General features: G+C 70.5%; 66 protein-coding genes and 1 pseudogene (1 of these 67 running past the window's edge). 45 read left to right on the top strand and 22 right to left on the bottom strand.

Annotated features, from left to right (window positions below):
• The first annotated feature begins 1091 nt into the window (after positions 1-1091).
• The 7 genes from ACWEKM_RS24535 (at position 1092) to ACWEKM_RS24565 (ending at position 4598) form a co-directional block, all read left to right on the top strand.
• Complete coding sequence (locus tag ACWEKM_RS24535) at positions 1092-1796, top strand: hypothetical protein (protein WP_451623353.1); 705 nt, start codon at positions 1092-1094, stop codon at positions 1794-1796.
• A complete protein-coding gene (locus tag ACWEKM_RS24540; protein WP_451623354.1) occupies positions 1793-2239 on the top strand; it encodes a helix-turn-helix domain-containing protein in 447 nt (148 codons plus the stop codon). The genes ACWEKM_RS24535 and ACWEKM_RS24540 overlap by 4 nt, the downstream gene beginning before the upstream one ends.
• A gap of 300 nt (positions 2240-2539) precedes the next feature.
• A complete protein-coding gene (locus ACWEKM_RS24545) occupies positions 2540-3022 on the top strand; it encodes a hypothetical protein (RefSeq protein WP_451623355.1) in 483 nt (160 codons plus the stop codon).
• Positions 3023-3056: 34 nt separating this feature from the next.
• Positions 3057-3476, top strand: coding sequence for a hypothetical protein (locus ACWEKM_RS24550; protein WP_451623356.1), 420 nt, complete (start codon positions 3057-3059; stop codon positions 3474-3476).
• A gap of 52 nt (positions 3477-3528) precedes the next feature.
• Complete coding sequence (locus ACWEKM_RS24555; protein ID WP_451623357.1) at positions 3529-3960, top strand: RapZ C-terminal domain-containing protein; 432 nt, start codon at positions 3529-3531, stop codon at positions 3958-3960.
• A gap of 45 nt (positions 3961-4005) precedes the next feature.
• Positions 4006-4404, top strand: coding sequence for a hypothetical protein (locus ACWEKM_RS24560; RefSeq protein WP_451623358.1), 399 nt, complete (start codon positions 4006-4008; stop codon positions 4402-4404).
• Positions 4401-4598, top strand: coding sequence for a hypothetical protein (locus ACWEKM_RS24565; RefSeq protein ID WP_451623359.1), 198 nt, complete (start codon positions 4401-4403; stop codon positions 4596-4598). Before ACWEKM_RS24560 ends, ACWEKM_RS24565 begins: the two co-directional genes overlap by 4 nt.
• Positions 4599-4675: 77 nt before the next feature.
• Here the strand turns inward: ACWEKM_RS24565 and ACWEKM_RS24570 are convergent, their stop codons facing one another.
• Positions 4676-4933 carry a hypothetical protein gene (locus ACWEKM_RS24570; protein ID WP_451623360.1) on the bottom strand — a complete coding sequence of 86 codons (258 nt, stop codon included), beginning with the start codon at positions 4931-4933 and terminating at the stop codon, positions 4676-4678.
• Positions 4923-5159, bottom strand: a complete 237-nt coding sequence (locus ACWEKM_RS24575; RefSeq protein ID WP_451623361.1) for a hypothetical protein — start codon at positions 5157-5159, stop codon at positions 4923-4925. Before ACWEKM_RS24575 ends, ACWEKM_RS24570 begins: the two co-directional genes overlap by 11 nt.
• 211 nt (positions 5160-5370) lie before the next feature.
• Here ACWEKM_RS24575 and ACWEKM_RS24580 point away from each other — a divergent pair, with 211 nt between their 5' ends.
• Positions 5371-5793, top strand: coding sequence for a hypothetical protein (locus ACWEKM_RS24580; protein WP_451623362.1), 423 nt, complete (start codon positions 5371-5373; stop codon positions 5791-5793).
• A 357-nt stretch (positions 5794-6150) separates the two neighbouring features.
• Here the strand turns inward: ACWEKM_RS24580 and ACWEKM_RS24585 are convergent, their stop codons facing one another.
• Entirely contained in the window at positions 6151-6762 is a 612-nt protein-coding gene (locus ACWEKM_RS24585; protein ID WP_451623363.1) for a hypothetical protein, read from the bottom strand.
• Between the two features lie 104 nt (positions 6763-6866).
• Complete coding sequence (tpg, locus tag ACWEKM_RS24590) at positions 6867-7490, bottom strand: telomere-protecting terminal protein Tpg (RefSeq protein ID WP_451623364.1); 624 nt, start codon at positions 7488-7490, stop codon at positions 6867-6869.
• A 64-nt stretch (positions 7491-7554) separates the two neighbouring features.
• Here tpg (ACWEKM_RS24590) and ACWEKM_RS24595 point away from each other — a divergent pair, with 64 nt between their 5' ends.
• The 3 genes from ACWEKM_RS24595 to ku are packed head-to-tail and all read left to right on the top strand — an operon-like array spanning position 7555 to position 9249.
• Positions 7555-7917 (top strand): nucleic acid-binding protein, encoded by a 363-nt coding sequence (locus tag ACWEKM_RS24595; protein ID WP_451623365.1) that lies wholly within the window; start codon positions 7555-7557, stop codon positions 7915-7917.
• Positions 7918-7919: 2 nt separating this feature from the next.
• On the top strand, positions 7920-8441 hold the full coding sequence (locus ACWEKM_RS24600; protein ID WP_451623366.1) for a DUF6233 domain-containing protein: 522 nt from the start codon (positions 7920-7922) through the stop codon (positions 8439-8441).
• A gap of 46 nt (positions 8442-8487) precedes the next feature.
• The gene (gene ku / locus ACWEKM_RS24605; RefSeq protein ID WP_451623367.1) at positions 8488-9249 is read left to right on the top strand and encodes a non-homologous end joining protein Ku; all 762 of its coding nucleotides are present in this window, start codon (positions 8488-8490) and stop codon (positions 9247-9249) included.
• Between the two features lie 58 nt (positions 9250-9307).
• Here the strand turns inward: ku and ACWEKM_RS24610 are convergent, their stop codons facing one another.
• From ACWEKM_RS24610 to ACWEKM_RS24620, 3 genes are read right to left on the bottom strand one after another with little or no spacing between them, the layout of a single operon-like run.
• Complete coding sequence (locus tag ACWEKM_RS24610) at positions 9308-9724, bottom strand: hypothetical protein (RefSeq protein WP_451623368.1); 417 nt, start codon at positions 9722-9724, stop codon at positions 9308-9310.
• Positions 9725-9735: 11 nt separating this feature from the next.
• A complete protein-coding gene (locus tag ACWEKM_RS24615) occupies positions 9736-10167 on the bottom strand; it encodes a hypothetical protein (RefSeq protein ID WP_451623369.1) in 432 nt (143 codons plus the stop codon).
• A 9-nt stretch (positions 10168-10176) separates the two neighbouring features.
• On the bottom strand, positions 10177-10371 hold the full coding sequence (locus ACWEKM_RS24620) for a hypothetical protein (protein WP_451623370.1): 195 nt from the start codon (positions 10369-10371) through the stop codon (positions 10177-10179).
• 144 nt (positions 10372-10515) lie between these two features.
• On the opposite strand from ACWEKM_RS24620, the gene ACWEKM_RS24625 reads away from it, so the two are divergent.
• Positions 10516-11355 carry a hypothetical protein gene (locus tag ACWEKM_RS24625; RefSeq protein ID WP_451623371.1) on the top strand — a complete coding sequence of 280 codons (840 nt, stop codon included), beginning with the start codon at positions 10516-10518 and terminating at the stop codon, positions 11353-11355.
• A gap of 90 nt (positions 11356-11445) precedes the next feature.
• Positions 11446-11811, top strand: coding sequence for a hypothetical protein (locus ACWEKM_RS24630; RefSeq protein WP_451623372.1), 366 nt, complete (start codon positions 11446-11448; stop codon positions 11809-11811).
• Between the two features lie 85 nt (positions 11812-11896).
• On the opposite strand, the gene tpg (ACWEKM_RS24635) is transcribed toward ACWEKM_RS24630, so the two are convergent.
• Together tpg (ACWEKM_RS24635) and tap are read right to left on the bottom strand one after the other, a co-directional pair.
• Positions 11897-12454 carry a telomere-protecting terminal protein Tpg gene (gene tpg, locus ACWEKM_RS24635; RefSeq protein WP_451623373.1) on the bottom strand — a complete coding sequence of 186 codons (558 nt, stop codon included), beginning with the start codon at positions 12452-12454 and terminating at the stop codon, positions 11897-11899.
• A gap of 6 nt (positions 12455-12460) precedes the next feature.
• Positions 12461-14626 carry a telomere-associated protein Tap gene (tap, locus tag ACWEKM_RS24640; RefSeq protein ID WP_451623374.1) on the bottom strand — a complete coding sequence of 722 codons (2166 nt, stop codon included), beginning with the start codon at positions 14624-14626 and terminating at the stop codon, positions 12461-12463.
• A 135-nt stretch (positions 14627-14761) separates the two neighbouring features.
• On the opposite strand from tap, the gene ACWEKM_RS24645 reads away from it, so the two are divergent.
• Entirely contained in the window at positions 14762-15247 is a 486-nt protein-coding gene (locus tag ACWEKM_RS24645) for a hypothetical protein (protein WP_451623375.1), read from the top strand.
• Between the two features lie 571 nt (positions 15248-15818).
• Entirely contained in the window at positions 15819-16619 is an 801-nt protein-coding gene (locus tag ACWEKM_RS24650; protein ID WP_451623376.1) for an alpha/beta fold hydrolase, read from the top strand.
• 47 nt (positions 16620-16666) lie between these two features.
• On the opposite strand, the gene ACWEKM_RS24655 is transcribed toward ACWEKM_RS24650, so the two are convergent.
• Entirely contained in the window at positions 16667-16915 is a 249-nt protein-coding gene (locus ACWEKM_RS24655; RefSeq protein ID WP_451623377.1) for a transposase, read from the bottom strand.
• A gap of 327 nt (positions 16916-17242) precedes the next feature.
• On the opposite strand from ACWEKM_RS24655, the gene ACWEKM_RS24660 reads away from it, so the two are divergent.
• Positions 17243-17557 (top strand): hypothetical protein, encoded by a 315-nt coding sequence (locus tag ACWEKM_RS24660; RefSeq protein ID WP_451623378.1) that lies wholly within the window; start codon positions 17243-17245, stop codon positions 17555-17557.
• Positions 17558-17591: 34 nt separating this feature from the next.
• On the opposite strand, the gene ACWEKM_RS24665 is transcribed toward ACWEKM_RS24660, so the two are convergent.
• A complete protein-coding gene (locus tag ACWEKM_RS24665) occupies positions 17592-18188 on the bottom strand; it encodes a hypothetical protein (RefSeq protein WP_451623379.1) in 597 nt (198 codons plus the stop codon).
• A 308-nt stretch (positions 18189-18496) separates the two neighbouring features.
• Between ACWEKM_RS24665 and ACWEKM_RS24670 the strand changes: the two genes are divergently transcribed.
• From ACWEKM_RS24670 to ACWEKM_RS24685, 4 genes are all read left to right on the top strand, one after another.
• The gene (locus tag ACWEKM_RS24670) at positions 18497-19462 is read left to right on the top strand and encodes a hypothetical protein (RefSeq protein WP_451623380.1); all 966 of its coding nucleotides are present in this window, start codon (positions 18497-18499) and stop codon (positions 19460-19462) included.
• Positions 19455-20069 carry a 2'-5' RNA ligase family protein gene (locus ACWEKM_RS24675; protein ID WP_451623381.1) on the top strand — a complete coding sequence of 205 codons (615 nt, stop codon included), beginning with the start codon at positions 19455-19457 and terminating at the stop codon, positions 20067-20069. The genes ACWEKM_RS24670 and ACWEKM_RS24675 overlap by 8 nt, the downstream gene beginning before the upstream one ends.
• A gap of 539 nt (positions 20070-20608) precedes the next feature.
• The gene (locus ACWEKM_RS24680) at positions 20609-20890 is read left to right on the top strand and encodes a hypothetical protein (protein ID WP_451623382.1); all 282 of its coding nucleotides are present in this window, start codon (positions 20609-20611) and stop codon (positions 20888-20890) included.
• A 155-nt stretch (positions 20891-21045) separates the two neighbouring features.
• Positions 21046-22284: a helix-turn-helix domain-containing protein gene (locus ACWEKM_RS24685; RefSeq protein ID WP_451623383.1), complete on the top strand. Its 1239-nt coding sequence runs from the start codon at positions 21046-21048 to the stop codon at positions 22282-22284.
• Positions 22285-22456: 172 nt separating this feature from the next.
• Here the strand turns inward: ACWEKM_RS24685 and ACWEKM_RS24690 are convergent, their stop codons facing one another.
• The 5 genes and pseudogenes from ACWEKM_RS24690 to ACWEKM_RS24710 form a co-directional block, all read right to left on the bottom strand.
• The gene (locus tag ACWEKM_RS24690) at positions 22457-23017 is read right to left on the bottom strand and encodes a hypothetical protein (RefSeq protein WP_451623384.1); all 561 of its coding nucleotides are present in this window, start codon (positions 23015-23017) and stop codon (positions 22457-22459) included.
• 510 nt (positions 23018-23527) lie between these two features.
• Positions 23528-23902, bottom strand: coding sequence for a hypothetical protein (locus ACWEKM_RS24695; protein WP_451623385.1), 375 nt, complete (start codon positions 23900-23902; stop codon positions 23528-23530).
• Positions 23903-23983: 81 nt separating this feature from the next.
• Positions 23984-24202 carry a hypothetical protein gene (locus ACWEKM_RS24700; RefSeq protein WP_451623386.1) on the bottom strand — a complete coding sequence of 73 codons (219 nt, stop codon included), beginning with the start codon at positions 24200-24202 and terminating at the stop codon, positions 23984-23986.
• A 540-nt stretch (positions 24203-24742) separates the two neighbouring features.
• Positions 24743-25903 carry a protein kinase domain-containing protein gene (locus ACWEKM_RS24705; protein WP_451623387.1) on the bottom strand — a complete coding sequence of 387 codons (1161 nt, stop codon included), beginning with the start codon at positions 25901-25903 and terminating at the stop codon, positions 24743-24745.
• A gap of 148 nt (positions 25904-26051) precedes the next feature.
• Positions 26052-26150: pseudogene (locus ACWEKM_RS24710) on the bottom strand (IS982 family transposase); the annotation flags it as partial.
• Positions 26151-26174: 24 nt separating this feature from the next.
• Between ACWEKM_RS24710 and ACWEKM_RS24715 the strand changes: the two are divergent.
• Both ACWEKM_RS24715 and tcmP read left to right on the top strand, forming a co-directional pair.
• A complete protein-coding gene (locus ACWEKM_RS24715; RefSeq protein ID WP_451623388.1) occupies positions 26175-26486 on the top strand; it encodes a hypothetical protein in 312 nt (103 codons plus the stop codon).
• A 347-nt stretch (positions 26487-26833) separates the two neighbouring features.
• The gene (gene tcmP / locus ACWEKM_RS24720) at positions 26834-28015 is read left to right on the top strand and encodes a three-Cys-motif partner protein TcmP (protein ID WP_451623389.1); all 1182 of its coding nucleotides are present in this window, start codon (positions 26834-26836) and stop codon (positions 28013-28015) included.
• A gap of 45 nt (positions 28016-28060) precedes the next feature.
• Here the strand turns inward: tcmP and ACWEKM_RS24725 are convergent, their stop codons facing one another.
• Positions 28061-28807 (bottom strand): DUF5131 family protein, encoded by a 747-nt coding sequence (locus ACWEKM_RS24725; RefSeq protein WP_451623390.1) that lies wholly within the window; start codon positions 28805-28807, stop codon positions 28061-28063.
• Positions 28808-28969: 162 nt separating this feature from the next.
• A complete protein-coding gene (locus ACWEKM_RS24730; RefSeq protein WP_451623391.1) occupies positions 28970-31609 on the bottom strand; it encodes a hypothetical protein in 2640 nt (879 codons plus the stop codon).
• 101 nt (positions 31610-31710) lie between these two features.
• Here ACWEKM_RS24730 and ACWEKM_RS24735 point away from each other — a divergent pair, with 101 nt between their 5' ends.
• A complete protein-coding gene (locus ACWEKM_RS24735) occupies positions 31711-32241 on the top strand; it encodes a hypothetical protein (protein WP_451623392.1) in 531 nt (176 codons plus the stop codon).
• 902 nt (positions 32242-33143) lie between these two features.
• Here ACWEKM_RS24735 and ACWEKM_RS24740 read toward each other — a convergent pair.
• Complete coding sequence (locus tag ACWEKM_RS24740) at positions 33144-33440, bottom strand: helix-turn-helix transcriptional regulator (RefSeq protein WP_451623393.1); 297 nt, start codon at positions 33438-33440, stop codon at positions 33144-33146.
• 114 nt (positions 33441-33554) lie between these two features.
• On the opposite strand from ACWEKM_RS24740, the gene ACWEKM_RS24745 reads away from it, so the two are divergent.
• Positions 33555-34196, top strand: coding sequence for an HAD family hydrolase (locus tag ACWEKM_RS24745; RefSeq protein ID WP_451623394.1), 642 nt, complete (start codon positions 33555-33557; stop codon positions 34194-34196).
• Between the two features lie 4 nt (positions 34197-34200).
• Entirely contained in the window at positions 34201-35043 is an 843-nt protein-coding gene (locus ACWEKM_RS24750) for a DUF1932 domain-containing protein (RefSeq protein ID WP_451623395.1), read from the top strand.
• A gap of 7 nt (positions 35044-35050) precedes the next feature.
• Here the strand turns inward: ACWEKM_RS24750 and ACWEKM_RS24755 are convergent, their stop codons facing one another.
• The 3 genes from ACWEKM_RS24755 to ACWEKM_RS24765 all read right to left on the bottom strand — a co-directional run bounded on the left by ACWEKM_RS24755 (position 35051) and on the right by ACWEKM_RS24765 (position 37589).
• Positions 35051-35620, bottom strand: a complete 570-nt coding sequence (locus ACWEKM_RS24755) for a phosphotransferase-like protein (protein WP_451623396.1) — start codon at positions 35618-35620, stop codon at positions 35051-35053.
• Positions 35617-36654: an AAA family ATPase gene (locus ACWEKM_RS24760; RefSeq protein ID WP_451623397.1), complete on the bottom strand. Its 1038-nt coding sequence runs from the start codon at positions 36652-36654 to the stop codon at positions 35617-35619. Before ACWEKM_RS24760 ends, ACWEKM_RS24755 begins: the two co-directional genes overlap by 4 nt.
• Positions 36655-36836: 182 nt before the next feature.
• Complete coding sequence (locus ACWEKM_RS24765; RefSeq protein ID WP_451623398.1) at positions 36837-37589, bottom strand: GntR family transcriptional regulator; 753 nt, start codon at positions 37587-37589, stop codon at positions 36837-36839.
• Positions 37590-37856: 267 nt separating this feature from the next.
• On the opposite strand from ACWEKM_RS24765, the gene ACWEKM_RS24770 reads away from it, so the two are divergent.
• The 20 genes from ACWEKM_RS24770 to ACWEKM_RS24865 all read left to right on the top strand — a co-directional run.
• Positions 37857-38318, top strand: coding sequence for a hypothetical protein (locus ACWEKM_RS24770; protein ID WP_451623399.1), 462 nt, complete (start codon positions 37857-37859; stop codon positions 38316-38318).
• A 282-nt stretch (positions 38319-38600) separates the two neighbouring features.
• A complete protein-coding gene (locus tag ACWEKM_RS24775; protein ID WP_451623400.1) occupies positions 38601-39362 on the top strand; it encodes a hypothetical protein in 762 nt (253 codons plus the stop codon).
• Positions 39363-39487: 125 nt separating this feature from the next.
• Positions 39488-39703, top strand: coding sequence for a DUF5999 family protein (locus ACWEKM_RS24780; RefSeq protein WP_451623401.1), 216 nt, complete (start codon positions 39488-39490; stop codon positions 39701-39703).
• Positions 39704-39845: 142 nt separating this feature from the next.
• Positions 39846-40346: a hypothetical protein gene (locus ACWEKM_RS24785; RefSeq protein ID WP_451623402.1), complete on the top strand. Its 501-nt coding sequence runs from the start codon at positions 39846-39848 to the stop codon at positions 40344-40346.
• A gap of 126 nt (positions 40347-40472) precedes the next feature.
• Positions 40473-40679, top strand: a complete 207-nt coding sequence (locus ACWEKM_RS24790; protein WP_451623403.1) for a hypothetical protein — start codon at positions 40473-40475, stop codon at positions 40677-40679.
• 378 nt (positions 40680-41057) lie between these two features.
• Positions 41058-41249 (top strand): DUF5999 family protein, encoded by a 192-nt coding sequence (locus ACWEKM_RS24795; RefSeq protein ID WP_451623422.1) that lies wholly within the window; start codon positions 41058-41060, stop codon positions 41247-41249.
• Positions 41250-41376: 127 nt separating this feature from the next.
• Positions 41377-41904 (top strand): DUF6197 family protein, encoded by a 528-nt coding sequence (locus tag ACWEKM_RS24800; protein WP_451623404.1) that lies wholly within the window; start codon positions 41377-41379, stop codon positions 41902-41904.
• A gap of 132 nt (positions 41905-42036) precedes the next feature.
• Entirely contained in the window at positions 42037-42600 is a 564-nt protein-coding gene (locus ACWEKM_RS24805; RefSeq protein ID WP_451623405.1) for a DUF6197 family protein, read from the top strand.
• A gap of 150 nt (positions 42601-42750) precedes the next feature.
• Positions 42751-44928: a hypothetical protein gene (locus ACWEKM_RS24810; RefSeq protein WP_451623406.1), complete on the top strand. Its 2178-nt coding sequence runs from the start codon at positions 42751-42753 to the stop codon at positions 44926-44928.
• Between the two features lie 122 nt (positions 44929-45050).
• On the top strand, positions 45051-45545 hold the full coding sequence (locus ACWEKM_RS24815; protein WP_451623407.1) for a hypothetical protein: 495 nt from the start codon (positions 45051-45053) through the stop codon (positions 45543-45545).
• Entirely contained in the window at positions 45542-45778 is a 237-nt protein-coding gene (locus ACWEKM_RS24820; protein ID WP_451623408.1) for a hypothetical protein, read from the top strand. Before ACWEKM_RS24815 ends, ACWEKM_RS24820 begins: the two co-directional genes overlap by 4 nt.
• A gap of 583 nt (positions 45779-46361) precedes the next feature.
• Positions 46362-48173, top strand: a complete 1812-nt coding sequence (locus ACWEKM_RS24825; RefSeq protein WP_451623409.1) for an ATP/GTP-binding protein — start codon at positions 46362-46364, stop codon at positions 48171-48173.
• A gap of 15 nt (positions 48174-48188) precedes the next feature.
• Positions 48189-48605, top strand: coding sequence for a conjugal transfer protein TraB (locus tag ACWEKM_RS24830; RefSeq protein ID WP_451623410.1), 417 nt, complete (start codon positions 48189-48191; stop codon positions 48603-48605).
• 80 nt (positions 48606-48685) lie between these two features.
• Positions 48686-50806, top strand: a complete 2121-nt coding sequence (locus tag ACWEKM_RS24835) for a chromosome segregation protein ParM (RefSeq protein ID WP_451623411.1) — start codon at positions 48686-48688, stop codon at positions 50804-50806.
• A gap of 78 nt (positions 50807-50884) precedes the next feature.
• Positions 50885-51073, top strand: coding sequence for a hypothetical protein (locus ACWEKM_RS24840; RefSeq protein WP_451623412.1), 189 nt, complete (start codon positions 50885-50887; stop codon positions 51071-51073).
• A 68-nt stretch (positions 51074-51141) separates the two neighbouring features.
• On the top strand, positions 51142-51702 hold the full coding sequence (locus tag ACWEKM_RS24845; RefSeq protein ID WP_451623413.1) for a DUF6197 family protein: 561 nt from the start codon (positions 51142-51144) through the stop codon (positions 51700-51702).
• Between the two features lie 344 nt (positions 51703-52046).
• Positions 52047-52514 (top strand): RRQRL motif-containing zinc-binding protein, encoded by a 468-nt coding sequence (locus tag ACWEKM_RS24850; RefSeq protein ID WP_451623414.1) that lies wholly within the window; start codon positions 52047-52049, stop codon positions 52512-52514.
• Between the two features lie 121 nt (positions 52515-52635).
• Entirely contained in the window at positions 52636-53145 is a 510-nt protein-coding gene (locus ACWEKM_RS24855) for a hypothetical protein (RefSeq protein ID WP_451623415.1), read from the top strand.
• Complete coding sequence (locus ACWEKM_RS24860; protein ID WP_451623416.1) at positions 53142-53492, top strand: hypothetical protein; 351 nt, start codon at positions 53142-53144, stop codon at positions 53490-53492. Before ACWEKM_RS24855 ends, ACWEKM_RS24860 begins: the two co-directional genes overlap by 4 nt.
• Positions 53489-54356, top strand: the 5' portion of a protein-coding gene (locus ACWEKM_RS24865) for an AAA family ATPase (protein WP_451623417.1). 119 nt of this gene lie beyond the right edge of the window; 868 of the gene's 987 nt are visible here — the first part of the coding sequence; it begins with the start codon at positions 53489-53491; its stop codon lies beyond the right edge, outside the window. Before ACWEKM_RS24860 ends, ACWEKM_RS24865 begins: the two co-directional genes overlap by 4 nt.

Consider the following 54356-nt stretch of genomic DNA (forward strand, 5'->3'; position numbering starts at 1 on the left):
GTGCCCTCCGGGGGGGGGGGCGGGCGGGGGTTCGGCCCGGCCCCCCGGGGGCGCCGGGCCCCGCCGGGCAACACCCCCCGGGCCCGGCGCCTCGCGTTGCGAGGCGCGGCCGACCTCCCGCCGGCTCGTGGCCTCCGCTGCGCTCCAGCCACCAACTGACCCGCCGTCAACAACCCGCACAACACGGGCAGGCGTGCCACGCTCCGCGCAGCCCGCCCACGGGCCTGCGGCCCGAGCAGCAGCAAGAGCAGGGAGGGGGAGGGGTGACGGGTAGTCGGGACTGCGCGAGCTCGGGAGGATGGGGAGCAACCCCTTCGGGTGAGCTGCGGCGATTCACGTTGCTTCACTTTGAAGCACTAGCCAGACTCTGGAACGAGCAGGGCGCACCATTGCACCGGACAAGGGCGCGGAGATTTCCTTTTGAGCATTTTACCGAAAGCCAGTGTAGATAGGGGTCGATGAGTTCAGGTTCGCTGCACCGACTTTAGCCATAGAACGGAACCTCAGAAATGGGAAACTCGAAATTCGGCGTGCGGAGGTACCGGAGCCGAACGGCCCCCCGGGCCGGGCGGCGGAACCCATCGGCGACACCGGCCACGCCTTGCTGCTGCTTGTCTTCGTCACGGCCGGTACCACCCGAGACTCAGAGCCGCTGGTGCCGCCTACGGTCCGCAGCTGGTCGACGGTGCCGCACGCGAAGCAGCCTCAGCCACGACGGGTCCGGCCGACGCCTGCGGGAAGACCTCAGCCACTTGATATTTACGGAGATCAAGGACCCGCAGGTCAGCGCGGTGCGGATCGCGAGATGTGCACCGGCTGGAGTGACATATCGGGGTCGATCTGTCCCGACTGAGGGGGCGCATCGCCCGTTCAATGTCAACTAGAGGCGATACGTTCCGAGCGTCCCGTGTCAAGCGCAGGCGACATCTGGGACGGATGTGTCTGGGGTCGACCGCCAGGCGGGCAGGGGGAGATCTGTCCCCCCTGGGGGGACACAACTTGCGCGGCATGTCGTGTCGAAGCGACATCGGTTTCAAGCAGAGCTGACATACTGCTGCGCGTCCGGAGATCAACAACGTGGGAGCAGCCTCGTGCCGACAGAGCCGCAGCGCCGCCGTCCGAGCGCCAAGGGGGCGCCGCAGCCGAAGCTGCCGCTGGACGATCCCGCCGACGCCTGGGACCGGCCCCTACGGCCCGTCAAGGACCTGGACGACGTCGCACGCCAGTACCCGAACCGAAAGCTCTCGCTGGGCGAGCAGCGCAAGCCGATGGAGTTCTACGGGACGCCGGAGCAGCCGAACGCATTCTCCATGGACAGCCTGGAGTTCTTCCTGGTCATCGCGCAGTTCTTCCGCGAGGCACTGCCACTGCGGCTCATCCTGCTGATGATCGCCTGCCAGAAGGCCGGCGGACGGATCCCCCTGACCCAGGACGAGATGGCGACCGTCCTGGACGTGGCACGCACGAAGGTGAACGAGGCCCTGGGCGAGATCATGTCGCACGGCATCGTCTTCCGGGTGAAGCGCGGGGTCTACCAGTTCAACCCGCCCTACAGCTACCGCGTAGCGGAGTTCATTCCGGGCACCGAGACCACGGAGCCCGAGTACATCAAGGTCGACCAGCACGTCACCCTCAAGGAGATCCGCGCGGACCAGAGGCTGCCCGAGTTGGTGCGCTTCCCATCACTGGAGAAGATGAGGCAGGAGATCGAGCGGCTGCGTAAGGAACGCGCAGACGAGCGAGCCCGCCGGCGCCGGGAACGAGCGCAGCTGAAGGAGAAGGGGGCCGAACAGTGAGCGGTCTGCATTTCGCCGCCGTCAACGCGGAAGGCATCGTTGCCGATCTCGATCTGCTGCCCGCGGCATACCGCGTGCTGCTGAAGCTGCGCGCCCACAGCGAGCCCGGCGGCCGTATCGAGATCGACCAGGGCACCATCGCCCAGATGCTCAACCTGAGCCGGACGGCCGTCAACGCGGCTCTGCGCGACCTGGACCTGGCACAGCTGGTGAAGAAGCAGCGCGCCGGCGTCTACCAGCTCAACCCCATGCTCGCCGCCTACCTCTCCCCCGAGGACGCCGTCGCGGCCGTCAAGGCGATGCCGAAGAACGAGCGCCTCAACTCCACCGGCTTCGTCGACCGTTACCGCAGGGCCGTCACCGCCTACCAGGACCAGCTCGCCGAGAAGCGTCGGCGCCGGGAAGACGCCAAGCGCCGCCAGAACCTCAAAGCCGTCTCCTGACCCGGCTGCCCGCCCGGCCAGCCCCGGTACTACGGCGCTGCACCCACGGTGCAGCGCCGTTCGTGTGTCTGGTGCCGGTGTCGGCACCAAAGATCCCTGCCAGGCGGGACAAAGATCCCCGCGCGCAGGCTGGGCGCGGCGCCGCTTTCGTGTGTGGGCGGCGTGTGTCAGTTCCGTACACACGGTTCGAGAACACGCAGGTCAGGCGCGGGGCGAAAAGAATCATGAACGGCCCCCTTCCCTAGGTGTATTAACTTCCATACATTGTATGGAAGTTAATACACCTAGGAGGTTCCGCTCGTGTTAGTCACCCTGGTCACCGCCGCCCTCGCCATCGTCGGCACGCTGCTCGGCTCGATCGTCTCCGGCCGTTTCCAGGAGCGGGCCGCCGAACGCAGCGTCCGCGTCAGCCACGGTGAGACGATCCGGCGGGACCGCCTGGAGGCCGTCACCGCGCTGGCCTGTGCCGCCAGCGACCACCGCCGGACGATGTGGACGCGCGGCGACGCGATCCTCAAGGGTGCCGACGCCGAACGGATCCGGGTCCTGCGCAGCGAGAGCCACCAGACCCGCTCCCAGGTCACCCGCCCGCTGGTCGCGATGCGCGTGCTCATCACGGACCCGACCGTGCGCGCCGCCGCCGACCACATGATCACGCTGACCTACGCGATCCGGAACAGCTTCGGCAGCGCCGAGGAACTCACCGCCGCGCGCGAGGCCGCGGTGGTCGCCCACGACCAGTTCGTGGACACCGCCGCCCGCTACCTCGCCCAGCACGACTGACCGCTCCAGGGGCCGCCGGGCGGCCGGCCCCGGAGTGTCATCGCTCTCCGGCACGGACACCCCCACCACCAACACCTCCCCCACCGCGCACCAGATCGGAGTCCTCATGGAGCAGCAGTCGAAGGCCCTCGCCCGGATCAGCAGCATCGAGACGGCGGCCGAGCGGACCGCCGGTACCACCGGCGGCGAGGACCTGGCAGTACTCGCCCCGGCCGCGGCCGCCGCGCTGAACCTGCTCGCCGACGCCGTCCGGCGCGGCGGCGCCGACCAAGACGACATCGTCCAGGCCCTCAAGGCCGCCGGTGTCCACGAGGCGTTCGCCAACGTCTTCGACGCCGCCTCCGACCGCGTCATGGAGGCCGCCGACGACCCCTGGGACGCCGACGTGCGCCTGCACGCCGACAACCTCGCCGGTGCCGCGGGCGACGTCCGCCGCGCCTTCGAGTGGCTCTAGACACCCCGTTCGCACCCGTCACCGCCCCTGGGAGGGCCCCGATGACCACCGCGTGGCGATCACCTCGTTCGGCTACCTGCACAGCCAGGAGCCGACCGCCCACGTCTGCTACGACCTGCGCCACCAGTTCAAGGACCCCCACCTGCGCCCGGAGCTGCGCTACCTCACCGCCCGGGACGCCCCCGTGCGCGAGGCGGTGATGCGCACCGACGGCATCCTCCCGCTCGTGCACGCCATCACCGCCACCGTGGACGCCTACCTCGCCGGGCCGCGCCAGGACGAATCGCTGACCGTGGCCCTCGGGTGCGCGGGCGGTCGCCATCGCTCTGCGACCGTGGCTGACGCCCTCGGCGCCGCCCTGTCCGGCGACACCGAGACCGCCGCCGCGTACCTGCTCGCCGAGCTGGCCAAGCGGTACAAGGGGCGCGGCCTGGCCGTCGACCTCCACCACCGCGACCTCGACAAGGACGTCGTCGAACGCTGAGCACCACCCGCCCCGCACGACCCGCACACGCAGGAGGAAAGCCCGGTGACCACCGAGCCCGAGCACACCGACCCCGTCCCCGACCTCACGATCCCGCTGTCCGTCGCTGACGCCCAGGCGCTGGGCGACGACGTCGGCCAGCTCGCCATGCGGCTCGGTGCCGTACTGCACGGCCTCGCGCAGCTGCGCATCGGCGGGGCGAGCACCGACGACCTCATGAAGATCATCGTGGTCGCCACGGGTCTGCTGAACCAGCTGGGGGGCATCCGGGACGCCGCGGTGCGTCAGCACGCCGCACAGGGCGGCTCGTACGGCGCGCTGGCGGGTTCCATGGGCGTCACCCGGGCCACCGCGCAGTCCCGCCGCGACACGCTGCTGAAGAAGCAGCCGAGCGGCCTGGAGAGGTGGGCCACCGGCACCACTGACGAGAGGATGAAAAAGTGAGCCCTCGAGCCGGCGTCTACGGGATGTTGATCCCCACCATCATCGGCGCCAGCACACTGGCAGCGATCGTCCTGCCGCGCGGAAGCAACGAACTCACCTGGCCCCGCTTCATCACCGGATGCGCCTCCTTCGTGACCATCCAGCTCATCGGCGGCTACATCGGCGGCCGCCTGGCTGGGCGACGATCCCACTAACGCCGTGCTGCGGCACCGTGCAGCAGACACAGCAGCGCCCCGGGCCCTTCCCGGTCCGGGGCGCTGCTGCTCGCTGCTCAGGCTTCGACGTACGCCACGATCGTGATCTGTCGAAGGGCGGTCACGTAGTAGATCACCCGGACCCCGTCGACGTCGTCCACGTAGTCGCGCAGCAGGGTGTCGGGCACCGGGGTGCCCAGCTCGGGGTTGACGCTGATCGCGACGATCGCGCGGTCCAGGCGGTGCGTCTCGGCTGCGGTCAGCTTCGCCAGCTGGCTCAGCGCGGGCTCCACCAGGACGACCTGGGACCGGCGCGGCCCGTGCTCAGGCGACACGGGGCTGGTCGCCGGCGAGGCGCTCCAGGTGGGCGTCGCGGGCGTCCTCCCACAGCACACCGGACTCCGCGGCCGGGTAGCCGTTCTCCGCGATGTCCTCCAGCACCGAGGCGAGGACGTCGACCCGGGCGCGCTGGTCGGCCGCGTACGCGCGGATCGACGCGGCGGCGTTCTCATCGAGGGGCTGGCGGTCGGGTGCGGGCGCGGGGGCCGGCTGCTGGCTCATCCGGGGCTCCTGGACGGTTGCTGGCGTGTGCCCTCACGGTAGCGCCGGGGCGGGGCGCTCCGGGACGGTACGGACGAAACCCGGCGCCGTCGGCCGGGACCCAGGACCCATCTACGCGAGGGAGTGCCTCTACCAGGCAAGAGGCCGGGCCCAGGAGACTCATCAGGCGGCGACCGGGGCGGTGGCGCCTGGAGGGGAGCACGCTGGAGATATGCGCACCAAGGACGTCCGGGTGGGCGAGACGTACCGCTGCGAGGTGCCGCTCGCGCTTCCGCTGCGGCGGTACCGGCCGGAGACGATGGGCGACTCCTGGTGGCCGCTGACGTGGCTGCGCGGCACGTACTTCCCGCTGTCTGTGGTCGACTTGGACGCTGCAGCCCGGACCGCGCAGGGCCTGGTGATGCTCGAGGGGAGCACCCGGGTCACGGTGGGGCTCACCGAGGACCAGGCGCAGGAGGCCGGCCTCCCGCCCGGAAGCAGCTACCAGGTCTCCGGGATGCTTCTGGAGGCCGGGGGCGAGCCCGTCGAACTCCCCCGGATCAGCACGCTCGCCGTGCCGATCCGCTGGCTGCACCCGATGGACACACCCGTCTCCCCCAGCCACCACGACGCCTCGTTCCGGGGAATCCGCTGATCTGACTGTCCTGTGCCGCTGAACCTTGACCGATTGACACTGAACTTTGATCGGTTCCCTCAGCCGGCCTGGGAGGTTGCCCTCGGTGATCAGCTCGGGAGAGGGGTCCAGACGTGCGGCCCGCGGCACTGCCCGCACGCGGCGCAGCCGGCGCACTCCATGCAGAACAGGGCCGGAGGCACGGGTAGTTGCAGATCGGGTTGTAGTTGGGGTCGTCGTCGCTCTCGAAGTACGGCTCCCCGAGCGGGGGCGCGTAGTCGACGTGAACCTCGCTGTCGGCGGTGAGCGTCTCGTAGCGGGTGCCGCAGGCCGTCGACTGCACCTACGTGGCGACCACCAGCTCCTCCGGGCGGCCCGTCATGACGCGCTTCCCACGCGCGCCCCGGTGCCGACCTCGTACGCGCGGGCGAGCAGCCCGTTGAAGGCGAGCGCGGCCGCCGGGTCGGACTCGGGCAGTCGGCCCACAGCCGCCCGCTCGTCCTCGCTGAGCGAGTCCAGCAGACCGGTACGGGCCAGTGTGCCCAGCAGGGCGTGGCGCAGGACGTCCGGGGCGAGGGCGGCGCGGCGGGCGGCTTCGGCTTCCTGCTCCTGGCGGCGCTGCTCGTCCTGCAGCTGCTGCACGCGTTCGGCTTCGGCGTCGGCGGCGAGCTCGTCCTGGACGACGGCGTCGGACTCCGGGTCGTAGACGCCGCCGGTCGTAGCGAGCAGCTGCGCGATGCGCTGCCACTCGCGGATTTCGGCGGGGCCGCGTTCGTCGTCGGCCAGGTCCTCGCGGTCACGGTCGAGGTGCCGTTGCAGTTCGGCTTCCTCGAGCGCGGCCGCAGCCTCGGTGGCGGTCATGCCGGTGGCGCGCCGGCGGACCGAGCGGCGGCCGACCTTCGCCTGGTCGACCGGCTGGCGGGGCGCGGCGGCTGTGCCGGGGGCGGGGACGCGCAGGCGTCGGCGGGATCGGGGAACAGGGGTGCTCACGCGAGCCTCCCAATCTTCGCGGAAACGGTGACGGGAAATCCGGCTGCCGCACGGTGGGCGCGGCAGCCATAGACAGGTTTATATCAGCCGTGAATTCCGTTCGGCTAGAAATCTATGGTGAGGTGTTCAACGTCCTGGAAATCCGCACGCAGGCCCGCACGGATGGTTCCGCCCTCGCGGAAATAGGACTCGGTGATGGCCTCTGCGAGCAGCGGTTGCAGCTCATCATCCGTCGCTCGCCGCTCCCTCGCTTCCAGGATCCGGGCAGCGTGCGAGGGCGAGACGGCGGTGATGATGTCCCGCACGCGGCCGTCGTCGGAGGTACCGTTCGCGGTGAAACCGAAGGTGGCCCGGCAGGTGATGACGAGCCCGCCGGAGGTGACCGCGCGCTGCCTCGCCTGTGCTCTGACCTGCGATTTCCACTGTTCCTCGGTCTCCTGTATCAGAACCTCTTGAAGGCGCTTGTAGGGCTTCGTGGAGGCGCCGGTGAGGTAGCAAATGCACCCGTGCTGCGGGAGACACCCAGGCGCTTGGCCAGGACCTTCGTAGAGCCCTTGGCACGCGTGCGAAGGAATTTCACCTGGGCTCTCGGGGATTTCGGTGCAGGACGGGTGAACAGGGCGCGCTCCGCCCGCGCAACCGCGGCGCGGATCTTGCCGGGGCGCGGGGCGGGCGTCTGGGTGGTGTCGTCCATGCCGCCCATGGCACGCCTGTTCGCCTGTGGACAAAGGGCGATGAGAGGACCCGGCATCGTGCGGCAGCGGGGCCGACGGATCGAACTACTGTTGGGGCGTGGCGACAACATATGACTTTCCCGGCGATCTCCTCACCGCGCAGCAGGGACTGAACCAGGTGCGGGCCGACATCACGGCCTTGTACGAGCGGCTGCCGTACTCCGCCGAGCCGATGGATGCCTGGCAGCGTCCCGAGGGCTACTGGCTCGCCGCGTCCCGCGCGTACCCGGACTCGCCAGGCTGGACGGAGCAGGAGCAGCAGCAGGTCGCCGCGCTGCGGGAGAAGGAACGCGAGCTCACCGGCGTGATCCTCACGCACGCCTTCTGGGACGAGGTCGCCGGGCCGGACCGTCCGGACGCCCGCAGCCAGCTCAAGCACGCCCTCGCGGCGAACTTGGACGCCGGGGACCAGGAGGCGTAGCCGTGGCGGGCACGCCGCCGGAGCCGCCGCCCATCACGGTGGTCCTCCCGGACGGCCAGAAGGTCGCGGGACGCCTCCACGAGCGCCAGCAGACGCCCGCGGGCTGGCTGTACCGCATCTCCGTCCCGGCCTGGCAGAACACGGCTGAGGGCGGCATAGAGCCCGCCCGGTACACGGTGTGGGTGAAAGCACCCGGTCACGTCGAGCCTGTCGTCGACGTCTCGTACGACAACGTCCCCACCACCTGCCTTCCGGCCCCGCCGATCGAGCGGGAGATCCTCGGTCCGCGCCGTCCGACGGGCTGGGTGCTGCAGACCCCGGACGGCCGACGCGGGCCCGACCGCGGCGTGCTGCACGCCCCCGACTGCGATGAGGCCCCGCAGGGCGCGCCCGTCCTGGCCCTGAACCAGGCCCTGAACGCCGCCGAGAAGGCGGGCATGAGGCTGTGCTCGCTGTGCGGGGCCGCGCAGGAGCTGGAGCCGCTGCTGAACGGGTTCGACCGCGGCTTCGACGCAGACCGCTGAACACCTCTGACATGCGAGATCCCCAGGCCGGCGGTCCCATGGAGGCATGGCCATCACGATGTCCGTGACCTTCGGCCTGGTCTCTGTGCCGGTCCTGGTCAGCCCGGCCACGGAAGAACACCGCGTCCGGTTGCACGAGGTACATCGGAGCGATGGCGGTCGGATTCGCCATCACCGGGTCTGCGAGCTGGACGGCCAGGAGGTGGCCTATCAGGACGTGGCGCGGGGTGTAGAGATGCCCGACGGCACCACGGCCGTCCTGGACGACGCCGACCTCGAGCGGCTGCCACTGCCCACGCGCCGCGCCATCGACGTGCTGGGGTTCGTCTCGGCCGACACCATCGACCCGACCTCCTACCAGCGCGCTTACTACGCCAGACCGGCCGGTCCTGCCGCTGAGCGGCCCTACGAACTCCTGGTCGCCGCGCTGTCCCGCAGCGGCCTGGTGGGCATCGCCAAGACGGCGCTGCGCTCGCGCGAGCGGCTCGCTGTCCTACGCCCGCGGTACGGGGTCCTGGCCGTCCACACCGTCTTCTGGCCGGACGAGATCCGTGAGCCGGGGCCGGCGCCAGCCAGCCCGGTGACCGACCGCGAACTTGAGCTCGCCGAACTGCTGCTGAGCCAGATGCAGGGAATCGACACCCGGGCCGTCCACGACGACTACACAGAAGCCCTCAACCAGCTCGTAGCCGCGCTCAGCTCCGGCCGGGAACTACCGGAACCTGCCGAGCCGGCACAACCGCCGCCGGATCTGATGAAGGTGTTGGAGGCGAGCATCCGGGCCGCCCGCAGCGACCGCAGCTCGTAAGCAGCGTGAGGGAGCCGCTGCTGCGCGGCTTCGACGGGACTCCTGACATACGCGGCAGTCAGCCGCCGGAGAGGACCGAGGCGCGCATCATCTCGAAGATCTGCGACACGTCGTCCACACGCGCCATCAGCGCCAGGTAGCCGATCACGGACATGCTCAGGTCTCTGACCGCAGGGCCGTCAGCCGTCTTAGCCCACGCCCGGTACGTGTACATCAGGGCTGTGGTGACACCTGCGGCAGGATCGGCATCGACCCGTGCGTTCGCGGCGCCACGCTGCTCTTCGTCCAAACCGTCGTGGATGCCGAGACGGGCGAGCAGATCCAGCTGTCCCACCCGGTCGGCGAGGTCGATGACCAGGTCGAGGATGCCCCGTTCGGTGTCGTCGCGGTTCGACAGCACCGTGACCGCGTCAGCGTCGTTGTCCCAGACGGCCTGGAGGTAGGCGACGGCGGTGAGGATCTCGTCATGCGTCATGTCGGCCGCCGTCATGAGCCAGCGGCCCTTTTGGCGGTGGCCGTGTCGTGGGCTGCCCGGGCCGCCCACGCAGTGCACACGTCGATGGCGGGCAGCGGTGATCGCCGCCCAATACCGCGGGGCAGTCCCCCGCCGTTGGCGGCCGACGGGTCGATGGGCCACGGCCGGGTCAGCCACGCCCACTCGGCTCGCGCGTCCTCGGGTGCGTCTGCGGTGTCCAGCCCGAGGCGCCGGCCCGTCTCGTACACAGCCTGCGGGCCCTGGTCCAGGAGTTCCAGGAGCTCGTCCGCGCCGACCTGGTCCACGGAGCGGTCCTTGCGTTGGGCGATCCCGGCGATGGCGACGGCCAGGACGCCGCGCACCGCCCGCTCGTCCCACGTGGCCGCCGGGTGACCTGCGGACGTGGTGAGCGTGGCCGCCGTCTGCCAACGTGTCGATTCCATCGCCCCTGGTCACGTCAGCTCTGCGACAACCGTACTCGTGGCCGACCGCCCGCCGTAGGCCAGCCGGTCAGCACAGTGATCCGCCTGGAGGGGTGAACTGACCACGTTCACGGCGGTGACGTCCGTGTTCTGCGGCGTGGCTGGGGCGGACGAACCGTCGGTGTCGGTCGGCCTGTTGAGCCTGGTGGTCACCGGGCTAGGCATGGCTGGTCTCTTCTTCGTCCCGGCCGCCTGCTCCCGCCAGTTATCGGATGTCATCCGCTGACGAGGGGGCGGGCGGCGTGCCGGAGCGGAGGCCGGGTCGGTGGTTTGACTTTGCCCACCCGGGGGTTCTGGGAAGATTCGCGCATGTCCAACAATCAGGATCCGTCGGCCTTCGGTGACAGCACTCCATGGAGCGACCTCTACCGGCAGGCCGCTGAGGAGCAGAACGACTTCGTCTCCGAGGTGCGCAGCGCCGTCGACTATGGGATGACCGATCCCGAGGACTCGGTGCAGATCGCCTGTGCCGCAGCGGAGACTGCGGATGCTTCAGTGCAAGCCCTCTCGCACGCGTGGTCTCTGTACACCCCCCAGGACGCCGCGACGGTCGCCTCAGCACTCTTCGTCCAGCTCCAAAAGAACGCCGACGCGCTCCAGGAGCTCAGGCGTGCGATGGGTCGGATTGTGCAGCGCGGTGAAGCTGAATTGCCCGCGCCTGCTGGTCCAGGGCAGCCGGCGAACCTGGCAGACGCCTTGGACGCCCTGCTGACGGTGTCCAGTGAGATCCACGGCCTGGTCGACAGACATGCCTCTACCACGGTGCACGCTCTCCATGTAGCCCCTGGATCGGCGCCCGTGCCCAGCGACGCACACCAAACTGTGGTTGCCGTGGCCGCTCTGCTCGCCGAACAGCACGACGGGGCTGTGACGTTGAAGGAATGGCACGCGGATGGCACGTACGACCCCGAGGGCGACCGCGGGCTCGGGTGCGGCTGCGAAGTCCTGATCGTCAACAACGGCGAGGAGTACAGCTTCCACCGAGGCGACTCTCAGTGGTCGATCCTCCGGTTGTCGAGTGGGCGTCCGGACGGACACGGGAACACGGTCTTCCGTGAGTGGGAAACCACAAGTACGTCCCTGACGACCGCTCACCCGCAGCAGCTCGTACACGACATCCTTCCCGTCGTGGCCGCGCAACACGTCTGATCTGCGGCCACGACGCTGCGGTTTGTCCCGGTGGCCTGGATCTACCCAGGGTGTAGGCAAGGTTCCTGCGGCTGCCTAAGCTCCGGCCGTATGACGAGCACTTTCGCCGAGGCCACGACCCGGCTGCGGGTCCTGCTGCAGCAACTGGGAGAGGGGGCGTGGAAACCGAGTTCGCCGGAGCGGACGTGCGCGGCCGAGATCCTCAATGCCTCTCCGCGTACACCGCCGACTGACGCGGTGCTCGCCGGGATGCGCACAGCTGGCCGGGAACTCGCCCCGGCGCGGGAGCCCAACCTGTTCGCCGCGGCGCTCGTGCAGTCGGTGAGGCTGCTGCGCCGTGCGGACTTCCCAACGTCGGAGGAGGGGCAGCTGCTACTGGCGGACCTGCGGGCGCTGCTGAACGGGATCATCGCCGCGCCCCTGCCGCCGTCGTGGGCGAGGTGGACGCGCGCATGAACTCCAGCCCCGTGCGGATACGGGCGTGAGACCCTGCACCAGCGCAGGGTGAGCGCGGTGCAAGGCCTCACAGGTGCCGGGCCTGCTAGAGCTCGATCTCGATGTGCTCCACGTCAGTGAACTCCACCCCGAGGCCGTGCGCGCGGGTGTTGTTGGCGCGGAAGTACATCCGGGCGAGGCCGTCGGCGGCGATCTGCTGGAGCTGCTGCTCGGTGGCGCCCTGCTCGCGGGCGGTGAACAGCTGGTCGGCGTAGGCGGGCGGCAGGGCCTGGGTGATGTCGCGGATCCGGGCGTCGTCGGTGGTGCCCGGCGCGGCGGTGAACCCGAACCGCGCGCGCGTGCTGACGACCAGGCCGCCGGTGGAGGCCGCCTTCTTCCTCGCCTTCGCCCGCACCTGCGGCTGCCACCGCTTCTTGACCTCACGCTCTATGCGGCCGCGCAGGTCCTGGCGGGGCCGCTTGAGCTTGCCCGAGACGTACCGCTCCACGGTGCGCTGGGAGATCCCGAGCGCCTGCGCGGTGGCTTTGGTGCCCTTGAGATGCTTGACCAGGTACTTCATCTGCGCCTGGGCGCTCTGGGGGATGCGGCGGGTGAACGCCCCCTCCAGCGCGCGGTCCAGGCTGTCCCCGAGCGAGTCCACCATGACCTGCTACTCCCCTTCTCCGGCGCTCTGGTCGGTCTTGATGAGGTTGGCGATGTTGAAGACCTCGCCGCGTTCCTCGAACATCTGCTCCGCCCACAGGACGGTCTGGGTGCCCTGGTGCTTCACCATCCCGGGCGAGACCCCGAGCCGGAACGTGCCGGGCACCGGCTTGCCCTCGGGCGCGTATGGCAGGACGTCCAGCGGGGACGGTCCGGGCGAGGGGTAGACGATGGCGTCGGTGCCGATCGCGACCGGGTAGAGGTCGGCGGCGGCCGCCGTCTTCATCAGCTTGCGGTGCAGGCCGACGCGCTGGCTCGCGAGCACGGCGGCCCGGATGTCGGGGCGCCACGTCTCCCGGTTCAGCGCCGGGTAGGGCTCGTAGTACGGCACCTGGCCCCGACTGCGCTGCCGCAGCTTGCCGATGGCGCCCTTCGCCGTCGCCTTGATCGCGGTCTCCAGCAGCGCCATCGTCGGGTCGACCTGCTTGCGCCGCGCCATCGCGTCCAGGAACTCCTGGCCGACGAGGTCGGTGGTGACGCCCATGTCGGCCATCGTCTCCACGTACGCGTCGCGCAGCCGCTTGTACCAGCCGTCCAGGTAGCGGCCGGTCTGGGTGCGCACGTACGCCTCGATCGGCGCGACGTCGAAGCCGAGCTCCACCGCGTAGGCGACGGTGGGCGTGGCGTACCAGGCCGGTCCCTCGGGCCGGTCGCCCTTGGGTGTGAACGGGCTCGGGAGCCGGTTGCCGTCGACGGTGCGGCCGTTGATCTGGACGCGGGACAGGTCGATGTGGGAGAGGTCGACCAGCCACGAGCCGGGCAGTGCCGCATCGAACTGCGGGTTGCCGGTCAGGTGGGTCGGTCCGTTCAGCCCGACGGTGAGTCCGTTCGCGGCGGCGGCGAACGACATGTTGAGGTCGACCACGACCAGGAACTGGTTCGTGCACTCCTCATCGGTCAGTGGCCGGCACCAGTCGTAGGGCTCCTCCATCAGCATCTCGGCAGGCGTGCGCATGTGGTGCCGGGCGAACTTGCCCTTGAGGACCGGGTGTTCGTCGGGGACCTCGCACTCCACCACAGGGTAGAGCTGGGTGAGCGCGTCGTCGTTGAAGGCCCGCTTGAACTCGCCGGTGTCCGGGTCCCTCTCCGCGCGGGTCGGCGGGCGCAGCGCGGTCATCAGCTCCAGGCCGGTCGTCGACGTGGTGCCGCGCGGCGTCATCACCCGCCGCGCGTACGTGCCCAGGTACCGGGCGAGGTCGGCCGGGTGCATGGACGGCAGCTGCGGGTCGTCCTTCTTGTCCCACTCCCGCGCGTCCAGCGCGTCCCACGACGGGATGCACAGCTGCACGCAGCGCCGCCTCGAGCCCTCCGGGTCGCGGAACACGCGCGCCCACGGCCCCAGTCCACGCTGGGTGAGCTGCAGTTCGGCCCGCTGGATCTGCTTGATTACCTTGTGGCTGTCCTCGAGCCGGCCCGCGCGCCGCTCGTCGTCCGACAAGGCGGCGGGCAGGCCGTAGCGTTCCAGCGCGGCCGGGGTGAGGACCAGGATCGGGTCGGCGTCACGGCCGTTGCGGTGCAGGCGGGCCTGACCGAGGCGAGCTTCGGTGATCGTCCAGTCGACCAGCGCGGGCAGCGACTTGGCGGGCACGTCCAGGACCAGGCCGCCGACGCAGTACGCCGACACCTGGCCGTCCTCGCAGTCGACGACGGCGAGCGGGCCGTTCTCGAAGCGCGGGTCGACCGCGACCGCCGACGGCGCGGTCTTCTTCACCGCCTTCTTCGCGGCGGGCCGGCGCGACGTCGACGTCGGCCTGGTGCCGCTCGCCGCCGCACGGACGGGCGGCTTCGCCGGGGCCGGGGCGGGCGCGGCGGTGAACGTGTCCGGCACCTCTGGCTCGGCGGGCGCCTCGGGGCCGGGGGCGGGGAAGCGCGCGGCGAGGCCTTTGAGCAGCCGGGCGTACGCGGTGCGCTGCGGCGGCCGCGGTTGGTTCTTGCCGGACTCCCAGCTCGCCACCGCCTCCCGGCGGGTGCCGAGCACCTGCGCAATGTCGGTCTGCGTCAGAGCGGCGGCCTCGCGCAGACGCCTGCGCTCAGCAGGCGGCGGCAGGTCGTTCTGGTCGGCCCGGTTCAACAGTGCATCGACAGCGTTGAGCAGCTCGTTCTCAGTGGGCACAGAGCTCACCTCCGCTACGCACCCTACATCAATCGCGCATTGGATCGCTTGTCTTTCGCGCATTGGATCGCTTCTCGCGGTAATGTGACGTCGACTGGTAGCTGGCCATCCCGCCAAAGCAACGAGGAGGACGCCATGGCCGCTTTTGCCCTGCGTGTTGTCGATGCCGACCATGTCCCGTCGTTCGATGAAGAACGGCAGATCCCGCGCACCGGATCGGGCGGCGGCAGCGGCGCCACGTTCGCCGCGTACGCCCACCGCATCTACCAGGACCCGCGCGCGGACGGGCCAACACGCCAGCTCCTGCTCGCGATCGCGTACGCACTGACCATGGCCCCGGCCAAGGACGGCACCAGCGTCTGGGCCACGATCCGCGCGGCTCTCGGCCCGGACACCTCCCGGATCGCCCTGCGCCGCTTGATCATCAAAGACCTGCCCCGTGAGAACCCGGACCGGGGCGGTCTGCTGCCCTGCTACTTCGACGCCGACTGGCTGCACATCTACCGCTGGGCCACCACCCGGACCACCTGGCAGCCACCCGCACAGGGCCTGCGTGCCGACGACAGCCCTGCGCCGCCCCCGCAACGGCCCCGCCTGCACCTGGTGGCCCCGCCCGGCTGATCCCCGGCGCTCCTGCGCACCGCCCAGACCCTGATGACAAGTGTTTGTGGCAACTTCATTTGGCCCCACTCCGGCACTGAAGTTGGCCCCACTCGCTGGCCCTGACCGGTCGCGTGGAGTGCGTCAACCTCGCTCCGGCAAGTTGTTTTGGCCCCACCCCGAACGAGTGGGTTCCCTGGCCGAGGGGAGGGGGCGGAGCGGTAGCGTGAAGTACATCGGATCCGGACCGGACGACGGGCCCCGACAGCCCGCCGGACCAGAGGATCTCGACCCGTGTTCGATCCGGGACCGACGGATTCTCCGATCTGTGGTGGACGACGAGGGCGGGCATTGGCACGACCGGCGGAGAACGGCTCGTGCCTAACCGGGCCGAGGTCGGCGCCCCGCATGGGCGCCGGCCTCGGTTCTTGAAGCAGGTCGTGTCAGCTTGTCTTTAGAGACCATCTCATTTGGCGCCTGTAGGAGTAGCAGCCGCTGAGAAATGGTTGGGCGCGCACTGTCATGATGGTCGGGGCGTGAGGCGGTCGGGCATCAGCCTGCTCGCTTTTGTGTTGATCAGAGAGGGGCCGGCATGCCGATCGTTGTCGCTGACGACGGATACAAGCTGTGGTACGAGGTCGTCGGAGACGGGCCGGCGTTGGTTTTCCCCGCCCGCTCCCGTGGCGAGTTCGGCTCGTTGGCCGCCGCGCTGGCAGGCCAGTACCGCGTCGTCCGCTACATGCCGCGCCGCGTGGTCGGGCTGACGGAGCCGGAGGAGGACGTAGCGGTGGACCCGGAGGACCAGGCGGGCGGTCCGTGGGACGCGGCCTCCTGGACCAGTTACCCGATCGACAGGGAAGTCGCCGACCTGCACACCGTCGCGGACGCGGCTGGCGTCGGCGACTTCGTCCTGGCCGGGTACTCCGGCATGGCGGCGTTGGCCGGTTTCCTCGTTCCGTTCGCGGAGCGCGCGAAGGGACTGATGCTGGGCGGTTTCCCGCTGCTCGCGAGCAACGCTTACTGGCTCGGCTGTGTGGAGGGCGCCCGCAGCGCGTTTTTGCTGGTCGGGGAGAAGGCCAAGGCGGACGGTCACCACGTGGACCGGCTGCTGTACCGCGAGTGGGACGAGCGCGACGACCGTCCGGCCCTGGCGGCGCTCCCGGGTCCGAAGATCCTTTGGTATGGCACCCGGGACTGCGAGCCGGAATGCCGCATGCATGACTACGTCGGCGGCGCCGCCATCGCACGCCGGATCGCCGAGCATGCCGGTGAACTGCGTGCTCTCGGCTTCCAGATCATCGAACTCGACGGTCAGGACCACATCGGTGCCCTGGCCGAAACGGATCTGATTGCTCCTCAACTGGCCGCCGCGCTGGGCAAATCTGGTTGGTGAGGTGAGCCGGCACCGGACAGGCACCTCCTCGGCGAACTTCCTCAGGATCACGGCGTCCTGCCCGTCCGGGTAACAAGTCTGCGGTGGCAGATGAGAGTGCAGGCGATGCTCGTGAAGGCCAGGAAGTGTTCGGCTTTGCGCTCATAGCGGCGATGCAGTCGACGACATCCGGCGAGCCAGGACATCGTGCGCTCTATGGTCCAACGGTGACGGCCCAGGCGGGTTGAGGACTCGACCGCGAAGAGGAACGCGCGAGCGGCCAGCCGTACTCCCTGAGTAACCCGGCGACTTACCACCGAGGAGGACTATCGCTCAGCCGGCGCCCGAGGACGCCGGGGCAGTTTCTTCGTCGCTGCAATGAACCAGTTTCGCCGGTGCCCCTAGCCACCTTCCAGGCATCCCGCGCTTCGGTCTCCCCCCAGCGCTGGTCGGTGAACTTCGCCCCGCACCGCGAGCACGCCGGCCGGGGCGGTGTCGTGCACGCCGTCGACTGCGAAGAGGCGCCGGCCGGGGCGCCGGTGCTGCCGCTATTAACTGTTCTCATGAGGTCGGTGCCGCGGTCCGGTTGGCGTCACTCTCCAGCGGACCGCCATCCTGTGTCCGGCACAGGAAAGGGGAGCGACGTGGACATCGCGTACTGCACGACATGCATCGGGTTCGCTGCCAGCTGGAACAGTGTGAAGGACACCGCTGGCGCGCTGGCCGCCGTCGAACGGGAGAGCGTCCAGGCCCTTTTCGGGCTGCACCTGGCATCACACGTCGAGGCCGAGACTCCGCCACTCGTCCAGGACTGTCCGGGCTGCGGGCGGCTTGGCTCCTATATCGCAAGCCACGGCGAGGACAGCGTGGCACCGGGAGGATGCAGCGAGACCGCCGGCCAGCTTCTGCGCCAGCACCTCCTTGGACATCTCCTCCCGTGCATGCCGACCCCCTCCTAGGTGTGGCGTATCAGGAGTTGGTGCCGGGCCTTGGCTATCGGTCGTGCGTGCGGTCCATCAGCTGCTGGACGCGGCCGAGAGACAGGCCGGTCTCGGCGGCGAGACCCCGGTAGGTCCAGCCGCCGGCGCGGTACGTCTCAGTGAGCGCCTTGGCGCGCAGGTCGGCCAGCCCGGACGCGTCCGGCCGCAGCTGCTGCACCTTGGTCAGCCGGTGGTACCGCTCCAGAGGCGGGAGTTCCTGCCGCATGATCGGGTCCCAGAACGCCTTGGACTCATCGAGATCGGCGCGTACTTCGCGCAGCGCACCCTCGTAGTCGTACTGCCGCCGCGGGTCCATCTCGCTGCCCAGGACGACGCGGACCAGGAGGTTGTAGGCGTAGAGCATGCCGACGGCGAACGCGCGGTGGCGCCGGGCCTCATCGTCCTCGCCACGGCGGGCGTATGCCTCCGCACGGCCGGCGGTCTCGGTGATCTGTGCAGCCAGGAGGCGCCCCTGGCTCTGATGGCCGACCCCGTGGCTGATCCGCCCGTCAAGGCGGGGCACCGCCGCTGCGGTACCCCCGGGCATGTCGTCCAGGGTGGTCTCCAGCGGGTCGTAGTCGTCAGGGAGGTACGAGTCACCAGCAGTCATCTTGAAGCCTCTTCTGTGCGGCACTCAATGAAGACATGTATACCCCTCCCTATACCACCTTGTCTAGGGTGGGGTATACGATTGTGAGTGCCCGTCAAGGAAACGAGTCAGCTGTCCAAGGGAGCAGCACCGGCCCGCATAACCAGCCTCATGCGATGGAACACCTGGGCCGCGCCCGGCGAGGCTCGTGCGGTCGATCCCGGTCTTCACGCCTTGGCGGCCTCGCCTGACCCGCAGGTGTTGGACAACTGCCCACGGTGGTCAGGAGGATGGGGTGACCTGTCTGCTGCCGAGAAGGGCGTGCTGCTGTGACGCGACCGCTGTCCCTGGAGATCTGCCTGCTCACTCCGTCCACCGCACCAGCCCAGTGGACAGCGGCGGTGGCGGAGGCCGTACGGCTGCTGGCTCCCTCCTGGGACGACAGCCCCGCTGCGAGCGACGAGCTGCGCACTCTCGCGCTGGTGCTGTTCGCGAGGACGCGCACCGGGGGACGGACGCCCCAGGACGTCTCGCTGGGAGAGATCGTCGCCGCCCTGGCCGTGCCCGGGGACGGCGTACTGACGGAGGCGCTGGCGGTGCGTGAGGAGATCGAGTCGGCACTGGCCGAGGCCGCACTCACCCCCGCGGCCGGCACCGGGAGTCACCCGGTGTGGACGATCTACTGGGGCCTGTGCGAGGTGTACCGGTATCCGATGATCGATGATTTCGAGCCTGAGCCGCCGTCGCCGTCGCCGTTGCGGCAGTGCCTGCCCAGCCTGGCACGGCGCCTCACAGGGATGACCGAGGAGGCGCGCAGCGCCCTTGAGCCGGTGTCAGTCGAGGCTGAGGCACTGCGCGTCGACACGACTCGGGTCATGATTGTGAGCCGTCATGCCGAGGTACGCCTGGACTGCTGGACCGACCCCGGCCCCACCAAGCCGGGCCGCCCGGCCCGCTGCCCCGCGGAAGTCGGCGGTCACCTGATGGTGGACGGCCCCGACGCGGTGTGGGTGTGCAACGCCGGCCACAGGACACGGCGCCCGCGCACGCTGTCGGCGGCGCACGCCCGCAACGCCCTGCGCCAGCTGGGCATCGACCCCGCCACCCGCGGCCAGGTGGACGCCGGCGGCCCCTTCTGTGTCCCCGCGGGCGACGCTTTCGCTGAAGACGCCGACCCCACGAAGCTGTTCGCGCTGTCCGTGCCCAGGCCGCCGATCGGCCGCGACAAGCTGATAGAAGACGTGACCCGGCTCATCGAGGAGCAGCAAAACGAGCGGGGGCCGGGTCGTGGATGACTTCTTCGCACGCGTTGAGCACCGCTGGCCGGCCGGCCGCCGTGACCTGCACTGGCTGATCATCCCCGGTGCGGACTTCGCCCGCGAGCACTTGTATGAGCCCTACCGCACGCTCGCGGAACAGCCGGGACTGTGCCCGGTGCTGCCGCAGTGGATGCACATCACCGTGCTGCACTCCGGCCCGCAGGACGACGCGAGCCCGGCCGAGATCGACCAGATGATCACCGAGGTGACCGAACGCGCCGCCGGCATCGAGCCGTACGACCTGACCCTGTCCCGCCCTGACGTCGGCAATGTGGCGATCGAGTCCAAGGGGCATCCGGGAGCCCCGCACCGGCAGTTGTGGGAGACGACCTGGCAGGCGCATCACGCGGTGGTCGGCGACCGGTGGCCGAGGATCCCCACGGTGTCCTACCCGCACCTGTCCCACGCCTACGCCGGTGCAGAGGCGCACCAGGCCGACCGCGGGGCCCTGAAGGTCCTGTTGTCCGATTTGGAGGGCGGGCCGGTCACCGTGCCGGTCAGCGTCCTGTCGCTGGTCGCCGAATGGCACGACCGCCAGGAGATCCGGTGGGACGTGCTCGCCGAGGTCCCACTCGGCGGCTGAGGCCGGTCCGGCGGAGAAGGAGTACGGCCCCCGGCGTTCTGCAGCGCGTTCGGCGCCCGGCCCTGGCGATGCCGGTCCGCGCAAGGACGCTGGGGGCAGCGGGGCTCTGGGGCCGGCGAAGGCCACCAGCGGCCACCGGCATCAGCCGCGGGAGAGTGCCCGGACGGCGCCGCCGCATAGAACATCCCGCTCGCCGGGGACGTCATCGCCCCTGATGCCGGGTGGCAGCGGAGGCTCCGAGGGCGGCGCGGAGGGGTGGGGGTATTCCCGCAGGTCAGGGGAAGCCGCGACCGGAGCGGATACCAAGATCGTGGCCCTTGTGGGGACGTTTTTCACAAAGACATGTGAAAACCAAGCCGATTGCCCGTGCGGACTCTACGAAAGTGTCCGATCAGCCCCGAGATGTGCTGCAAATAGGGGCATTTGACCGAATGGCGCTGGGCAGAGGGTGTCACTACGCTCACGGAGCGCGAACCCGCGCTTACCGGGCAGGTTTCCGGGTTCGCGCTCCAACAGCTACTCGACTCAAGGAGAAGCCCTTGTCTGCATCCCCTTCCGAGCGCGGACTCAAACGCTTCCGGCGCCGGTCCGCGCCTGACCATAACAAAGCCGGTGTCACGGGCGGCACGCCCGTCAACATGGAGGCAACACCGGGCAACAGCCCCGCGGTGGCGCCCGCCGGGCCTGCCGCGGCGATGCCGGCGCTCATCGTCGTCCCCGGTTCCCCCGGCCTCCCCGAGCTGGTGACAGCCCTGGTCGCGGCCGTGGTGTGGGCGGTCATGGCCTGGCGCAGCCCGCGCGCCGAGCGCCCGCGGCCCTGACCGCCGGCAGACCGATGTCCCCCCGGTCCTGACCTCTGTGTGCATCCGTCCCGTCTACGAAACGGATGCACACACACCGCTCCATGTCACAAATCCCGGGCGGCGATCCCCTTTTCGTCGCCCGGCCAATTCACCGGCAAAGGGAAATATCCACGATGGGGAACACTTTTTCGCTGCCCACCTGCGCATGGTGCGGCGGCGAGCGGCGGCTTCAGGCCACCGGCAGACCCGGTTCGTACTGCAGCACCAAATGCCGCCAGGCCGCACACCGGCACAAGCAGGCCGCCGCCAGACCACCGGATACCGAGCAGTACGACCAGGCCCTGCACGTGCAGCTCAAGCAGATCATCCACACGGCCCAGGCCGTCATCGACGCGCTCGGCCAGCCCGAGGCCCATGAGTCCGAACTGCTGGGGCAGGCAGTGCGTCTGCAGGTCCTCGCGGAGCGCATGACGCCCGGCATGGTGGCCAGGGCCAGACAGCGCGGCGCCTCCTGGGAACAGATCGGGTCGCTGCTGGGCATGAGCAAGGACACCGCGCGCAAGAAATGGTCCCAGCTCAGCCGGCGGGCCGGCTCCCCCCAGCGGACCGCCCCCGCCCCGGCCCCGCCTGTCCCGGCGGTACCCCCCGACCGTTCCCCGGCCGCACCCGCCGCCGGCCTGGACAGCGGCGACATCGCCGACCGCGCTGGCCCCGCAACCCTCGCCGCACCGGCCGTGCGCGCGTGCCCGCCGCCTGCCGCGGGGCACGGCGACCTCGCCAGCGTCCTCAGCAGCCTCCAGCGTGCCTCCGGGCTCAGCCTCAGAGCCCTGGCCGGCCGCAGCAGCCTCTCCCCCAGCTATCTGTCCCGGCTGATGTCCGGCGAGCGTTTCCCCTCCTGGAAGAACACCGCCGCACTCGCCCGCGCCTGCGGCGCCGACCCTGAAGTCCTGCGCAAGGTCTGGGAAACCTCCCAGGCCCGCCGCGCAGGCCGGCCCTACACCGCCTCACTCGCCTCCGCACTGCGCTACCTCCACCAGCGCGCGGGAAGCCCCACCCCCTGGGTCATCTCCGTCACCAGCGGCCACCGCCTGGGCCAGGACTACGTCGCCGCTCTCCTCGACGGAACCGCCACCGGCCCGTGGGAGGACATCCACCGCCTGGTGCAGCTCCTCGACGGAGAACCGGCCTACTTCCTCCCCCTGTGGGAAACCGAAACCGCCGCACTCCCTGCCCCGCGGCCGGCACCACCGCCACCCGCCCCCAAACCCCCCGCCCGCGAAGAACCCCAACCACCCGCCAGGCGCGTCGAAGAACTCCTCATCGCCTTCAAAGACGCCCTCGGCCCCACACACCTGACCACCCCCCGGCCCCGACGCCGCCTCGCCACCCCCATAGCAAGCGCCTGGCGATGACCCAACCGCCCACCTGGAAGACCGTCAGCCAGCAGGGCGACCGAGACGGTGGGGTGCAGAGGGCCCTGGCGGGCTGACAAGCCTGTCCTGCGCAGAGACAGCGGCTGAGCATGCTGCAAGCCAGGTCAACATGTAGGGGGCTTTCCGCGCAGTGCGCGGAAAGCCCCCTACATCAGCGGCGGGTGACGGTGTAACCCGCGTCGTTGACGGCGCGAGTCCACACGTCGCGGTCGAACCACTTGCTGATGCCTGGCTGCAGCTCGGTGATGGTGCGCATCCGGGCCTGCCAGTCGTGTCCGGCCGGGCCGCGGCTGCCGTCGCATCCGGTGCAGCCGTCCTCGCCGTGGATGTGGCCGGCCATCCAGGCGTTGACCGCCACGTTGACGATGACCGCATACAGGTCACCGCCGGTCTGTGCCAGGGAGTCAGGGACACCGGCGAGGACCAGCGCGAGTTCAGGGTTGTCGACCGGCGGCATCGGGGCCTGGCCCACGCCCTTCTCGCTGCTGCTCTCCTCGAAGGCGTGCGCGCTGTGGGCGAGGCGGTCGGCGAGGGCGGCCGCGTCGAAGTACCGCCAGGCGGAGCGCACCTGGATTCCCAGCCGCTCTGCCACCGTGCTGATGTTCTTCTCGATCGTGTCCTCAACCGTCGACGGTGCAAGCGTCACCCCCCGGTGAGCCAGCTCCGCGAGCGTCTGGGCAACGGCTTCCTTGAACGCCTTCGTGTTTCGCACCACCGCATCGTAGGCGCGTCGGCGTAGCCGCCGAACGGCTTCACCAGCCTCGACCCGCAACGACGCGCAGTCCGGGAGGCGTTGTCCGTGGCGGCCGTCACCATCCGGCCATGCCCATCAGCCGGGAGTACGCACGCTCCCTCTTCGCAGACCTGACGCAGAGCGCCGCGGTGCCGCTGGACCCTGACGAGCTCCTCCATTCCCGGCTCAGAGCTGCAAGCCGGCTCTTCTCGGTGCCGCGGCGACGCTTCGCACGGGCCGCCTCGACTGCGGCCTCAATGACGTGGACCCGCGCCAGGCAGTCCGGCGCGGGCCCACGTCATCGGAACTACGGGCGGCTGATGGTCACTTGCCTTCCTCGGCCAGCCGCGCTATTTCCTCGGCCAGCCGCCGCTCAGCCTCCTCCTGCTGCAAGGCTGCCTGCCGCAGGGCCTCCATCACCTCGGGTGACGTCTGCTCGGACATGGATCTCCCTTCCAAGGTCGGTGCGTTGATGTTTCCGAGTGGCGCTCAGCGCTCGCCCAGGTAGCGGCGGCCGGAGTCGTACATCCGCCGGACAGACGACTGCATCTCGGGGTCGTTGAAGATCGCCGCAGAGATCCCCCGCCACGAGAGCCGGTAGTCGTCGCGGAGCCGGACGACCTGGACGGCGGAGCGCCGTCCCAGCAGCGCGGACAGCTGGGCCGTGCGCGCTGCGGCGTTCAGCGCGCTCTCGGGCGGCGCCCCCTTCAGTCCCACATCGTCGGGATCGCCAAGGGCCTCCAGCGCGTAGGCGAGCTGGTCGCTCTCGATGGCCGTCGCCAGGTAGCCCCGGGGGTCGTCGGCCTTCGGGTCCCAGGTGATCTCTGCGGTATGGCCGCTGGTCTTCGTCACGTGCACGGACACGGTGTTCTTCCTTGCTGAACAGTGATGCGGCCCCTGACGGCAAGCAGATCTGCAGGGGCCGCACCGTGGGGGCGGATCGGCTCAGCTGCCGAAGTGGAGGTCGCCGTTGTGGACGCCGCCGGTGATGCCGTAGTGGTTGCCGTTGATGACGGTGGTGGAGTTCGTGTCCTTGTCGTGCACCGTGGTGGACGCGTTTTCGCGGCGCGCCTGCTCGATGATCCGCTCGGTCTCCCCGCGCGTCGCCTCGATGAGGTGATCGGCCGCCCGCAGCGCCTCTTCCTTGTTCTTGAACAGCCCCATGATGTCTCCCCTGATAGCGGTGGTGTGCGGGCGGCATGATGCCCACCCCCAAGAAGGTGTGCGCATTGCGCACACCTAGAGAGTGGCACAGGGTGTGCGCATTGCGCAAGGCGGGTCGACGGGGCAGAGACATGCCCGACGACGCGCTTGTCCGCACGGGCAATGGAGAGAAGGCGCCGTTGCCTGGGGTCAGCCCCCTTGCGGATCGCTTGCTGGCCTTGGCCCGTCTTTACACATCTCTGCCAGCGCGGCCGTCCCGCTGCCAGCGTGGCGGAGGAACGGTGCCTGGTACGCGGACCCGGGCTTCGGCCGGACGACGTGGTTCCCGTGGCTGTTCACGACCAGGCGGGGTGTGGCCTACAGCGGTCAGCGGACCGACGCCGACATCGTGCTCCTGGCCCTGGGCTGGGGCGCGTTCATCGGCGCCGGAGTCGCCGCCATGTACTCCTCGGGCGCGCGTTCTGGCCGAACAAGAGCGGCCAGGCCGCCGCGTCCAGCGCAGCAGCGCACGGTGCCGGAGCGCCGGAGTCCGGCGGTTGATCAGTCGATGACGTGCACGGTGACGTACAAGTCTCCTGGCGCACCGCCGTGTTTGCCAGGGCCGCCGAGCTCGCGGATCCGGACCTCCTGGCCGTCCTTGATGCCCGCGGGGATGCGGACCTTGTAGGTGTGCTGTTCCCGGATGATCCGGCCCTCCCCCTCGCAGGTCGTGCAGGCCCGTGCCGCCTTCTCGTCTGTCCTGGTGGCGCAGGCGGGACAGGGTTTGTGGGCGGTGACCCGCAGGGGGATAACCGCGCCGTCGGTGGCTTCCGCCGGGGTGACGTCGATGTCGTGGGCGAGGTCCTTGCCGCGGCTGGGCGGGGTGGACCCGAAGTACCGGTCGTTGATCTCCTTGAGAGCAGCCCACACATCCCCGCTGGCCGGCCGCTGGGCAGGGTCCTTGGCCATGAGCCGGCTGGCGAACCGCTCCAGCTCCGCCGGGGCGTCCGGGCGCAGGGTGCGCAGCGGTGTCGGCTGTTCGTTCAGGTGCTGGTTGACCAGGTGCCAGGAGGTGCCGGTGAAGGGCCGACGGCCGGTGACCATCTCGTAGAGCACGCAGCCTAGGGAGTACATGTCGGAGCGGTAGTCGAATGTGCCGGACAGGGCCTCGGGGGCCATGTAGGCGGGGGTCCCGATCAGGACGCCGGTGGTGGTGATGTCGTGCCGGGCATCGCCGCTCCTGGTGATGCCGAAGTCGACGACCGTGGCCTCGCCGCTGGAACGGACGATGATGTTGGACGGCTTGATGTCCCGGTGGGTCAGGCCCGCCTCGTGCGCGGCCTCCAGGGCGTCGGCGACGCAGGCCGCCGTGTACATCGCCTTCGACAGGGGGAGCCGCCCGGACTCGAGGACCGTGCTGAGCGACTTGCCGGGCAGCAGCTGCATCACCAGGTAGGCGTGCAGACGCCCGTCGTACATCGCGGATCCGAAGTCGTGCACGGTGACGATGTTCGGGTGGGAAAGGCCGCCCGCGACCGCGGCTTCGCGGGCGAACCGGGCCACCTGCCGGCCGTGGTCCGTGCCGCCGTCGCCGGCGAGGACCTTGACCGCCACCTGCCGGTCGACCCTGGGATCGTGCGCCTTCCAGACCTGACCGAAGCCGCCCGCACCGATCGGTTGAATCAACCGATAGCGGCCGTCCAGCACGGTCCCTGCCTGCACGACTCCCCCTCTTTCGGCGCTCACCGCGCGCGACAGCGGCGCACGGCGTACCAACATGTACCCGCACGCTACGCCGTGACAACCACCAGTGACAGGGGGTTCTGGTCTGCTCAGGCCGTGTCGCGCAGTGCAGCCGACCGGGGGACGCCGGAGCGATCCCGGTGGCCGGACGCCAGGGAGCCAGATGCGAGGACGCCTTCAACAGGTCGTCGGTCCTGACGTACAGCGCGGTGGCGAGGTGCTCGATGCCGCACTCTAGCGGGAGGCCCTGATGACCACACCCACCACCGGCTACGAGGCCGAGCCCGCCGACGTCGCCGCCGACGTCGACGGCCACCTCGCCGACATCACCGACCCGCTGGAGCGCTACCACCGCGCGACCGCCGCCCAGGTCCACCACCAGGCCGTCGCCGCCGCCTTGCAGACCGAACGGGACAAGGCGCTGGCCCTCCTCAACGCCCCGGACCCGGACGGACGGCGCCTCACCTACGAGCAGCTCGCCGAGCAGGTGACCGCCGGCCTCACCCGGTCCGGCGTCCAGAAAGCCGTCGAGCGGGGACGCAGGGCATTGGACCGTGCATGACCGGACGGCCGGGACGCCAGCGGCACCTGGCCGCACGAAGCGAGCCCCGGGCCTGCGCCACAGGCCCGGAGCGGGCAGGCTGGAGAGGTGCGGACGAGGGATGTCCGCGCCGGGCAGACCTACCGGTGCGAAGTGCCGTACACCCTGCCCTCCGGCCGCTACGGGCGCGAGCCGTTCGCCGGCAGTAGACGATGATGTGTCTGGGGGCGTGCCCCAGCGGTGTGTTGCTCCGCGTGAGGGCAGCACCGCTCCATGCCTGCGGCCTGTCCCGTGATGCTCTTGCCCGGGTTCCCTTCAGTGCTTCACCATCTGTGATCAGACGGATACGGCCGATGGTGGGGGTGGCGATGTCGTCGAGTACGGGCGGGGACTATTGGGCAGACAAGGCGCTGCCCAGTGTGTTCAAGCACGATCTCCTCAAGCGGTATCTGCCGCAGTTCGGCGGGATGACGGGCACGCAGTCTCATGACAAGCGCGTGGTGTATCTCGACGGGTACGCGGGCGAAGGCCGCTACGAGAACGGCGATCCGGCGTCAGCTGAGATCGCACTGAGGGTCGCCTCATACCTGCGCAGCAGGCCCGGGCTGACATTGGAGTGCTTCTTCTCCGAGCCCCAGGCGAAGTCGTTCGACCGGTTACGCCAGGTCGTCCAGCACTACCTGGCGCGAGGCGTACGGGCGCACGCCCATCGTGGTGAGGTCGACGGTGTTCTCGACCAGGTCGTCGAGCGCGCCGTCCGGGAGCCGCTGTTCCTCTTTCTGGACCCGTGCGGGCTGGTCCTGCCACAGGACCGTCTCGTCGACGTCCTCGCGCGCAAGCGCCCTCAGAAGCGGCCGGCAACCGAGCTGCTGATGAACTTCAGCATGATGGCCGTGTGGCGCCTGGGCGGCCACGTCTGCTCCCCGAAAGGCAACGAGAAGTCGCTGCAGCGGTTCGATGACGTGTGCGGCGGGACCTGGTGGCGGGAGTACTTCGCCGACGCGGTGGCCTCCCGCGACAAGGACGGCGCGGCCGAGGACGCGATCGAGGCGGTGGCGGCCGAGTACGCCCGCCGTCTGGAGCGGCGCACCGGGATGCTCGTGCAGTCGGTGCCGGTGTCGCACTCGCCTCGCCAGCGGGCCGTGTACCGGCTGGTGTTCGCGACCCGCAGCCAGTATGGCCTGTGGGTGTTCGGCGACACCGTCGCCCGTGCCCGGGCCACGTGGTGGGAGACGCTGGAGGAGCGTGAGGACGACGATGCGCTGTTCTCCGAGGCATCGGTGACACGCCCGGACCCGAAGGAGGTCGAGGCCAAGGCCATACCTCAGATCGCCGGGAACCTGGCGAAGCTCCTCGCCCGGACCCGGCGACCGGTCAGGCTCGTCGACCACACACTGGAGGTTTTCGGGTCCTTCTACGGGCAGGTCACCGAGCCGGTGGTACGCCAGGCGGTACGGCTTCTGCATGAGCAGGGCGTCACGCCCAGCAACGGGGTGGGCGTGAAGAGGACCCGGGAGATCACCCTCTCCCCAGGGAACCTCACGGCGTGACGTGTGGCCGGGCCCGGTCAGGCGCCCGGCCACAACGAACAGCCGTCAGGCCGCTACCGGCAGCGGCATCTGGTCCCAGGTCCGGCCCTCCAGCAGGCGGCCTCCGGCTTTCGGGGTGCGGCCGCCCCACTGCTTGAAGAAGAACGCGACGCCGGCGTCCTGGCAGGCGTCGCGGATCTGCGTCACCCACTCCTGCTCCAGCGGCCGGTGCCCGGGCCCGGACTCGCCGCCCGCGATGACCCAGTCGATTCCGGTCAGCTCCAGACCGTCCAGCGGCCCCAGCAGCGGCTCGCACGACAGGAACTTCACCTGCGCCGGCGCCTGCCGCAGGTCGTCGACGCGCGGCAGTTCCTTTGCACTCTCCACCGAGACGCCCATCCACAGGTTCGCTGGCCACTCCAGCCGGTCGGCGACGTGCCGCAGGCGCCGGGCCCGCTTGGTGAGCACCTGGTAGGTGTGCTGCGGCGTCTGCGCGATCACATCGAAGACCTGCCGTACGTAGTCGAGCGGCACCCGTGCGTGGAACAGGTCGCTCATGGAATTCACGAACACGGTCCGCGGGCTCTTCCACCCGTACGGCACGCGCAGCGTGTCCGGATGCAGCGTCAGCCCGAACCCGGGCCCCGAGGTCCGCGGGTCACCGTCGGCCTGGTATTTCGCCGCGCCCATGGCCTTCAGACGCTTCGCCAGGGTGAGGGCGTAGCAGTTGTCGCAGCCGGGGGAGACACGGTCGCAGCCGGTGGTCGGGTTCCAGGTCGCCTCGGTCCATTCGATGGTGCTGCGGTCGCTCACCGGTCTCCTCCTGCCGTCATACACGCGGCCGCGTTCCACGAGGCGGTCACGGCGTGCTGCCTAACGATGCCGTCCCTGCCGGGGCACCGGGGCCCGGTTGTCGGTATCAGCACACATTCGATCGCTTTCCGTAATCTCAAAATTCGAACCTCCGTTTGGAACTTAGTAGTTGGGGCCAGCAGCGTCGACATCGGCCGGTCCTGCCACCGGCCCGGTGCCGTCGCTGTCCAGGGGGCGGGCAGCCAGCTGCGGCAGCCGCTTCGCCCACGGCGCGGCCCCGGCCGCCTGCAAGCCGCCCAGTACCTGCTTGCGGAGCTGCTCGATCCGCGTCGTGAGCAGGTGCTGGGCGGTGCGTTCCCTGGCGGTGTCGGCGGCCTTCGTCGCGGCGGCAACCGCGTCCGCGCCGTTCGGATTGGCCCGGAACCAGCGGCGGTTCTGCTCGGTCGCGTACGCCCGGCGTGCTTCGGCTTCGGCTTCCTCACTCCGCCCCAGCCGCCCCAGCACGCTGCTGCGGTACTCCGGCAGTGCCTGCTCCACCGCCTGGAGCGCGGCGAAGGCGAGCACGGATGCCGCGCCGGCCGGGTCCGCGTCCAGCTCGCCGGGCTCCACAATCGCCATGAACTTGCCCTGAGCCTTCGCGATGTCGGCCGCCAGCGACTTGCGGACGTGGTCGGTGACGGCGGCGACGTCGGCCGCGTCGGTCAGGTCGGCCGCCCAGGTCGCGGCGACCAGCCCGGCCTCCACGACCAGGGCCTCGGTCCGGCGCCGGTAGCCGCATGCCTCGCACAGCCCGGCCACCCGCTGCTGTCCGCAGTCCTCGCACGGCAGGGCCTGGCGCACCGCGTCGGCGGCGGCCGCGGCCGCGCGTTCGGCCTCCGCCCGCTCCGCCGCCACCGCGCGGGCCGCATCCCGGCGGGCCTGCTGCTCGCGGACCTGCTCCCGGCGCCACACGAAGTCCTCCGCCTCGGCAGCAGCGTGCTCGCGCATCCGCTCCTCGAGGACGCGCCGCCGCTCGCCGTCGGCCAGGCCGGGAAGCTCCCGGTCGATGTCCGCGCCGATCCGGGCACGCCGGGCCCGGCGGAGGTGGATCGCGTTCTGGCAGTTCTCGCATCCGGTCCCGGTGTCCAGCCGGATCCCGTCGTCGCAGCGCCGGTCCGAGCAGGACGGCCGCTGGACCAGGCCCCGCCGGATCAGCCACCCGTACGGGCCGGTGACCATCGCCTCGCCGCCGGTCTCCTCCAGGCGGTCGGTGAGCCGGTCGGTCAGCAGCCGCGGCGCACCCTCCGGCGCCACACCCAGGCCCGCCAGCTGTGCCAGCTCCGCCTTCGCAGCCGCTTCCACCTGGTCCTGCTGCCACCCGTTCAGCTGCTCCCACAGCCACGCCACCGGCCCCAGCGCCACCCGCAGACGAAGATCAGCCGGAAGGCCCACCCTCCGCCGCTGCTGCGGCTTTCCACCACCCACGGCCTTCGGCCGGCCACCGGCACCAGCCCGGGCAGCGCGCTGCTCCACCCGCTCATCGACCGGGGACTCCTTCGGCTGTTCCCCGCGGAGCGGGCCGCCCTCTGCCACCGGCGACCCGACCCCGGCAACGGCGCTCTCGCCGTCGGCGGCCTGGTCCTCGCCCGCGCACGCGCGCTCCGGCCGACGGCCTTCAGCCCCACGGCCTTCGCCGGAAAAACCACAATCAAGCTGCGGAGGAACTACGGGAGTAACCACAGAAGCGTGGTCTGCGTGGAGCTCTGCACCATCGGGACGCTCCTGATCCTCGGCATCCCCGGGGCCCTCAGCATCACTGATCCCAGACGTACCAAGGGCACCGGAGGCACTGGCCGGAGCATGATCTCCGCACGCACCATCGGGACGCGCCGAAAGCACCGTCCCGGACCCCGAAACAGCCTCCACAGGGGCCAGGGTGCGGCCGTACGCGCGGGCGACCGGCAGCAGCATGACCCGACCGCGGCCGTTCATCCGCGTCGCCGTCGCCTTCCGCCCCCGGGAGACCACACCGTCCTTCGTCAACCGGGCCAGGACCTTCCGCGCCCCGGACGGCGAGCAGCCCAGCAGCCGGGCCAGCGTCGCCGCCCCGCGTCCCTCGCGCTTCTTCACCGATCCGCCACACAGCTGCAGCCAGCCTGACGCCCGGGTGCTGAGCACCATCAACAGCAGCCCGAGCCGGTCGGTCGCCGCACCCCTGCCCGTACGGCCGGCCAGCAGCCCCGGGGGCGTCGGCTCCTTGTCCTTCGGCGTCCAGCCCGGCCCGAACAGCGCCTCGATCAGGCGCAGCAACGTCGCCAGCTCCGCCTTCGACAGCGCCAACGGGTGCGCGGCGCCGCCACTCTTGCGGGCGTTCCACAGCGGCATGACCAGGCAGTCCAGCCCGGTCGGGTGCCCCTTCGCGTCCCTCACCACCTTCGTGTGCAGCCCGTCCGAGCCGCGCAACGGAGGCAGCACCTTGTGGTGGACCGTGGACTCCTTCACTCCCAGCCACCGGCCAAGCTCAGCGCCCCAGATCGACGACCGGTTGTCATCCTCGCGGCCCTGCGGCGCCCGCGACTTCGCGTACAGCACCACGGCCGCCAGCTTCGCCACGTCCTTCTGCCCGGCGATCGCCGGGTCCGCCAGCAGCGCCTGGACCGCGTTGCGCAGCCGCAGCCGCATCGTCCGACCGAGGCGCAGCGGGTCGTCCGGGCCGCCGTCACCCGGCTGCTGCCCGAAGGTCGGCACCGAGCGCAGCGCGGCCCGCTGCCGCGGAAGGACTGCAGAGCCGTTCACGGAGTCGTCGACGGGGTCCGTTTGCATTGCGACGAGCGCCGCCCTCGACATCACAGGGACACACCCCCGTCCACGCAGCACACCGGGGTGAACGGGAACCTGCTGCCGAACCGATCGTTGTGCGGGACATGGCAGCCAAGAAGAACCCCGCCGCCCGCCGAGCCAGCGAAGCCGCCCGCCGAGCCGCAGCAGCACAACGCATCGGCCCCCGCCCGGTAAAACCGGCACGTCCACGGCCCCTCTACGACATCAAACCGCCAGGCATCCACTACCGAGAGTGGGACACGCCGAACGGCACGGATGAAGAGGTGATGAACAAGGTCAACGACACCTTCGGGCCGGACTCCGAGGCCGCTCTCGGCATGCGATTCGTGCTGGAGTACCGCAAGACCTACGGGCCGCGCGTCCCAGTCATGGCCGCGCGCCAGCTCGATCAGATCGTTGTCCGGACAGACCTTGCGACCGACCTCGCCCAGACCATGGGAATCACACCAGAAGAGGCCCGAGAGCACCTGCACACTCTCCACGCGCGGGGAGCGCTCCTCATCGCCGACGACGGCTCCCTGTGGATGACCGTCCCACCTGGAACCGGTACGAACAACCACTGGACGTTCGTCGAGAAGAAAGCGGACACACCGTTGGAGACCACCGCCGACTGAGCCGAGAGCCGGAGCCATCTGTGTTGTCATCGGGCCGGTGTACACGCCAAAGCGGACACCTCCCTCAGCAGGCAGAATGCATGTTTCTTGATCCACCAGACGACCCTGCACGAGACGGCCTGTGGACAGAGCCCGCTGAGCCCGGATTACTCCCGGCGCTCCCGCACGGCGAACAACAATCTTGGAACCCGTCCCGTCACACGGGACGACCCCTTCGAAGACGTCGTCGGCGGAGTTGTCGATGATCTCCGAGAGGGGGTGCATGAGCGGGGCGGTGGATACCGCGACCAAGACCTTTGAGGCCGCTCCCAAACCGCTGCTCTTGTAGCTTCCTACCGGAAATCTAACTTCCGGTACGAACCACATATATCCGCTCAAACAGGACGTCGATCCCGTCACACGGGAAGATCGCCGAGCCCGAACCGGGGTGAAACGGACAGGGTCAAGCTGACAGGACGCCTGGACCTCGTGCACTATGAGAGCGACCTACCTTCCATATAGCTGGACCGACCCGAGCCCCTCCGGGCTGGACCTGGCCAGATGTGTGGATGTGTCGGGTAAGCCCCCTTCGCGAGAAGTGGGCGGACACCGATCGGGCGGGGGGAGATTTCTCCTCCCCTCCCGGTCCTGCTGAACCGCGAAGCCCCTGTGGTGGGGGCCCGCGGGTAATGCGGATCGGTACTGCTACAGCTGTGGTGGCCGTGGTTAGTGGCCGGTGGTGCAGTGGCCCTGGTTAAGGGGCCGATGGGAAATGTGCGGCTCGGTGAGCCGCGGCTCAGGACCGGCTGGAACCCGGGATCTGAGCGGCCGACGCGGGTGGTTATTCCGGTCGGTAGACGGGCCGCGCGAGGCCAGCGGGTGGTAAGTCCGCTTCTTGGCGCGCGCGGCCGATGGCCACTAGGTCATCCCGATCCCCCTTCGGAGGACGGCGTCGCGCTGCCCTCATCTGGCTTCGCGGCCTCGGGATAGCGCTCCGCAAGCCGGGTGAGCAGGTGCATGTATACCGCTCGGTGCGGGCGTCGGGGATGGGTCTGCCCCAGCTCCCAACGGGCTACGGCGAGGCGCTTCACGCCCACGGCCTCCGCAACTTCCTGCTGCGTGAGGCCGGCCGCGAGGCGGAGCTTCGCGCGTACAGGCGGCAGCGGCAGGACGTCGTCCAGTAGGGCGTCGACCCGCTTCAAGCGGTCCGGGTCGGTCACGGCGCAGCCTTTCAAGATCGATGGTTTCCTGAAAGATACACGATGCGATCCCCGCCCGGGAGTGGCCGTCACCGTGAGCCGCGTGCCGCACGGGACCCGATAGGGTCCGTGCACGTGGCTCACCTCGCGTTTTTCGATCTGGACGGCCCGCTTGCCGACCGGCAGTCGGCGCTCAGCGACGCGCTGACTTGCCTGTGCCGCTCCCGCGCGCTCTCCCCAGGTGCCGAGCAGTGGCCGCGCACCGAGCTGGCCGACGGCGCGACCGCCGACGACTTCGCCCGGCTGCGGGAAGCCTTCGGCCTGGAGGCGTGGGCTGCGGACTCGTGGCAGGAGTACGTCGACCTCATGGCGGCCGCCGTCGCCTGCCGCCTCGAGGGCCTGGCCCGCCTGCGCGCTGCCGCATGGACGATCGGTGCCATCACCAACGGGGCCGGCGACATCCAGCGCGCCAAACTCGCCGGGACTGGCCTCGCCGCCCTGGTCGACGGCGTCGCTGTCTCGGGCGGCCTGGAGATCCGCAAGCCGGACCGGCGCCTCTTCGAACTCGGGGCCACCCGGTGCGGCGTCAGCCTCGCGGACGGCGGCTGGATGGTCGGCGACAACCCGACCGGAGACATCGGCGGCGGCCACCAGGCCGGCCTGCGCACCATCTGGCTGTGCGGACGCCCCTGGCCCGACGGGCTTCTCGCCGCTCACCGCGTCGTTGACGACGTCACCGACGCCATCACCATCCTGCTCAACGAGACCTGGGAGTAGCACTGTGGACCAACCGACCGTCGGCATCCTCCACCCCGGCAGCATGGGCGCCGCCATTGCCGCCTGCGCCGCGACCAACGCGGCCTCGGTCCTGTGGTGCGCGGCCGGGCGCAGCTCCGCGTCCGCAGATCGCGCCGCCAAGTGCGGACTGACACGAGTAGCCACGCTGTCCGAGCTGCTGGACCGCAGCGACATCGTCATCAGCCTCTGCCCGCCGGCCGCTGCCGAAGACCTGGCCCGCGACGTTGCCGCCTCTGGGCACCGCTTCGGGGTGTACGTGGAGGCGAACGCCATCAGCCCCCAGCGGGCGCAGCGGATTGCCGAACTGCTCGAACCGAGCGCGACCGTTGTGGACGGAGGCGTCGTCGGATCCCCGCCCATACGCGGCAAGACACCGACCCTGTACCTCTCTGGCCCGGCAGCCGCAACCGCACGGATCGAGGGCCTCTTCGTCGGCACCGCCGTCCGTACGAGGGTGCTGGGCGCCGCGGTGGGCCAGGCGTCCGCGCTCAAACTGGCGTACGCAACCGTCCAGAAAAGTACGCGGGCCCTCGTAGCTCTGGCGATCGCCGCAGCCCGCGAGCACGAGGTCGACCAGGAGCTGATCGACCTCGCCTCGGAACGGCATGCGTACGTCGCTGAAGCCACGAAGTACCTGACCGAGGCGGCGGCGAAAGCCTGGCGGTGGGGGCCGGAGCTGGAGGACGCGGCGGACATGCTTGCCGCGGCAGGGCTGCCGCCCGACGTGCTGCGCGCGACGGCGGGCGTGCTGGCACGGTGGAACGACGCCAAGGACAACGGCGAACTCACGCTCACCGACGCCCTGGACCAACTCGCCCAACCGTAGCCCGCGCTCATGCCGTCGCTGCTCCCGCCCGCTGCACCAGCAGATGGTCGATGAGCCGCGCCGCGTCCTGCGGAGACTCTGTCGTGGTGTCCACCTTCAGATCCCAGGCCAGGCCCGGGTACGCGTCCAGGTCCTCCTGGGTCGCGTCCCACGCCGCCAGCCGCGCCGCGGTGTCGCTGTCGCCCCGGCCGGCTGACCGCTCCGCAGTCGCCTCGCGCGGGCACCACAGCAGCACCACAGACCAGTCCGCTGGATAGCCGTCGACCAAGGCCCGGATGCCGTCGACCTGCCCGAGGTGCACCACCGGCACCCCCGCCGCGAACGCCGCGTCCAGACCGGGCGCGTCGATGATGTACCTGTTGCCGTACCGGCGGTTCGCGTAGACGACGCCGCCTGCGGCCTCCAGCTCACGCAACTGCTCCGCCGTGCCCATGCGGTAGCCGACCGACTTGCCTGTCCCCACCTTGAGCCGCGCGAACTGGTGGTACTGCGGGCGCAGTTCGGCGAGCGCTGCAGTGACAGTGTCCTTGCCTGATGCTGGTGGGCCATACAGGACCACACCGGGACGGCCGGTCACGTGTACATCGCCCCCAGCGCTTGCCGGGCCTGGTCCGCGAGCGTCACCGCGGTCCCCAGCCTGTTGTCGACGACCAGGTGCGGCACCGCCGGGCGCAGGTCCAGGTCGATGGTGGCCATGTACTCGTCCCACCGCTGGAGCTTCCACGCGTCGCGGGCGGCGGACCGGAAGGTGATGTACTCGCGCATCGACTCCTCATCGCACCGCACCCACACGGGGAAGACGTCGACGCCCAGGGCGGCGGCCCGGTTGGACAGGCGCCGCATCCAGTCCGGGTCGGTCAGCTCCGAGATGAACGGCGCCGAGAGTACCGTGCTGATCCCGCACTTGATGTTGGCCATGGCCGACTGCATGAGGCAGTCGTACTCGACAGACCGGACACGCTCCCGATACAGCTCCGTGTGTCTGTCGTTCGGGTCGCCGCCCAACGCCACCAGAAGACGCTCCACGAGCGGCCTGGTCAGCGGGTCCTTGTCAAGCAGCGGCCAGCCAGTGAGCTGAACGAAGAACCGAGCGAGCTCCGTTTTCCCAGAACCTGCGAACCCGCCCACCAGGATCAGGACTGGACGGTGCGGGTCGCCGCCGGTGTGCCGACGCTTCCACGCGTCGATGATCCGCTGCTGCAGAGCGAAGTGCCCAGCGTCCTCAGCGCCCGGCGCGATGCGATGAATGGCTCGCTCAACCGCCAAGACGTGCGAGCCGTTGAGACGATCGTCCATGGGCGTGAGCTTGAAGGACGTCTCCTCACCAGGCAGGGCGGTGCGGAAGCCCAAGTCGGGCTCGGTGGCCCGGTACAGGAGGCAATAAGCACGTCGGTAGTGGGGGCCGGGATAGACCTCGCCCTGCTCGTGCTGCCAGAGAGTCTGCGGATTCGCGGCGGGGATGCCCTTGAGTTTGGCCTGCTCAGCGACCTGACGGAGGCGTTCGCCAGCCTTTTCCAGGGTCAGCCCGTGGGCCTCGCGCTGTTCGCGCAGCTTGTCCGGACGCCAGCCCGCTCGGTGCTTCCCCACCCTGTGACCCTCCGTGATCGTCATGGCCGCGAGCCTAGAGCCAGGCCCGCAAATCCCATGTGTACGTAGATGTTGAAAACCCGTGAACACGGGTGTGCACGAGCTTCGACAAGGCTTTGTGATGTTGCGTTTCGGCGCTCGCGAGTGTGATGGCCCCCACAAGACGACCAGTCATGAGGGGGCTCGAGATGGGTGAGTTGGGGCGCTCAGGCATCGAACGCGTACTCCAGCACGTAGGCCGCGCTGTCCATGGTCATCTCGTTCACTTCGACGGCCTCAAGCTCAGCGTCGAAGGCCGTGCGGCACAGCTTGATGACGGGACGCTCCAGGGGCATGGCCAGCCCTTCGGCCTCCCCAGCGACGGGCAGCCGGCATCGGATCTCTTCACGGAAGTGAGCGGGCGCGTGCCCGATCTCAGTGAGCCGGGCGTATGTGCCGCCTTCGCCGGTGTCCACGCGCATGATTGCTGTGCCTTCGGCCAGGCCGAGAGGCAGGTACGAGGTCGCGAGCATGACTGGTCTGTCGCCCAGCACGAAGCGTCGGGACCGAGCGCAGACGAGCTCATCCTCGTCCACGTCCAGCATCCGGGCGATGTGCGGTGGCGCGGCCACGGTGTCCACGCGGACGTCGATCGTGACGGGGCGTTCCTCGTCAGCGGACCAAATGGACTTGCCTGCGCCCCACTGCTCGCGTGCGAGTCGCTGGATGCCGTGACGTCGGATCGGGCGGAACTCGATGACCCGAGCGCCGGCTCCCTTCTTCGTCTCCACCAGGCCCTCGACCCGCAGGATCTTCAGCGCCTGCCGGGCGGTAAGCGCAGCGACCTGGTATTGGGCGGCAAGCGCGCTCTCACCCGGCAGCCGATCGCCGGGACCGTACTCGCCGGACTCGATCGCCGCCTTCAGGCCGTCGGCAATCCGCTGGTACTTGGGCCGCTGTTCGTCCATGTCACTCGCCATTCGTCTCCCTACCTCGTTAGCGATCCTACGGCCGCTGGCTATCGAGGAACCGGCAAGGGCGCCCATGTGTGTGAGGGAGCCGCCGGAAAGCGTACCTCGTTAACGTACTTCTTGACATCGCTAACGAGGGCCGGTCTACTGGGATCCGACGCACCGAACCTCGCTAACGAGGTGAGGGCGGGGGCGCCGAAGGGGTGCTGCTTCACCCTGCCCACTCGCCATCGGGACGCCTCCCGAGCTCAGCACATCCGAGAGGAGCACCACTCCATGAACGCCATCTCCCGCCCCGCCGCCAGCCTCGCCACCGAGCGCTTCGACTCCGAGACGCTCGCGCTGCTGGACGAACTGGACGTCGAGCTCCCGGAGTTCGGTGGGGTCGACCTGGACGTCGTGTTCGGTACGCCGCTGGAGATGTACGAGTTCGTGACCTCGGGCGAGCTGGCCCGCTTCGACGCCGCGGCCGGCCCGCGGGGCGGCCGCACCAAGGCTCAGGACGAGGTCGGCTTCGAGTTCGCGGCGCGCAGGGACGCGGCGCGGGACATCGTCGTGGCCGACCCGTCGATCGCCGAGCGGGTCCGCGAGCGGCTGCTGGAGGCCCTGGAGCCGTCGATCGCCGCGTGGATCCGCGAGGAGCTGATGGGCGCGGCCCGGTCCGTCGGCGCGCAAATGCTCCGCCCGATCCCCACTGCCGCCGCTCCGGTCTCCGCGTCGGCCCCGCTCGCGGCCTGAACCTCCCCGCCGGGTCTTCGGACCCGGCTCCCCCACCCGGAACCGCCCCTGCGGGCGGCGCCGGATGAGGGAGCCGGACCCACGGTCCCTCCCGACCAACTTCATATGTCTGGCTGACCGCCGCTTCTAAGCGCGGCCGGGGTGACGAGTTCGACGAGGTCCCTCGGAGCACAGCCAGGTGAGCCGCCCGCAGCCATTGCGCTGCCCGCCGGTCAGGAAGTCCGGGCCCCGCCCGGCTCCTGGCTGAAGGAGAACGCAATCGCTACCCAGGGAGCCAACTCGATGCGCCACAACGGCCGCACCCCGATCAAGGTCAGCAGCCTTCGTCCCGAGAACCTCAACCTTCGCGAGGGCGAGATCTCCGTCGTCTGCCCCGACTGCGACACCTGGCGCCGGCTGACCCGGTCGATGATCCACCCGCACCGCGACGGTGTGGAGCAGCCGAAGCCCGAAGGCCGCCGCTACCGCGACGACACCACGTCGTCCAAGCCGTCCAACGGCCGCCGCTGCCCCGGCAGCGCGCAGCGCATCGAGGTGGACATCGCCCCCGAGCAGTGGTCCGAGAAACTGCTTGCGGCCGAGACCACCGCGTCCGGCCGCCGCACCACCAAGCCGGTCCGCAAGCCCCGCCCCCAGGACGCGCCGGCACCGACCCAGATCACCCCTGCCACACGGGGACCCCGTGAACAGCTTGCCGAGCACCTTCAAGACGACTGCGCACAGTGCCGGTCCGGGCACTGCGTGACGGTGATCGAGCTGCGCATCCGGATCCGCCGTATCACCCAGAGCAAGGTCCCTGCCCTGTACGGGCAGCTGCGTGCGGCACTGCAGCAGCACCGCGTCACGTGCGCACCGTGCAAGACGGGCACGCCATGCGAGGCGGGCCGCCAGCTCGCCGCCCGGACATCAGGGCTCGCCCAGGACCAGATGCGCAGCGCCCGCCCCGACCTGTACCGCACCACCCGTCACGTCCCCACAGTGCACCTCACGCGCGAAGGCTTCGTCGTCACCAAGGCCGCTGGCCAGCGCTCACAGCAGAGCTGACCACACCGCATTTTCCCGCGTCACCCAGACGCCAACGGCCCGCCAATGGCGGGCCGTTGGCGATGGAGAGCGTCGGAGGCCCTCGCTCTGTCCCACCCCGCGCTTCAACGAAAAGGACTGATCCCATGACCACATCCGCGTGCCGCCATCAGGCCCCGTGCCCGTCGGCGGACAGCCCGGACCGCGAGGCCGCGCAGATCATCGCCCACCACCCCGAGCAGGGCTGGGCGCTGCTGTGCAACGGCGTCCTGGTCTTCGACGACACCGGCGAACTGCTGCCCAACGGCCGGGTCATCGCTCCGCACCGCCCGATCGGCGACCGCTTCGCTGCCGCTGCCTGACGATCCGCCACGGTCCCTCTCCCGCTGCCAGAGCGCTTGGGGCGGGAGACGGGCCGTGGCTGGCCGTCCGGCCAGTCAGAGGCGACAGCCCCGGAACTCTGACCTTCCGGGGCTGTCCGGTCAGGAACTGAAAAGGAGTCCCGTGACCACGACGATCATGACACGCCCTCTGCCCGGTACGACAGGCCCGGGCGCGGGCCGGATCCGGTACGCCAGCGCCGTCCGTGTTGCCCGGGCGGGGCTGCAGGAGACCATCGACGACATCACCCAGGACGACGACTCGGATGGCCTCGAGCCGGACGACGCGTTCGCAAAAGTGCTGGCCGCGATCAACTCCCACCGCGCTCCCCGCCACCGGGTGGTCCGGCCCCACGACAGCGACCTGGCGGGCTCGCTTGGCGCGCACCTGCTGGACGTTGTCCGCCGCCAGGACGCCCGCATTCCCGCCGGCTGGCGCGCACCGCGCACCGTGGCGGAGATGCGGGCCCGCCTCGCCGAGACGGTCCCGCCGGTGCAGGCACAGCAGCCGTGCGGTGCCTGCGGCGGTGCCGGCGGCCGGACGGTCGACACCAGCAGTGACGGTGTGACCCGCCAGAACTGGGAGCGTTGCACCGCGTGCGGCGGTACGGGGGTGGCCGGATGAGGCTCCGTCGTATCGCCGCGTTACTGCGGCGGCACCAGTGTGCGAGCGGCGGCGGGCAGTGCTCGGAGTGCGGCGGTTGGTTCCCCGACTGGGATGGCGGCATCTGCGACGGCTGCCGCTGACCGTATGCCGCACCTCATACAGGCGGCCCGGGCAGCGCAGTACCGCGCCGCCCGGGCCGCTGCTGCGGTCGGGCCGACGCACCCGCTGACCTGTCTGCTGCTCGCGGCCGCCGCACTGGCGGCCGCGGCCGCGTGGGACGCCGGGCACCGCGTCACCGACCTCCACCCCGTCCACCGACACCACCACCGCGAGAGACGGCCCCGTGCCTGACGACCTTTACCAGCGCTACCAGGCGGCGCACCGCGCCTACCAGGCGCACACCGCCTCCTGTACCCACGCACCGCCGATGGCCCCGGCTGCCGCGCCGGGCAGCGACCGTACGAGGTCTTCTCCCGACTCCAAGACGCCTACCTCGCCAAGCAGAAGGAGCGGCGAGGCTGACCGCACGGCGGGACAGATACCCAACTGGGCTTCCGCACCGCGCTGTTCGACCAGGTCGGCAGCCCGCGGGACGGGCAGCCGGCCTTCCGCACGCCTCCATCCCGGGAGACCCTCCCGGGCCGCCTGACAACTTACGGAGAGCCCATGCGTAGCAGCACCCAGCTCGACACCACGGCGACCACCTCCGGCACCCGGCTGCCGGAGGCGCTGTGCACGCACACCCCGACGTGCCCGACGGCCGACAGCCCCGACCGGGAGGCCGCCGCCGTGGTGGCCGGCCACCCGGAGCAGGGCTGGAGCCTGCTGTGCAATGCCGTCCTGCTCTTCGAGGACACCGGCGAGCTGCTGCCCGACGGCCGGGTCATCGCCCCGCACCGTCCCGTCGCGGCCCTGGCCTGACGGCTGCCTGATCCGCACGCCCGCCGAACCCCTGGCGGCCGTACGGGTGGTGACAGGGAGCCGGACAGTCCGGACCACCGGCACCCGCCCACTGGACACCGCACCACGACACGATGAGGAGTCGACCTTGAACGGTTTCGCTCACGACATTGTTCTGAGCCGCCAGCTGGAGGAGCGCGGCGACCTGGCGCTCGCCCGGGACGTGGAGAGCTATCTCGCCGCCGCGGCCACGCCGACACTGACCGCTGAGGCGGTGACCGCGTGGATCGAGCGGGCCTGGCAGCTCGCGCCGGGCGGTCGCTGGATGGCCTGGGGCGACAGCGGGATGCCGCTGACCGGACAGGCGATCGCCGCGCACGCGGAAAGCGCCGCGCAGATCCTGCGGACCGCCGGCTGGAACCCCGCTGTGGCCTCCGGACGCACGCTGCGGAACGCGCTCGTCTACGCGGAGCGCATCGACACCGGCCGCCTGTGCAGCATGGACACCCGCCTTCTGGTCGCCGACATCATCGCGCTCCTGGTCCGCGCCGCGACCGGTGCCCCGTACGCCTACTACGAGACCTGGGACGCCCACCCGGACCGCACGGCCGACCAGGTGCTGCAGATCCTCACCGTCGCGGCCGAGTTCGCCCGCCGCTACGGCGACCCCGCCTGACAGCCGCACACGGTCGCCGTTCTGGCGGCTGCCTGATCCGCCCGCACCGACCGCCGAACTCCTGGCGGCTGGGACGGGCGGTGACGGGGAGCCGGACAGCCCGGACCCAACGAACCCTGAGATGAGGCTCGCATGCCCGAGACGACAACCGCCCCCGCTGCTGCGGTGTTCTCCGACGTGACGCTGAGCAAGGCGGCCGAACTCGCCGCCGACTCCTACCAGCCGCTGTGGATCGGCCCGTCCGGCGAGGAGTCCTCCGGCGAGGCCGTGGCCCGCCATCTGGAGGCCACCATCGCCCTGCTCGACAAGGACGGCTGGATCCGCGCCTACGACTACAGCAAGGACTGGTCGGCCGGCGCGGACCTCGCCGACGACGACTCCATGACGGTCAAGGCGATGCTCCGGGCGCTGATCCGCTTCGTCCGCGACGAGAGCGGCACCGACCCGCAGCGGACCCTGGGCACCGCCCTGCGTCACGTCGGCGAGGCCGGCGCCCACGGCGACACGGACACCGCCTATGTGGCGGGCTACGTCCTGGACCGGGTGATCCAGGCCCACACCGGGTCCGACTCAGCCCGCGCCACGCCCTGGTCGGAGCGGCAGCACCGCACCCACGCGGACATCACCGCCCTGCTGTCCGCCGGCGCCCAGTTCGCCCGCACCTACGGGCCCGGCCAGGAAACGGCGGCCGCCTGACCCCCGGTACTGACCGCACCAGCACAACGGCCCTCCGAGCCCCCGGCATATCAGCTGCCGGGGCCCCGGAGGGCCTGGTCACGACCCTACCGACCCGATGCCGACCGCGGTGGCCTCTTGCACGAGGCGCCGGAAAGAGAGGACACCCCCGTGGCCACCAACACCCGCCGCCGACGCCAGCCCGCGGCGACCCCGAAGCCCCGCGGCGGGCGCGGCGCCAAGGCGACGACCGACCCCACCCAGTCCACCGCTCCCGAGTCTGCCGCCACGGCGGTGTACCCCGAGGCCGCACCGCACATGGTCGACGCTGCCGACCGCACTGCGGATCTGCGGGACCGGGCGGCCGACATCGTCGCCCTTGCTCGCGAGGAAGCCGACGCCCTCCAAGTGGAGGCCGAAGATCGGGCCGCGAGTACCGTCACCGCCGCCCACGAGCAGATCACGGCGATGCTGTCCGAGGCCCGCACGCGTGCCGAGGACATCACCGCCGACGCCGACCAGGAGGCCACCGCCCGGCACACGGAGGCCAAGGAGACGGTGGAGACCGCGCGCGGCGAGGCCGACCGGCTCCTGTCCGAGGCCCGCGACCGTGCCGGAAGCCTCCTGAGCGAGGCGCGTGCCCAGGTTGCGCAGCTGACCGAGCAGGCGTCTGCGGACCACGAGTCGGCCCGGTCGGCGGTTGCCGAGATGCGCCGTACGGCGGAGGCCGACCTGGCGGAGATCGGTGAACTGGTCACGGCACGCCGTGCGGAGGCCGCCGCGATCATCGCCCGTGCCCAGGAACAGGCCGACCACCTGCGGGCCACTGCCCAGCGCGAGGTCGACCAGGCCCACGAGCGCTACAGCGAGCTGGCTGCTTCCGCTGCGACGGCCTACGACGCCCGCCGGGCGGAAGGCGAGAAGCTCTACGCCGACGCGGTCGCCGCCGCCGACTCCCGCCGGCGCGAGGCGGAGACGGCGGTCGCCGCCGCTCATGCAGAGGCGGAGCAGGCCCGCGCCGAACTGCGCGAGCAGCTGCGCACGATGGGCGAGGCGTTCGACAAGGAGGCGGCGGACAAGCGCGCCGCCCTGGACGCCGACCTCGCCAGCCTGCGCAAGGCGCTGGAGGAACAGCGCGACCGGCTCCGCCGGGAGGCGACGACCTTCGCCGCCCAGCTGCGGGAGACGGCGGAGAAGGAGGCCGCCCGCATCACCGGCGAGGCGGAGAAGAAGGCCAAGGGCACCATCGAGCGGGCGCAGGCGGCCCAGGCCAGCGCCCGCCGGATGCTGGAGGAGGCCCGGGAGGCCAAGAAGGCCAACTCCAAGTTCCGGGGCTGGCAGCAGCGGCTCGGGCGCAAGGCGTGGAAGACCGCGCCGTGGATCGCGCTGGCCGCCGGCGTCGGGCTCGCCGCCTCCGGCGAGTACGAGCTGGCGACCATGGTCGGGATCAACCCGTACGTCGCTCCGCTGCTGCCGGTGTCGATCGACGTGTACTGCGTCACCGCGTTCCGCGCCAAGCGGGACATCCCGGCGGCGCTGCTGCTGATGGCGTCGGCGAACGTGACGTACCACCTGTCCGAGCAGGCCCACATCGTCAAGGAGGGCCAGTCGGCGCCGTGGCCGCTGACGACCTTCGTCGTGCTGATCTTCGTGGCCGTCATCTGGCGCGTCCACTCGCTCATGCACGACGCCGGTGCGGACGGACACGGCGGTACGGACACGGCGCCCGGGACGGACGGACGTACCAGTACGGCCGCCCGTACGGACAGTTCCGCTGGTACACAGCACGCCGGTACAACCCCGTCCGGTACGGACTCGTACGGCGCGTCAGCCGGTACGGTGCCCGCTCGTACGGCCCACGGCACGGCTCGTACGGAGCCTGTACACGGCGCCCCGCACCACGCCGCTCCGGCGACGGCGAATGCTGGCTTGACCAGCGCGTACAGCGACCGTACAAGCGGCGTACAGGCCCCCTTCGACGGGGCCGCGCGTACTAGCAAGGAGCACTCCGGCCGTACGAGCGCGGCGGTGTACGAGGGCGGAGCGCGTACTAGTACGGTCACCGCCCGTACGGCCCCGGCGGACGGTGTTCCGCACGCTCGTACTGGTACGGTCACCGGTCGTTCCCGTACCACCCCGGCCGCCGCCGGGCGTACTGGTACGGCCATGCCCGCCCGTACGGACACCGAGCTGCTTCCCGCCGTACAGGCCCTGCCGCGCGAGGACGACGGCTTCGTCAATGTCTCGCGCGTCCGTACCGAGCTCTCCGTCAACCAGCCCCGCGCGGTGCGCCTGCTCTCCCAGGCCGGCCTGCTGCGCCCCGAGGACGCGGACAAGTACCTGACCTGATCCACCGTCCGGCACACACCAGTGAGGGCCAGCCCGAAGGAAGCGGGCTGGCCCTCGCCGCGACTGCCGGAAGCAGTCAACAGCCCCCCGAGTACAGCAGATCCGACCCCGCGGAGGACCCCGTGAGCACCGACGAAACCAAGTCCTTCTTCGACGACCCGGACGCGGCGCTGCGCGAGATCGCGCAGAACCCCGCCGCCTACGCGCACTACCTCGCGGACTTCCACCGGGTCGTGCTGGACATGGCCGCCAAGCTGGAGGTCCTCCAGCGCGAGACCCGCGTGCACTGCCGCGAGACACGTGTGGAGGGCGACAAGTGGAAGCAGGCGCAACTGCGCTCTTTCCCGGTGGAAAAGTCCCTGAACGACGTCATCAAGTACCTCAAGAAAGTCACTTCGGGACTCGAAAAGAGCGCCCATAAGCGCCACGCCCACGACGAAAAGGTGAAGGAGGTCAAGAAGCAGCGAAAAGAAAAGGCACAGCTCAAGGAGCGGAAGAACAATCCGCCGCTCCAGGCTGCCCCGGAAAGCCCGGGGCGACAGGGTGCACAGAGCCCGAATATGGGCTATGGTGGTCCCACGTCGATTTACAACCTGGACCGCAGGGAGTCGGCGTGAGTGCAGGTCGCCCGCTCACGAAAGCGGAGCGCAAGGCGTTCAACCGTGCGGAACACGAGCGGAAAATCAAGCAAGAGATGATCGCTCAGCACGGTAACGACCTCGGCACTTTCTACGCCTGGCTCCGGGTTGTGAATATCAGGGGCACACAGAATTACCGCGACGGAGACCTGACGTTCATCCGTGAGGTCGTGCGCGCCCTGCAGAACGTCCACAGCCGCCACGTCGGCTAGCCACCTCGCATCTCGTCACGAAGGGCCGTCTCCGATCCTGGGGGGCGGCCCTTCGACGATCCCAACGCGTGCCGCGCGTGACGCGTGCCGCGCGTGGCGCGCACGCGCGTACGCGAGGCCAGCGCCGACTGTCAAGCCCAGGAGGAGGGGTCGCGTGTCCGACGACACCGACAGCAACGTGATCAGCCTCCCCACCCGGGGTAGTGATTCCGGAGAAATGCCGGACGCTCCCGACGGCGGGGAACTCTTCTATTCCGAACCGCCCGGCAGCGGCTCGGGTGGCCCCGTTCCGCCGGAGTCCCCGGCGGAGACGACAATGGAACTTCCCCCTATTCGTGGGCCTATTTCTCCGGAAACCGTTTTGCGGGAAACGGGAATGCCTGACGCGCCGGATTCTGGCGACGGGGAATATGAGGAAGGTGAATACGTCCAGCCTCGTTCTCTCGCTGATCGGCTCGGTGACTGGCTGGAATACCGGCTGGAGGTTGCGCGCGAGCGGAATGTCCGGGAAGCGCCGCTCGTTGAGGCGGAGATAGCGCGTAAAGCCGCGCTTATTGAGGCCCGCACCGCTCAGGAAACCGCGATGATGGAGCAGAATGCCAAGCTCCACACCGCGCAGATGAAGGCGAAGGCGGACAAGGCGGCGGCGCGCGGCAAGGCCGATGCGGCGCGGTCCTCCAGCTCCGGCATGGGCGCCGACAAGGGCGGCCGCTCGAAGGCCGGCGCCGGGGGTGGCTCACGCGGAGGCGGCGGCAACTCCGGCGGCTCAGGCCGGGGCGGTACCGGCGGCGGCCGGGGCTCGGGAACGAACGGGTCCGGCGGCACCGGGCGTGGCTCCGGCGGCGGCAACTCGCCCAAGGGCACCGGGAAGGGCTCTGACCGCTCTGCTGGCGGCCGTGGGGGCGGTTCGAAGGGCAATGAGTCGTCCGGGGGTTCCAAAGGCCGCCAGAACGGCTCTGGAGGCTCCGGCAAGTCCGGTACAGGCAAGGGCAGTTCAGGCGGCTCCGGCGGCAAGAACGGCTCTGGCGGCCACGGGCCCGGCAAGGGAGGCCCGAAGGGCGACGGCAGCAGGACGCAGAACTCGCCGGCCTCCAGCCCCCGGGCTGAACGGGCCCGCGGTCACCAGGAGCGCGTCGCCGCCCGCCAGGCCGCCCGGCACCAGCGGCGCAGCGCCGACCAGGCCGCCAACCTCGCCGACCGCAGCAAGGACCGCGACCAGGACCGCGCCAACCGGCAGGCGGAACGGGAGGAACGCCGCGCGGCGAAAGCCGAGCGGAAGGCTGCGAGGAAAGCGAAGCGGGAGGCCGCCAAGGCCGCTGAAGACCGCACCACCCTCGGTGCGGCCGTGGCGGAGGAAGCGCAACGCCGCTGGGACAAGCGCCGCGCAGCGGAGAAGGCCAAGGCCGCGAAGGACGACGGCAAGGGCAAGGAGTCCACCAGTGACAAGGACTCCGAGGCCACCACCAAGAAGATGCCCAAGGACGGCCCTGAGTCGTCCTCAGACGGCCCGAAGGACGGCTCCGCGACCAAGGAGCCGGATGACGGCAAGACCGGAGAGAAGCCGTCTGACGGCTCCGGTGACAACCCGAAGGACAGCACCGGGACGGACGACGGCCCCAAGACCGACGACGTCAAGGGCCCGCCGGGCAGCGACGACGGCCGCTCCTTCAAGGAGAAGCTCAGGGACTTCTTCATCAAGGTCGGCAAGGACACCACCCCGCCCAAGCCGGAGGAGCCCTCAACGCTTCGGCCCGAGGACCTCAACGTAACGGTGGACCGTCCCGGTGGCCCGACCCGGTCACCGAAGCCCGAAGCGGCTGAGGAGGACATCACGGACGCGGTCATCGTGGACGACCCGTCCGACCCCTTCGGGGCCACCGTCACGAGCACGGCGAGCCTCCCGCGGGCCCCGGAGCCCCACACCCAGCGTCCCGGCACCACCCGACCCACTGCACAGGAGGACCCCGTGGCATCGGAGGCCAGGAAGCCCACATCGGGCCAGGCCGGCATGGCGGCCAAACATCGCACCGACATCACCTTCAGCGAATTCCTGATGGAGATCGTGAACATCGCGATCGCCGCCGACCTCGACAAGGACCGCGCCCAGGAACTGGCCGTCGCGCTCGGCAAGGTCGCCGCCGCCCTGCGGGACATGGCCACCGACCTGGTCGGCGACCACAACATCGCCACCGAGGTCGTCGACCAGATCACGGACCTGGCCGACGCCGCGACCCGCATGAAGCAGCTCGCCGAACGGTGCGCCACCGAGTGCGAGATCGCCTCGCAGGGTGCCCGGATCACTGCCATCTATGTCGGCCGCGTCTACGGCGAGGACCTCCAGGCCATGAATGACGCGGGCCTGGCCCACGCCTCCGCCGCCGCCCACCACGACTAGGAAAGGGGGTTCGTCGTGAGCGACCTCGCGCCCACCACCGGCGGCGGCGCTGCCGCCCGCACCGACGGCGACAACCGCTACAAGGCCGTCCAGCAGAAGCTCAAGACGCTGGGCACGGCCATGGAACTGGCCAGCAACGAGCTGGAGACGCTGCTGCGCGGGATGCGCATGAACGCTCAGCGCGCGGAGGGCCTGGCCGTCGACATCGCCAACGCCGAACTGGACCGCAAGTTCATCGAGATGACCAACCAGGTGGCCGTCGCCCTCGGTGGTGCCGCTGGCGAAGTGCGCAAGCTCCACGAGACGGCCCAGGAGGTGTCCGGCCTGGCTCACGACACGCGTCGTACGCACGCGCGGCTGTACGAGGGCCTGGACACCGTCCGTTCCGGCCGCAAGGAGCGCACTCCCAGGCCGGGCTTCTTCGCCCGCTGACCCAACCCCGCCGAAAACCCCTGATGGGCGGCCCACCGATGGCGGGCCGCCCATCGTCACTCCCGAAGGAGAAACCCCTCGTGTCCGTGCCGCGCAGCGTCGCCCTGGAGCGCACCCTGTACACCCTGGCCGCCCCGGTCCTCGCCGCGGCCCCGAACCTCTCCCCCGACAGCCCCGTCAACACGGTCGTGCAGCTGGCGGGCGCCGTCGGCGTCGGCGGCTGGGTCCTGGCGTACAAGAGCGACGAGCCCGGCACGGGACGCAAGTTCCTGCGCTGGTCACCGCTCGTGCTGGCCGCCGCCGTCGACGTCGCCGCGAGGCACACGCCCGGCTGGGGCCCCTACTGCCTGGACGCCCTGCTCGCCGCCGGGTGGGCGGCGGCCGGCCTGCTGGTGATGCCGTTCTCCCGGCACACCCGCCGCCGTCACCGGCCCGCCCTCGCCGCCCCGGCCCCCGCACCGCAGCTCCAGCCCGCCGCGCCCGAGCCGTCCCCAGCGCAGCCGGACGACGGCGCCGACCATTTCACCCGGCAGGTCCGTCAGTTGTGGGAGAACCGCGGCATGCCCGGCCGCACCATCGTCGTCAAGGCCACCCCGCACGACGGCATGCCCAACGACCTGTCGCTGCTGCTGCGCGCCTCCGAGGCCGGACGGCCGATCTCCGGTCTCACCCAGGATGTGGTCGCCGCCGCGTTCAGCGTGGACGTCACCGACGTGACCTTCAGGGAGGTTGTCCGGCAGTACGGGCGCGAGGGCGGCCCCGCCTGGAAGGAGGTCGACGTCACCCCCGACGCGAACGAGCGGCGCCGCAAGGCCCCCACCGCCCACGAGTGGTGGGCCGACCGGATCGGCGCCGTCGGCGGGCCGGTGCCCGGCTCGCAGTTCGTCAAGGAGGTCCGCGACCACGCCCGCCGGGTCACCCACTACATCGCCCAGGTCCCCGACGAGGCGGGCGAGCCGCGCGTCAACAAGCACGCCCTGGCGGCCGCGCTGAAGACCAAGTACGACGAAGGCCGACTGTTCGTCACCGTCGACGGCAGCCAGGTCCTGGTCTCCCTGTGGGACAGCTCGCCGCTCGCGCAGGTCTTCCCCGCAACAAGGGAGCTGCTGACCCCGGACAAGGACGGCCGGTGGGTGACCGGCTACCTCGGCAACGGCCAGCCCGCCCGCAACCGCGTCTACACCGACCGGGGCGCAGCGCACGGCCTGTTCGTCGCTCCGTCCGGTGGCGGCAAGACCCAGCTGATGGGCCTGCACGTCGCGGCCGACGCCCTGTTCGGCGCCGTGGTCATGCTGGCCACCGAAGCCCCGGACGAGAAGACCGCCGCACTGGGCAAGCACACCGCCCGCTACGGCGTCGGCGCGCTCTACATGATCCGGCTCCTGCGGGTCCTGTACGCGCTCATGGAGATCCGCGGCGAGATGCCGTGGGAGGACGGCGAGGTCCACGAGTGGGACCCGACCCGGCCGGGCTGCCCGTACCGGATGCTGTCCGCCTACCTCGATGAGTTCCTCTCCGCCGCCCGCGACGGCGACTACGGCGCGGAGATCATGGACCTCGCGGAGCTGGTGTCGGTCAAGGGCCGCAAGTACGCGGTCGGCCTGAAGGTGGCCGGCCAGTCCATCTACGTCCAGGACGGGTTCACGCAGCTGCTGTGCGAGAACCTGCGTGAGAACTGCATCCCGGTCGTGCTCAAGGTCGCGCCGAAGAAGGTCGGCGACATGTTCAAGGCCCTGGGCATCCCGCCCGAGCACGTCCCCGACCCGCTTCCCCGCTCCTTCTCCCCTGCTGAGGCAGGCCGGATCGAGCGCGTGATGCGCGGCGAGCCCGAGCCGCCAGCCGACTCCAACACCGGCGGCGCGGGCTGGATCGTGGAAGGCACGCAGCCGGACGTCCTGCGCACGCTGTTCATGGACTTCAAGGCCGGTATCGACGGCTACTTCCCCGACACTGTCGCCACCCTGACCGACTACGAGATCCGCGAGCTCGAAGCGCGGGACCTGTGGTTCGACTGGACCGAGCCGCCCCGGCCCGGCGAGTTCGGCGACGAGCCGGGCGACGGCGAGGACGGCGACGACGACGGTGCTCCCAAGAAGGGCGGCGGCCCGCGCCGCGGCGGCGGGAAGTCCGCCACGCGCCGCGACGCGGTCACCTCGCCCCGCCAGGCGCTGGAGGCCATCAAGAACCTCTCCGGCGTCTGACCCACCCCCGCAGCCAACGCTCGCAGGGCCCGGCCGCACCGGCCGGGCCCTGCCCACACCTGGAAGGACACACCGCCCGTGGCCGTATCGATCTCCGCCGTCGTCCTGCTCGGCATCGTCGTCTTCGTCCTCATCCGGGGCGGCTCCGTACGCCTCCTGCCCGCCCTGGCCTGCGCCGGGTTCGGCTTCTTCCTCGCCTCCACCGGCGCCGCACCGTTCATCACCGACGTGATCAGCACCGTCACCGGCTGGATCTCCGGCATCTGACAACGCCCCGGCCGCCGGCGTCGAAGGCCGCCACCCCACCCCGCGCCTTCGACGCCCCAGGAGCCCCGATGCCGCACACCCCGACCAGCCCCGTCATAGACCAGCCCGCCCCGACCACTCGCGCCGCCACAGCACCCGCGCCGCCGGCGGAACTGTCCCTCGAGGAACGCCTGACGTTCATCAACGCGGCGATGAGCGTGAGGCTGGACGAAGCCAAGGTCGCCTACGAGGTCAACACGGCACACATCGACACCGAGCCCGTGGACCTGGCCGACGTCGTCACTGTCCCGCTGACCCCGACGCTCCAGCCTCCGCCGGAGCCTTCCCCGACCCCGGTTGCTGCCCTTCTGCAGCGGGCCCACCACCGGCTACTCACCGGCGGCTGGTGCTCCGGCGCCCTGGTCGACGAGGACGGCGCCCGCTGCATGCTCGGGGCCATCCGGATCGAGGCTCGCGGCGACAGCGGCCTGGAAGCCGACGCGGCCACCGTGCTCCTGGACGCGATCCGCCGTACGTTCGGCGACGACGTCGACTCCGTGCCGTCATTCAACGACGCACACGGTTCCGCCCGCGTCCCGCTCCGCATGGTCTACCAGGCCGCCGGCCTCGCCGACGCCCGCGGCCTCTGACCCGTTCCGGACCACCTGCCTCGCACTCGAACCCACGCGGTCGGGCGCGGACCAGGCCGTCCGGCCCGCGCACCACCGCCCACCCCCCCGCGCCTGGTCCCCGCCCTACCCGACGCCCTACCCGACCAGGGCGGGGCGAGGGCTGGACAGGCCGACCGGCCGCCTCGCACCGCGCCCGCCGACGAACCGTCGGCGGGCGTCGTGCTTGCTGTCCACCGACATCTGGAGGAACCGCTCATGCTCATCCCCAGACCGCGCCGCCGGATCGGCCGACCCTGCCCGCAGCGTCCCGGCCCCCGCTACCCGCACCGCCCTCAGCAGCTGCCCGGCGCCTGGAGCAGGTGATGCCGCGCCAGAAGACGAGGCGCCGCCGCCGCGAGGTGAACCGGGTGCCGCGCAGTGACGCGGCGCTGCCCGAGTACGACCGCAGCACGGTGCCCGAAGGGCTCGTCACCAGGCGGCAGTTGCGGGACATGGGCCTGAGCCCCGGTGACAACGAGGGTCCGGTCGCGATCCTGCGCTGCAAGCTGTGCGCCACCCGGCCGCAGTGGTCGTGCACCCATCCCACCCGCGGCTTCCTGCTCCGCGTCGACCTGGCCAAGCCCAAGCGCAAGGCGACGCTCGCTCAGGAAGAGGCGCTGGACCGGGCGATGGCAGCGAGGTCCACGTGCCCCCGGTGCCGTCGGCGGTACTACTTCTGCCTCCCGCTGCGCACCCAGGGCGTCTGCGACCCCTGCGACAAGGGCTTCGAGCCCAGCCCCGGCACCTACATGGCGTCCACGGCCCCGGTTGTCCACCGGCTGGCCGCGTGAGCCGAACCCCGTCCCGACCGTCCAGACCGGGACGGGCCCGTACAACCCGGGCGGCCGCAGCACCGGCAAAGGTCGGCCGCCCGCTCCCTCACCCCGTTTCGAGATCAGGAGAGAACCCAGCATGCAGCATCGCCCCGCCGTCTTCGCCGCCCTGCTCGGACTGACCCGCGCGGCCAGCGCCCTCGGAGACTTCTGGATCCAGGACGACTTCTGCGCTCGCGTGAAGGGCGCCTCCGACGACCACCCGGTCACCTACGAGGACCCGGACACGAAGGAGAAGACGACCCACGGCACGGCCGACGGCCGCAAGGCGTGCCTTCACCACTGCCTGACCTACACGGTCACGCAGGCGATCGTCGCCGGGGCCGGCGCCCGCGCGCTCGGCATCCGGGTCCACCCGGCCGCCGCCGCGGCCGCGCTCGCCATCTCCTTCACGACCCACTACGCCGCGGACCGACGCGTCCCGGGCAAGGGCCTGCTGGAGAGGATCGCCACCAAGACCGGCAAGGGCAACTTCTACAAGCTCGCCGACTTCGGCATGAACGGCGCCTTCCACCTCGACTCCGCCTGGCATCACGGCTGGGAAACGGTCGCCGCCCTGGTCGCCACCACCAAGGCCACCACCCGGTGACCGGCCGCACCCGCACCCGCCTGGACCGGGTGCGCGCCTCCGTCGGCATCGCTGCCCTCGCCGTCCAGCAGATCGAGGACGACCTGAACGCCGACGACGTCGACGCCCTCGTGCTCGCCGCGATCCTGCGCGAGCTCCAGGAGGACGTCGACGTCCCCGGCGGCCTCTTCCCCGCCCTCGCGCAGATGGTCACCGCCGCCGCCCGCCGGGCGGAGCAGATCGAGCCCGACCGCGACGGTGACGCCTCCTGCCCCCTGCACGAGGCCGCCGCCCTGATCACCGACAACGCCGGGCAGCGCCTGAACTGGGCTGCCTGCTCCCTCGACCCGCAAGGAGATGTCGCATGACCTCGGTTCTGTACCCGGAACTGCCCGAGAACGGGCTGATCGTGCTGATCGGCGCCTCCGGCGCGGGCAAGTCCACGCTCGCCCGCACCTGGCCGGCCTCCCAGGTCCTCTCCCTCGATGCTCTGCGCGGCACGGTCAGCGACGACTCCGGCGACCAGGACGCGACCGGCGACGCCGCCGACGTCCTCAAGCTGATCCTGGAGCGCCGGATGGCCCGCAAGCTCAACACGGTCATCGACGCCACCAACGTCGAACAGGCCGTGCGGGTGGAGCTGGTGATGGCCGCCAAGCGGCACGGCATGCCGACCGTCGCGGTCGTCGTCGCCACGTCAGTGTCGCTGTGCCTGGAGCGGCAGGGCCCGCGGCCGGACAACCGGCGCGTTCCCGAGGACGTCGTCCGTGCCCAGCACCAGGCCATGGTCTACTCGCACCAGCGGCTCGCGGCCGAAGGATTCAACACGGTCGTCTTCGCCGACGCCCTGTACCGCCTGGAGCTGTTCCTGGAGCGGCTCTCGCAGGTCCGGGAGGCCGATCTCGGGCGCGACGGCAGCGATGGCCTGGGCGGCCTGTGGCTGGCCCGCCGCTTCTTCGGCCCGGAGATCCTGCCGTTGTGGCGGTGGCGGCCGGGCTCGGGCCTGGTGACTGGCCGGGACCGCGTCGCGGAGATCCGCCTCGGGCAGCAGTCCCTCACCCTCGCGCTGCGCGAGGACGTCGATGGCGAGGGCGACTTCGGCTTCGACGTCCTGCTGCCCTGCCCCGTCGACCCGGAGTGCGCCGGGCCGGCGTGGGCGCCGGTCTACTCGGTCACCGACCTGCACAAGGCGCTGACCGGCGCCATGGACAGCGACCCGGACACCGTCTGCA

The organism is Streptomyces sp. NPDC004752 (genome assembly GCF_053601275.1).

Bases quoted from the DNA above. Each gene is read 5' to 3' on its own strand.
- ACWEKM_RS24735 (WP_451623392.1), top strand. From the start codon at position 31,711: ATGGCAGCCAAGAAGAACCCCGCCGCCCGCCGAGCCAGCGAAGCCGCC.
- ACWEKM_RS24625 (WP_451623371.1), top strand. From the start codon at position 10,516: ATGTCCAACAATCAGGATCCGTCGGCCTTCGGTGACAGCACTCCATGG.
- ACWEKM_RS24760 (WP_451623397.1), bottom strand. From the start codon at position 36,654: ATGACGATCACGGAGGGTCACAGGGTGGGGAAGCACCGAGCGGGCTGG.
- ACWEKM_RS24645 (WP_451623375.1), top strand. From the start codon at position 14,762: ATGGCCGCTTTTGCCCTGCGTGTTGTCGATGCCGACCATGTCCCGTCG.
- ACWEKM_RS24775 (WP_451623400.1), top strand. From the start codon at position 38,601: ATGCGCCACAACGGCCGCACCCCGATCAAGGTCAGCAGCCTTCGTCCC.
- ACWEKM_RS24765 (WP_451623398.1), bottom strand. From the start codon at position 37,589: ATGGCGAGTGACATGGACGAACAGCGGCCCAAGTACCAGCGGATTGCC.
- ACWEKM_RS24630 (WP_451623372.1), top strand. From the start codon at position 11,446: ATGACGAGCACTTTCGCCGAGGCCACGACCCGGCTGCGGGTCCTGCTG.
- ACWEKM_RS24715 (WP_451623388.1), top strand. From the start codon at position 26,175: ATGACCACACCCACCACCGGCTACGAGGCCGAGCCCGCCGACGTCGCC.
- ACWEKM_RS24700 (WP_451623386.1), bottom strand. From the start codon at position 24,202: ATGGGGCTGTTCAAGAACAAGGAAGAGGCGCTGCGGGCGGCCGATCAC.
- ACWEKM_RS24790 (WP_451623403.1), top strand. From the start codon at position 40,473: ATGCCGCACCTCATACAGGCGGCCCGGGCAGCGCAGTACCGCGCCGCC.
- ACWEKM_RS24845 (WP_451623413.1), top strand. From the start codon at position 51,142: ATGCCGCACACCCCGACCAGCCCCGTCATAGACCAGCCCGCCCCGACC.
- ACWEKM_RS24610 (WP_451623368.1), bottom strand. From the start codon at position 9,724: ATGACGCATGACGAGATCCTCACCGCCGTCGCCTACCTCCAGGCCGTC.
- ACWEKM_RS24650 (WP_451623376.1), top strand. From the start codon at position 15,819: ATGCCGATCGTTGTCGCTGACGACGGATACAAGCTGTGGTACGAGGTC.
- ACWEKM_RS24580 (WP_451623362.1), top strand. From the start codon at position 5,371: ATGCGCACCAAGGACGTCCGGGTGGGCGAGACGTACCGCTGCGAGGTG.
- tpg (WP_451623373.1), bottom strand. From the start codon at position 12,454: ATGGTGGACTCGCTCGGGGACAGCCTGGACCGCGCGCTGGAGGGGGCG.
- ACWEKM_RS24665 (WP_451623379.1), bottom strand. From the start codon at position 18,188: ATGACTGCTGGTGACTCGTACCTCCCTGACGACTACGACCCGCTGGAG.
- ku (WP_451623367.1), top strand. From the start codon at position 8,488: ATGGCCATCACGATGTCCGTGACCTTCGGCCTGGTCTCTGTGCCGGTC.
- ACWEKM_RS24615 (WP_451623369.1), bottom strand. From the start codon at position 10,167: ATGGAATCGACACGTTGGCAGACGGCGGCCACGCTCACCACGTCCGCA.
- ACWEKM_RS24685 (WP_451623383.1), top strand. From the start codon at position 21,046: ATGGGGAACACTTTTTCGCTGCCCACCTGCGCATGGTGCGGCGGCGAG.
- ACWEKM_RS24780 (WP_451623401.1), top strand. From the start codon at position 39,488: ATGACCACATCCGCGTGCCGCCATCAGGCCCCGTGCCCGTCGGCGGAC.
- ACWEKM_RS24575 (WP_451623361.1), bottom strand. From the start codon at position 5,159: ATGAGCCAGCAGCCGGCCCCCGCGCCCGCACCCGACCGCCAGCCCCTC.
- ACWEKM_RS24855 (WP_451623415.1), top strand. From the start codon at position 52,636: ATGCAGCATCGCCCCGCCGTCTTCGCCGCCCTGCTCGGACTGACCCGC.
- ACWEKM_RS24825 (WP_451623409.1), top strand. From the start codon at position 46,362: ATGATGGAGCAGAATGCCAAGCTCCACACCGCGCAGATGAAGGCGAAG.
- ACWEKM_RS24770 (WP_451623399.1), top strand. From the start codon at position 37,857: ATGAACGCCATCTCCCGCCCCGCCGCCAGCCTCGCCACCGAGCGCTTC.
- tcmP (WP_451623389.1), top strand. From the start codon at position 26,834: ATGTCGTCGAGTACGGGCGGGGACTATTGGGCAGACAAGGCGCTGCCC.
- ACWEKM_RS24850 (WP_451623414.1), top strand. From the start codon at position 52,047: ATGCCGCGCCAGAAGACGAGGCGCCGCCGCCGCGAGGTGAACCGGGTG.
- ACWEKM_RS24805 (WP_451623405.1), top strand. From the start codon at position 42,037: ATGCCCGAGACGACAACCGCCCCCGCTGCTGCGGTGTTCTCCGACGTG.
- ACWEKM_RS24620 (WP_451623370.1), bottom strand. From the start codon at position 10,371: ATGCCTAGCCCGGTGACCACCAGGCTCAACAGGCCGACCGACACCGAC.
- ACWEKM_RS24730 (WP_451623391.1), bottom strand. From the start codon at position 31,609: ATGCAAACGGACCCCGTCGACGACTCCGTGAACGGCTCTGCAGTCCTT.